This window comes from Slackia equolifaciens (assembly GCF_003725995.1).
Taxonomy (GTDB): Bacteria; Actinomycetota; Coriobacteriia; order Coriobacteriales; family Eggerthellaceae; genus Slackia; species Slackia equolifaciens.
Window position 1 is genome coordinate 1 of sequence record NZ_QIBX01000019.1, and the last position, 57,671, is coordinate 57,671.

The window sequence follows — 57,671 nt, forward strand, 5'->3', positions numbered from 1 at the left end:
GGCGAAGAGGGCAGCGTGATGGTGTAGAATGCAGGCGATCCTGGGCGATGTCCCGTTCGCTCGGGCGGGCCTGCGGCCCGCGCCTCCCGAACGGGATCTTGACACCAACAATCGGCACACTACCGAGTTGCCTATCCAGAATTTCACAGGATTCAGCTATATAGATGAATTCATGGCTGTTTGTCTTTTGGGGGTTGCGGTAAAAGATTCAATCAAAAGGGAAAAAGAGACATCCAAACTAAATGCAGCCGTATATGCTGCTATGTTTTTGCTAGTAATAGTTGTCTGCCTTGGCTTGCTGGGAAACATCACATGGGAGGTGCAAACGCAGGCAGCCCCAATCCTTATTGACATTTTCACTTGTATAAAGTTTCCGCTTACTGTGATTTCGGGGTCTATGGTTTTCTCCAAGTCCAGTGATATTTTTTTCGGGGTCATTGAAATGGAGGCAAAAGTTGTTGTAGCCGTCCTTTTTGTACTCGGTGTAGCAAACTTATTTGTAGATTACGGCATGGGGGCTGACTTAAGATACGGCCTGAGGTCATTTATGGCGGTGTTTGGGCATCCTACTTATCTTGTATTCGCCTGCGTGGGGTTGTCTGTTATCTTATTGGCGAATTGGAAGCATAATCTCTCCTGGATTATTGTGGCGCTTGTCGTCATCTCGCTATCGCTAAGGTCAAAGGGTCTAGTGTATGCAGCGATTGTGGTTGCTCTTCTCGTTTTGTTTTCGAGAAGGAACAAAATATCAATTCTACAGGTTGTCGTCTGCGCTTTCCTGGCGTTTTTTATTGCATATGATCAGTTTGTGGCGTATTTCCAAACTAATGGCTTTGCTCGAACGGAACTATTGCAGACGGCGTTTGAGGTGGCCAATGACCATGCTCCGTATGGTTCGGGGTTTGCGACGTATGGATCAGCTGTCACGGCGGACTTGCAGTACTACTCTTCGTTGTATTACGAATACGGTCTCTCGACTGTATGGGGGCTGTCCCCTGATTGGCCTGCGTTTTTGAGCGATACGTTCTGGCCGACTGTTTTGGGCCAGTTCGGATGGATGGGCGTATTATGCTACGCTGGTGTAGTTGGTTTGCTCTTTCGGTTCGCATATCAGTTTGCTTCTGGAACGCGCTTGGCGGCTTGTTGTTGTTTTCTTTATCTGCTTATTAGCAGTACCTCCGAAAGTGCATTTTTCAATCCGCAGTCGGTATATCTGGCGGTTTGTCTCTCCATTGTTCTCGGGAGTGGTCTACGAGCTAATCAAAAGGAAAGATTTAGAAAATGCAACCGTTAGTAAGCATATTTTGTACGGCATATAATCAAGCACCGTATATCGAGAAGACTCTTCAAGGATTCGTTTCGCAAAATACTACATTTCCGTTTGAGGTTATCGTCCATGACGACGCATCAAGTGATGGAACCCAGGATATTATCGGGAGATATTCGCTTAAATATCCGGAGATAATAAAGCCTGTTTTGCAAGAAGAGAATCAATATTCAAAAGGCATCAGCTTGCTGAACTCAATCCTTCTTCCGAGGGCGACGGGGAAGTATATCGCAATGTGCGAGGGTGATGACTTTTGGGTGGATGATAATAAGCTGCAGAGACAGTTCGATTTCCTGGAACAACATCGCGATTATTCGCTCGTCCTTCATAATGCATACATTTACGACTACAGATACGACATCGTTTATCTGTCGGAGCCAATGGAGTCCGACTGCGATAAGACTCTCGGCGACATTGCAATTGAGGGCGGAGGCCTCTTGAACCCCACCGCTTCAATGTTTTTCCGAAGGCAGCTATTTGATCATGCATTGGCTGGGCCAGTGGGTGATCATTTCATAATGCTTGAGCTGGCATCCAAGGGGAAGGTGAGGTGGTTCTCCGACCCTATGAGCGTTTACCGATTTCATGCCAGTAATTCGTGGTCAGTATCGAAGAAGGCCGAAAGTGGTGAGTCGATACGGAAATACACGCAGAGATATATAGACGCGCTGAGAGCTGCGGACGATTACTCTGGCCGTGATTATCACGATGCTTTTGTGAGGCGCATAAAAATGCAAAGGGAATTCGAAAGAAAGGATTTACTAAAATGCGGAGCGCCCAATCTCGATATCGAAGGTTGGGGGTTTTCGGTGGAAAGCGTTGCAATGTCCATTCGCAGACACATGCCGCAGGGGGTTGAAAAAGCGCTTGGACGAGCTGCTTGCATCAAGAAAAAGAAGCGGGAATCTCTATTCGTGGGGACGATGCGTGAGTTTTGCGGCTAAATCTCCGCAATGTTTATAACCGGTTGAACGAATGATGGTTGAACAGAAGCCGACAGCAATTAAAGCCGCAACGATATCGTCTCTGTTTTGGAAGTTTTTCGAGCGAGGTGGCAGGGCCGTAGTAGAGCTCGTTGTCCAAATTGTCATGGCGCGACTATTGCTTCCTGAACAGTTTGGGGCGCTTGCCATAATGCTCATCTTTGTGAATGTCGGCAACGTTATAGTGCAGTCGGGGTTGAACACGGCGATTGTGCAGGTCCCAGATGTGAGTGCGAGGGATTGTTCAACTGTATTTTGGTTGAGCTTTGCGATTTCTGTTGTCCTTTATCTGGCCATTTTTGCCTTAGCCCCTTTTATTGCCTCGTACTATGGAATGATTCAGCTTGTCTGGCCATTAAGGGCTCTCGCTCTCATCTTGATAGTAAATTCCTACAATGCTGTCCAGGTGGCTATTGTGCAGAGGTCATTGCAGTTCAGAAAGGTTTTTAACGCCACGATTGCTTCGGTAGTTATCTCTGGAGTTGCTGGAGTGACGTGCGCCTTCGCTGGATTCGGACTTTGGGCTCTAGTGGTGCAGCAACTGCTCTATCAATTTACAAATTGCGCTATAATGGCGGCCCAATTGAGGTGGTTGCCGTCCCTCGTGATTGATTTCAAGCGTGCGAGGGTGCTGTTTTCTTTCGGTTGGAAACTTCTCATCTCTGGGCTACTCGACCAAGGGTATCAGAGTTTCTCTGATTTGATTATTGGTAAGCAATTTTCCGTTTCGAGCCTAGGACTTGTTTCGCAGGGGAAGAGATATCCTCAGGCGATAGGGAATCTTTTAGATGGGGCAATTCAGCCAGTTATGCTCTCCGCGGTCTCCCGCGTGCAGGGCGACGTTGCCTACGTGAAGCGTCTGGTGCGCCGCGCGCTCAAGACGTCGACTTACCTCATTGCCCCTTCCATGACGCTGTTCGCCGTGGTCGCGGAGCCTCTGGTACGACTTCTGCTGGGGGAGCAGTGGTTGCCCTGTGTCCCGTTTTTGCAAATGTACTGTCTAATCTATGCGTTGTTGCCGATTCATACTTCAAATCTACAGGCACTAAATGGGATGGGCAGAAGCGATTTATTTTTAAAGCTAGAACTCATCAAGAAAGCTTATGGGGTTATTTTTATTCTGCTGGGGGCATTCGTATTTAATGATGTCTATTGCCTTGTTGGCGGCTATGTTGTAGCAAGCATCATCAGTACTTTTGTGAACGCATGGCCGAATCGTAAAATAATTGGGTATTCGTATCAGGAGCAAATACGTGACATATTCCCATCGCTGCTCCTGACTGCCATATCTTCCGCGCCCGCGGCGGCGGTCTCCCTGCTGGGACTGCCGGACGTCGCGACCGTCCTTCTGCAGGCCGCGGTCATGGCCGTCTCCTACCTCGGGCTCTCCAGGCTCTTCCGCGTGGAGGCGCTGTCCTACCTGCTGTCCACGGCCAAAGAGCTTTTAGCATCAAAGAAAGTCGCCAGATAGAACCAATAAACCTTTGAGAACGGGAACCGTCCCATTTTGAACATTGAAAACCGTATAGAGAAGGAGGCGGGGCGCGTGGCGCGCATAAACGTGACGCGGTCCTCCATGCCGCCCATGGAGGAGTATTTCGACGAGGTGGCGCCGCTGTGGGAGAGCCGTTGGCTCACCAACGCGGGCGAGAAGCACCGCGAGCTTGAGCGGGCGTTGGCGGAGAGGCTGAAGGTAGGGAACGTTTCGCTTTTCAGCAACGGCCACTCGGCGCTCGAGTGCGCGATCGAGGCGCTGGGGCTCGGCTCGGACGGGCGCGATGAGGTGGTCACTACGCCCTACACCTTCGTCTCCACCACCAACGCGATATTCCGCAAGGGCCTCACGCCCGTGTTCGCCGATGTCAGGCCGGAGGACTGCACAATCGATCCAGAGAGGGTCGAGGCGGCCATCACGCCGCGCACGTGCGCGATCGTACCCGTGCACGTGTACGGCAGCCTTTGCGACGTCGACGCCATCCAGGAGATAGCCGACCGGCACGGCCTCAAGGTGGTCTACGACGCCGCCCATGCCTTCGGGGTGGAGCGGCTTGACCCCGCCTCGGGCGAATGGCGCGGCGCCGCATCCTACGGTGATGCCTCGATGCTGAGCTTCCACGCCACCAAGGTATTCAACACGGTCGAGGGCGGGGCGGTGTGCTGCGCCGGCCCCGCGCTCAAGACGGCGATAGAGGAGTGGAGGAACTTCGGGCTGGAAGGCCCCGAGTCGGACGCGCATCCCGGCGGCAACGCGAAGATGAACGAGTTCTGCGCGGCGATGGGCCTGTGCAACCTCCGCCACTTGGACGAAGAACTTGCCAAAAGGGCGGCGGTCGAGGAACACTACCGCGAGGGCCTCGCCGGAATTCCCGGACTTCGCCTGCTCGAGCCCCAAAGGGGGGTCAAGCCCAACCACGCGTACATGCCCGCGTTCTTCGGGGAGGCCTTCGGCGCTGACCGCGACGAGGTGATGGCCGCCTTGGCCGAGAGGGGCGTCGGCACGAGGCGGTACTTCTTCCCCTGCACTAACGAGGCCCCCTGGGTCGGGCGCGTGGGGATCGACCCAGGCGACACTCCCGTGGCGCGCAGGCTCTCCCGCGAGGTGCTGACGCTGCCGCTGTACGCGGACCTGACGCTCGAGGATGTTGACATGATCTGCGAGATAGTGAGAGGATGCGCGAGATGACGAGCCTTTTAATACTTGGTGCGACGACCGAGACCGTTAAGCTAATTGAGCGAGCGAACGATTTGGGATTCGAGACATTTGTCGCCGACCCTTTCCCCGATTCTCCCGGGAAGCAATGCGCCACGCACCCCGTCGACATCGACTGTTTCGACATCGACGGCATATGCGGTCTAATGGCACGTTATGGGATAGATGGGGTGCTTCCAGGCTGCGCCGATGTGTTGATACCTGTTTACGAAGAGGTCTGCGACAGGGCGGGAAAGCATTGCTATGTCAATAAAGAAGTTGTCCGGGTTTTGAATAACAAAAGGGGTCTCAAGGACGCATTGATATCTGTTGGGTTACCGGTGGTGGAGGAGTACACCAGAGAGCAGGTGTCCTCTATGGATTTTGACAAGTTTCCAGTGTTTGTAAAGCCTGCAGACAATAACAGCTCAAAAGGCATGTCGGTAGTTTACGATCATGCGGATTTCGATGCTGCGCATGATAAGGCGCTGTCCTTTTCCAGGTCAAAAACCGTCTTGATTGAAGCCTACAAAGAATGCGATGATTTTAATATCGGTTTTTTTCTCCAAGACGGCGAAGTTGCTGTTACATTTACCGCTGACAGGTTTGTCAACAATGAGCAAAAAGGGGTAGGCTCGATTACGGCAGGGATGGTATATCCGTCGCAATATACGACCCTGTATTTCGAGACGGTCCATGATAAAATGCTCGAGCTGTTCTCTCATTTGGGCTTCAGGAACGGGATTGCATCTATCCAGGCTTTTGTGGAAGACGGCAAAATAATGTTTTATGATCCTGCTCTCAGGATAACCGGAGGTCAGGAGTATATTTTATCGTCGTATTTTTACGGGCTCGACATTCTTGAATCGCTTATCAATTTTGCTGTTTCTGGCTCGATGGGCCCATCAGGATTAGTGCGGAAATGCGACCACTTATTTCATGGTGGGCATGCCTGCAATCTGGCTTTTTCGGTGAAGTGTGGCACCATCGCACATGTCGAGGGCATGGATTACGCCAGGTCTTTACCTAATGTTATTAACGTTACGCAGGAGCATTTCGGCGGCGATGTAATTTCAAAGGCGGGAACTGCCCAACAGAATATAGCCCGAATGCATCTTGTTGCCGACAGTAGATCTGAACTCAGTCAACTTATAGATGAATTGCAAAAAAGAATAGTGGCGTTTGACGAGGACGGGAGCAATATGATGCTCGCCGGGATGGACCCTCGGGTTGCTCTGGGGGTGACGGCTTCGTGAAGATAGGATTTGTGGGTTTTGGAGAAGTCGGCTCCACTTTTGCTGCAGACTTGGCTTCTCGACAGATAACGGGAATCGATTTGGTTGCGTACTCCCCCGACTATGAGTCGACGGTTGGGGCATGCAAAAGAATTGGAGGAGGCAAGGTTTCGGCGGCTAAATCGCTTTCGTCTGCCATCTCCAGTGCAGTCGTTGTTTTCGTGGCCGTGCCGTGCAATGCTTCTAAAGCGGTATTCTCCGATCTATCCACATTCTGCGGTCATGGGCAGATGTTCGTTGATTGCAGCAGCTCATTGCCAGAGGTGAAAGCTTCGAACGCTTCCGTCATTGAGTCGCACGGCGGAGTGTATATGGATGCCGCGATTATGGAGACGGTTTCCCGTCACGGTATCGAGACTCCTGTGCTTGCGAGCGGAAGAGGGGTCTCGGGTGTCGCAAAGGTGCTTTCTGAACTTGGGATGCAAGTGCGGATTGTTGGGGGCGAGCCTGGAGAGGCGGCGGCGATTAAGCTTTGTCGTAGCGTCTTCATGAAAGGGCTTGCGGCACTTGCCATCGAGGCTCGTGAAACTTCAGAAAAATACGGAGTGCAGGAGGCCGTGTTCCGTTCGATTGAACAATCGCTCGGAGGCGCTGACATTCAAGAGTATCTTGAGCAACTTGCTGTTGCTGCGGTTAGGCATGCGAGAAGGCAACTTGCTGAAGTTGGCGAGTGTCTTGAGATGGAGCGCTCTGTTGGCGTTGCGGGGCATATGGCCCAGGCAACTATGAAGTTATATAGCGATCTTGTTTGAGGGCAGTATTGCGGAAAGGATTTGATATGGATATCGGAATCGCGGACAAAATTATAACTTTCATTAGAGATAACAAAGTGAGCTCCACTGAGGTGGCCGATTGCCTAGGGAAAACGGGTGCGATAAAGGGGGCCAAGCCTTTAAATAAGGGGATGCACAGGGTCGGTCTCGTTCAGTATGTATATGCACACAGCGACACCAATTGGCCGATTCATGAGCAAATCAGGTTCATTCCTGAGGGCAGGGTTATTTTCGTGGATGACATAAACGGGGGGAGGCGAGCTTTGTTTGGAGAGCTCGTCTCGTCTTTTCTTGTGATTGAGCGGAAGGCTCAGGCGATTGTGACGGAGGGGTTGATGAGGGATATCGCCGAATTGCTAGAGGGGCGATTTCCGATTTGGTGTGGAGGGATTACTCCTGAGGGGTGTTACAACACTCGGCGAGAGGAGAATCCCGAAGTCAAAATGATTGCAAGGACCAACAAAGAACGCTATCAGGACGCGATTGCAGTTTGTGATGATTGTGGCGTGGTTGTCATTCCGAAAGATGAGATAACTGACGAAATGTATCGTAAGCTCGTGCGCATCGAAGAGCAGGAGAAGGTCTGGTTCCACTGCGTTAGGGATCTTGGGTGGGACACTTTCGATACTGTTTGCCTGAAAAAGTACGAGGACAAATAAGCTGGTGGCATTGTCGATTGTTGATTTATGGAGGTGTCACTTATGAGCGAAGTTATTGATTCGGAAATCTCCGCTACTGCAATTCTTTACCAAGACCTCAGGCTCGTTGGGTGCAACGTCGGGGACAGATGCGTAATAGGGGATGATTCCGATGCTGTTGGGCTTGAGATGGGTCAAAGATCGGAAATTGGAAGGCGCAATCAGATTAGAAATGTGTCTTTGGGTCTGGGGTCGTATACCGGGACAAACTCAATCATCAAAAATGCCAGGATAGGAAACTACTGCTGCATCGGATGGGATGTGAGCATAGGTGGAGGACAGCATAACTATCGCCATGTCGGAATGTACACAGACTACTGGTTTAAGAGGGTGCTAGACCGAGAGTTTGATAGCACTGACGAGAGAGTTCTGGAAACGGTCATCGGGAATGATGTGTGGATTGGCGCGGGCGCAATTATTAATGGGGGAATAAAAATCGGAGATGGAGCGGTTGTCGGTGCGGGCGCAGTTGTTACGAAAGACGTGGAGCCGTTTTCCATCGTTGTCGGATCTCCAGCTCGCGAACTGAAGAAAAGATTCCCCCAAAAGGTTGTTGATGAGTTGCTTCGACTTAAATGGTGGGAGCTGCCTATTGACGTTCTGTCAGCTAACGCTGATTTGATTAGGTCGGAGATGGGCGAGACTGTTTTGGAGCAACTTCGTGATCTGGTCTCGCGTCACAGAGGAGGGCGAGATGTTTGATGCCTCAAAGATGAAGTGCCTTTTATTAGAAAAAGGTATGGATGCAAAGATAGTCGACTACTTTGTGCATGCTCTCGAAACAGATGAGGCTTCTTTTGAGGTTGATGAAAAGACGAGAAAATGGGCTCTGGAGAGGGGTTTCTTTCCAGGAAGGGTTGAGCTACTCGGCTTGAACGACGACAACTGTTCGTGCTATCTGCCCGATTTCGCCTACTTCATGATGCATCCTCTTAACAATCATTTCAAAATATGGGTCAACGACAAGCTGACTTTAAAATACATGCTTGACGGTGGCGACTGTCGAAAGGCGATGCCGGAATACTATCTATACATAGAGAATAATGGGGACTTCACATACCTAATGGATGCGCCTGCGGACATTGTAGGTCGAGAAGACTTCCTGCTTCTTCTATTGGAGAAAAAGGGGATTCTCGCAATGAAGCCGAACAATGGGGCGGGTGGAAAGGGCTTTCTGAAGCTTGAAAAAACTCCCAACGGATTTCTGCTGAACAATATCCCCTCAAGTCGTGCCGAAGTGACGAGTGAGCTGTGTCAGCTTCGGAATTACACCGTAACGGAATATGTTCAACAATGTGCCTCTTTGGCGAAGTTTTGGCCCGAAAGCGAATGCACTCTTAGGGTCATTATGGCGAAAATGCCAAGAACGAAGTGCTATCAGGTCCCCGATTGGACTTGCCTCGTTTCGTATGCGCGTTTTGGGACCGCTGCCTCCAAGGGTGCGAGCAACCTCTCGTCAGGAGGAATTGGGGTTGGTATCGATTTTGCTTCTGGAGAACTTCACGACGAGGGCTTTCAATATAAAAGGTTCAGTCAGTGCGGGGAATATCGTCTACACCGCCATCCCGATACGGGTCTTAAATGGGATGGAGCCTCCATTCCGAATTGGGGAGAGGTACAGGCAATTATTCGGGCGACCTGTGAAAGGTTATCGTCATTGGATTTTCTCGGATTTGACATAATTGTTTCCGAGGATGGCCCTAAGTTCTGTGAAATCAACACCATGCCATCGCTTGATTATGAACAGGTGATTTGCGGTCCCATTTTGGGGAGCGAAGTAGGCAGATTGTTTTTTGAACACCACGGGTTTTCGAAAATTGACCCCTCTGATTTCTTGAATATTTATCGGCAATCTTCCGTAGCGGATGGAGGGGTGTCATGAAGGGCATAATTCTTGCGGGAGGGTCGGGTACCCGCCTGCATCCCATAACGAAGGCGGTTAGCAAGCAGCTGTTGCCCATCTACGACAAGCCGCTGGTGTACTATCCGCTTAGCGTGCTCATGCTCGCGGGTATCCGCGAGGTGCTGGTCATCTCCACGCCGCGCGATTTGCCGGCGTACCGCGAGCTTCTGGGCGACGGCGCCGAGATCGGCATGCGGCTCGAATACGCAATACAAGAGGAACCCAAAGGCCTCGCCGAGGCCTTTTCTATTGGGCGCGACTTCCTGGCGGGCGGCCCCTGCGCGCTGGTGCTGGGCGACAACATGTTCCACGGCCAGGATCTTACGCGCACCCTCGCGCGCGCCAGGGCCAAGGTGGAGTCCGAAGGCGGGGCGGTTGTGTTCGGCTACCCCGTGAAGGACCCCCGCGCCTTCGGCGTGGTGGAGTTCGACGAGAACCGCCGGGTCGTCGGAATAGAGGAGAAGCCCGAGCGTCCCAAGAGCAACTTCGCGGTGCCCGGCCTCTACTTTTACGACAGCGAGGTGTGCGATATTGCGGCGGGCGTGGAGCCCTCGGCCCGCGGCGAGTTGGAGATCACCAGCGTCAACGACGAGTACCTGCGCCGTGGCCGGCTGTCGGTCGAGCTCATGGGCCGCGGCATGGCATGGCTGGACACCGGCACGCCCGAGGGCATGCTCAAGGCCGCCGAGTACGTGGAGGCGGTGCAGTCTCGCCAGGGTTACTACATAGCCTGCCTGGAGGAAATCGCCTACCGCCGCGGGTTCATTGACGCGGGGCAGCTCGCGCGCTTGGGCGAGGCGCTGAAGAAGACCGACTACGGGAAGTACCTGCTGTCGGTCGCCGAAGAGGGAATAGGTAGATAGAAGACGAGGACGGGCCCGAGGGCCCTTTATTTATGCCTGGAGGAGCGTTGGAGAACCTGGTAGTCACCGGCGGAGCCGGATTCATCGGAAGCAACTTCGTGCACTGGGTGGCCGAGAGGCACCCCGAGGTGGGGCGCATCACGGTGCTCGACAAACTCACCTATGCGGGCAATCCCGCCAACCTCGACGGCCTGCCCGAGGGCGGGGTCGAGCTCGTGGTGGGGGACATCTGCGATGCGGCGCTGGTGGACCGTCTGCTCGCGGAGGCGGACGCGTGTGTGCACTTCGCGGCGGAGTCGCACAACGACAACTCCATTGCTGACCCCGCGCCGTTTTTGGAGACCAACGTGCGCGGCACTTTCACGCTTCTGGAGGCGTGTCGCAAGTATGATGTGCGCTTCCATCATGTGTCTACCGACGAGGTGTATGGCGACCTGGCGCTTGACGACCCCGCGCGTTTCACCGAAGAGACCCCATACCGCCCCAGCTCTCCCTACAGTTCAACCAAGGCGGCGTCCGACATGCTTGTGCGCGCATGGGTGCGCACCTACGGGGTGAGGGCGACCATCTCTAACTGCTCCAACAACTACGGGCCCTACCAGCACGTGGAGAAGTTCATTCCGCGACAGATTACCAATATTCTTTGCGGGGAGCGTCCGAAGCTCTACGGCGACGGCCTTAACGTGCGCGACTGGATCCACACGGAGGATCACTCCTCTGCCGTGTGGGAGATTCTCACGCGCGGGCGTGTCGGCGAGACGTACTTGATTGGCGCCGACGGTGAGCGTTCAAACATCGATGTGTTGCGCGCCATCCTCGAGTGCATGGGGCGCGATACTGAGGATTTCGACTGGGTGCGCGACCGTCCCGGTCACGACCGCCGCTACGCCATCGACCCCACTAAGCTGCGCCGCGAGCTCGGTTGGGAGCCGAAGCATACCGATTTTTCCGAAGGTCTGCGCGACACCATTCGCTGGTACGAGGAGCATCGCGCCTGGTGGGAGCCCGCAAAGCAGGCGACCGAGGAGAAATACGCGAAGATGGGGATGTAGAGAACGCTTGCTCCGCGTCGATTCTTTGGGTAGCTTAGGGCTGGGGTTGAAATGGATTCTATTGTTCCTTCGTTTAAGAAGGTCATCTTCAATTCTTCAGTAAAAGATTTATCGGCAGAAGTAGCTGAAGTTGGGTTAGACGGGATTATCAATAATGAATTGCTTGAGCAAATCCCAATAGTGAGGGCCATAGTCGGAATTGGCAAGACAGCGCAAAATGTTCGTGACAGGCATTTCCTCAAGCAAACTTTGCAATTCACCCTTTCCCTAAACGAGGGGGAAATTTCAAAAGAGAAGCTTGAAAAACATAAGGCCAAGCTTGATTCTGATCCAGAATTTGCCGAAGAGGAACTGGGTAGAGTTTTGGTGCTGCTTGATTCCGCCATCGATTCCGAGAAAGCAACAATTCTCGCGGCGCTATACAGGTCGTACGTTGAAGAAGAGATAAATTGGGACGAATTTAAAGAAGTATCCGAAATTACCTCACGTCTATTTCTTTCGGATTTGACATTGCTTCGCGACGTTAGACTTGGGCGCGTGCGCGATACAACCCAATGTGACGCATATCGAGCTGAACGGCTGAATGCTGTAGGACTTGTCCATTTAACGATGAAGACCGTGCGGGTATCCCCTGGGCCGTCCTCTACAGATCGATTTATCCGGACGACTTCGTTGGGCGAGAAATATTGCGATATGGTAATGAGCGTCATTTAGACGGGTCGGTGCTCGGCATTTTCGAACGCCATCGTGGACTCCAACCGCACGCGCAAGGACTTCGTGGTCGACGAGGTGCTTAAGAAGGTGAACGAGCTCGTGTACTCCGGCGTGAAGGCGCCTGTGGTCGGGGTGTACCGCCTCACCATGAAGACCGGCTCGGACAACTTCCGCGCGAGCTCGGTGCAGGGCATCATGAAGCGCGTGAAGGCCAAGGGCGTGCCCGTGGTGATCTACGAGCCCACGCTGGACGCGCCCGACTTCTTCGGCAGCGAGGTGACGCACGACCTCGAGTCGTTCAAGGGCGAGTGCGACGTGATCATCGCCAACCGCTGGAGCGAGGAACTCGCGGATGTGGCAGGAAAGGTGTATACCAGGGACCTGTTTAAGAGGGATTAATAGACTTTCTATATCGCCATATGTATCAATCGAGTCCGCACGGAAGTCGGACTCGATTTTTTTATAAATGATTTGCGGTGTGGATGTGGGGTGCGGACATTGGCGCAATGGCTTTTCCTCATACGTTCAATCTCCTTAAACAATGCGTCTGGGTGTGCTTGGTGCTCCGCTCGCTTTTGACGATTGGTCTCAGCCTGGTTGCGGTGGGCACGACCGTCGCTACGCCGTGGATTCCTCCAAGCTGTGGGAGGAACTGGGCTGGAGTCCTGCGCATACGGACTTCGAGGAGGGCTTGCGCGAGACGATTGCCTAGTATCGCGACAACGAGGCGTGGTGGGTAGACGCCAAGCGCGAGGCGGAGGAGATGTATTGCGGAGCGGGGATGGCATGAGGCCATTCCTCTGATTTTTTGATTAATTCTTTATTCTCATTAAATATTTATATATTTCCAGATGAACGGCTGTTTTTTTGAATTCCTTTTCGAAGGAATGAAAAGCTTTGTGGATAAAATCGAGATGCTTTGTTAAATCATGCGAAAGAACCTTCACGGATTTTCGTTGGGCATGTAGCATGCGCGGTTCGAGGGCGCATCGCCGCATAGCGGTCTGCATTTCGCTCTCTCCAGGCTAGTTATTGTTTGGCGAACGGGAAGGACTGCCGATGTTCGCAAGGTTCTCTTCTGACTCGCATTCGAGGCTCATCGCCCTCGCTGCCCTCGTCGTCTCGGGGTTCGTTTTTGCTTGTTTAACGGCCGTGCCCGCCTATGCGTCGACGGTCGGGGATTTCGACCTCGTGCTTGCCGACGGCGGCGATCCTCAAGAAGGGGTCGACTACACGTGGACGGATGACAACACCCAGGGAGGGGTTCTCGCCATTATTTCGGAGGCGCCCATGGTTATTGCCAACGCCGATGGGGTTGAGGTCGCTAAGGACCAAATCGTCGTTGATCCCGGTTTCGGGGGAAGCGCTTCGATCGTCCTGGACGGAATCGCCATCGAGTATCCCAATAATAATAGGAGCTGCGGAATCGAGATTGCGTCGGGCGATTGCGTCATTCGCCTTGCGGACGATTCGGAGAACGAGGTGAGCCGCGCAAACGGCCCTGCGATGCTGGTCGATTCCGGCGCATCGCTGACCATCGAGGGCGACGGCGCGCTCAAGGTGACGGGCGCGGATTCGAACGCGGCGGGAATCGGCGTGCAGGCCGGGGCCGAGCTCGTAGTGAACTCCGGAACCATCGAAGCGAGCAGCAACGGGGGTCATGCGGGTATCGGCGACTACGACGGCGGGTCGGTCGTGATAAACGGAGGCACGGTGAGGGCGTACGGCGGGCATCACGTGTCGTGGAACGCCTACGACGGCGCCGGCATCGGCGGAGCTTGGGACAACAGCGGTTGCGACGTGACGATCTCGGGCGGCACGGTGGTGGCCGTCGGCGGCGGGTCGGCTGCCGGAATCGGCGGCGGATACTATCGTGGGTCCAACGGCAGGGTTGACGGCAATTCCGGCGGCTCCATCACCATCGCGGGCGGATACGTGAGCGCGTCCAACGGGGATAGGAGTGCGTCCATCGGCGCGTCGTCCGGCGCAAGCCAGGATGCCGATGCCCCCATTGTCATTTCCGGCGGCGCGTTCGCGAGCGGATCGACCGTCGGGTCGGGCAACGTGTACGGCATAGCCCCCGCCGACGGCCGCGTCGTCAAGCCGAACAACGATGAGGAGGAGGGGCTTGCGTCGTCGTATCCGTATCGCGTCTATCTGGCGCAGGAGGCGACGCTCGTCTTCGCTGATTCGTTCGAAGGCGGGACGTACGACGCGTCTCCGATCGAATCCGAGGGGCTGCTCGCTTCCGCGTCGCGGGGATCCCATGATGCTTCCGGCGATGTTTCTTTCGCGTATCGCATCGCGGGAAGCGAAGGGGCGTGGACGGACGGCCTTCCTACGGATGCCGGCACGTATCAAATCAAGGCGTCCTTACCCGAGGCCGCCGTCGGGGAGACGTACTATCCTTCCACGGAGGTCGTGGCTCAGGCGGAGCTCGTCATTTCGGCGGCCCCGCTTTCCGTCTCGCTGGCCGAGCCTGCGGGCATCGTGTTCGGCGATGACGCCCCTTCGACCGCATCCTACATGTTGTCGGTGAGCGGATGGCAGGGGGATGACGAGGACCTGCTTCTTCCGACGTTGGAGGCCGCCGTATCGGTGTCATGCGGCTACGAGAAGGGCGACGACGCGGGCTCGTACCCGGTCGCCGTCGGGTGGGCGGATGGTGCTCCCGAGACGCTTCGCAACTACGAGGCGAGCTTCGCCGGAACGAGCCTGTCCGTCGCGAAGGCAGCCATCGCGTCCGTGTCCATCACCGATCCTTCCAAGAAGTTCGACGGGGCGGCTGCGGCCGAGCCTGGCGTTGTCGCCATCGACGGCAACGGCCGCGAGAGCGACGGGGCGTGCAGCCTCGCGTGGTACGCGTCGGACGGCCAAGGGGGATGGACGCTTCTGGAGTCCGCGCCGAGCGAGGTGGGGACCTACAAAGTGGTGGCGTCGATAGCGGAGGGGACCAACCATCTCGCCGGAACGGGCGAGTTGGGGTTCTCGATTGCGCGCGCCGATGCGAAGACGGTAACGGTCTCCCAGATGGCTTCCTCGAAAGTCTATGACGGCAACGTGGTCGAGGCTCCGGCGGTCGATCTTGGCGAATACGACGGCGAGGTCGTGTTTGCGTGGTACGAGTCCGACGGAGAGGGCGGCTGGAACGAGATCGCGTCCGCGCCCGCCGACGCAGGCTCCTATAGGCTTGTCGTGAGCGCCGGGCAGACCGACACTCAGGAGGCTCCCGTCATCGTGAACGGCACGCAGGATTTTGCGATTCTGCGCGCCGAGCAGTCCGCGGACGAGCTTGAAGGGGTGACGGCTTCCCCCGAGGCGACCTCAGGCGGAGGCGACGGGTCGATAACGGGGCTGCCGTCGGGGTCTGAGTGGCGTGCGGCTTCCGCCGACGTCGGCCGATCCGGGGGCGATGCGTGGACTGCCGCATCCGAGGACGGGACGCTCGGCGGGCTTGCCCCGGGCGTCTACGAAGTGCGCATGGCGGGCGACTCCAACCACAGCCCCTCCACTTCCGTGGAGGTCAAGGTGAAGTCGTTCTCCGAGGCGCACGGCGGAATCACGTTCCCCGACGGCACCGTCGATTCCGGAGACGGCTCCGCGGTGCTGCCCTCCGAGGGCGGGGAAGTGGTGTTCCCGGGAGGCGAGGCGGTCGTGCTTCCGGGCGGGACGACGGTCGACCCCGATTCTCCATCGGCTACGACGCCCTCCGGTTCGGTGGTACAGCCCGACGGTGAGGGGTCTCTTTCGGTGGGGCTTCCCGGAGGCGTCGGGACGGTTACGGTTCCCTCCGGCTCCGAGGTGCGCGAGGACGGCTCCGTGGCGGTTTCCGGCGGAGGCGTCGTTCTGCCGAACGGGTCGACTGCCGAATCGGAAGGGGAGATTGCTGTCGGCGCTGATGGGTCCGTGCAGATTCCCGATGGGGGCAAGGTGGTCCTTCCTGGTGGAACCGAGGTGTCGAGCGATGATCCCATCGAGATCGGCGTCGACGGCACGGTGCTGCTGCCCGATGGCGGCAGCGTGACGAGGCCGGACGGCATGGCTTTGGACGTGGGGGCCGGGACCACCGTCTCGGTCGACGGGACGGTGAACGATCCCACGGCTTCCGGCCCGTCCGACGGGTCGGGCGATTCCGAGGGCGGCTCCGACGGTTCTGGGGATGGGGCCGGTGATTCCGGGGATTCCGGTGATGGCTCTGGTAGCTCCGGCGGCGATTCCGATGGCTCCGGGGACGGTTCTGGTGATTCTGCCGATGGCTCTGGCGGTTCGGAGGGCGGTTCCGAGGGCGGCTCTGGTGATTCCGCCGGCGAGGACGGATCTGATTCGGCCGACGACCAGGACGGCTCCAAAGACGCCTCGGACGACCGCGGGGTATTCTCCAAGACCAATGATGCCATGGGCGTTGTGTTCGGCGCGCTGGCGATTTGCGCGGTCGCTGCGGTGATCGTGGGGTTCGTGGCTTTGCGCAAGATGCGCAGGTAGCGTTCGCTCTGGCGTTTCGGGCTTGCTTGATTTGCTGGTTCGCTCGACACGCTGCGCCCGTTATGTTTTGATTTTTGTTGCGCCGCCGCTTTTGCGACGGCGCTTTTTCTTTGGGCGTACCGGGTCCGATTGGCGTTTTGGCGTGGGGGTCGCTGGGGCGTTCTAGGTTCGGTGCGTTTCATTGGGATTTTCTGCGAGCGATGGTGCGCCATTTGCTGGCGTGGTGGACCTGCTCAAGCCCGGGATGCGCCCTCTCCTTCGGCTTCTACTGCTGTTTGGTTACCGCGTTGATTACTATGGCGCACCCTTTGCTTATGTTCTCCAGTCGAATGCGCTGCATGAAGCCTATCAGTCCATATTTGCCGATAAGCTTCCTGATCAATTCATCGGCAAACGAAAAGCTTATGGTGTCGATTCCCTTGAAATCAATAATGACTTTTCCCTCGGTTTCGACTAGGTGGTCATTGTCTTGGCTTCGATTTTGTTGTAGCGTTCATTCGAGACCGTCTGTAATTTCGATTATTACAGTGGTGCGGAATGGGCAACGAGTGATTGAGCATTGGTCTCTTGGGCATATTCTGGTTGTAAGATTAATCGACTATTGGCTCTGGACGAGGAAGTTGCCCAGTTAATATTGGGTTGAATTGGTTAATGGCAATGACGGGGGCGTAATTGACAGAAATCGGTATTGTGCAAATTGATATTGGGTTATTTCTTATTTACTTCGCTATTGCTGCGGTATGCATTCCTCTAGTTCGAATTATGGGTCCAGTTTCCATTACCAGCTATGGGCTCGAAGAGACGTACGATTCCGATTCCGGATTCCCAAATGTGCTTTATAGAGTTATTTCGCCCATACTGTGCTGCGGAATTCTTACATTGATAGTTTCGACAGCGCTGAAGGCAGCCATTGATTTTTCTGCGACGTACGGATGGGCTCCGGTTCTTTTGTACTGGATGATTCTGATTGCGATAAAAATAAAAAATCATACGATGTCTGGCAAGCTGAAACCCGTTATTCTGGAACTAGTACTTTCCGTTTTAATTTCTTATTTATTTAATGAGTTTGTGATTGCCGAATTGTTGAAAGGCAATGTTGGGATATTGGATAGTTCCAATTACGCTATTCAGATGGAACTCGCATTGTTTTATGCGGTCATTCAGCTGATTGTTTCGCTTTTTACTCGAATCAACTATCAAACGACTTATTCGTCTGCTCGATTGAGTCGGGGTGTTTCAAATGAAAAACTCGGGTTGCAGTACTATTCTATTGTTAATACAAGTGAAAAGAAATTATTCTCCTATGTACGGAAGTACGGGGAATTGCTTCCTGCGCGATATACCTATGATCCACTCTTGCGAGATATTTTCTTTTCGATTATGGCAATCGAGGACAGCAATCGACCTCCTGCGGTCCGATTGCTGGAGAGGGTTGCGCATCATCTTGGCCTGTCAAAAACAACCGGCATAATGCAACAAGATGGTGGGAAGCCATTGACGGACGAAGAAAGCGTTCGGCTCGCGGCGAGCTATATTGAACGGATGTGGGATTCGTACTTGCGCACCTTTGCGAAGTCAATGCAAAGCAGGGCTGATGGTATTGCAATTTCTTTCGGACGAACGTGGTATAGGTACGATTATCGCATTCTGGGTGAGGCACTCGAGAGCTCGTTTGCTCTTCTGTATGGAGATTATTGCGGAACCCGACTCCTAGACGCAAACTTTGTGTTTAGGGAGGTTAAAGGGTTTGAGGAGCGTAATCATTACGGATTATTGCCAGATTATATTGTTGCTTGCGGTCTGTTGTTTGGGCCAGAGTCGAATTGGCTTTCGGAAGGAGAGGCATTTTGGGAGAATTCGTATTCGATTTGCTTGAAAAGTGATAGTGAAGAAAGTCTCGATCGGAGAATTGCTCTGTATAAAGAGGGCGCCGGATTGGAGGATGTGAATTCCCTGTGTGAGGAAATACGCAACGGCGGTGGTCGTGTCTTCAAGGTCCAATTTGCGAACATGGGCTTTGCAAAGGTATTTTGCGCAGATGTTGAAAAGGAAATTCTGGATGAGCTCGGGTCGGGGTGGAAGAGGGTGTAAGCTACCTGTTAGCTATGTCAGGCGGGCGTGTCTTTGATGAAGTATGGAGAAATGCTCCTGGTCTGTAGGGGTTCATTGTGGAGGATGAATTCATGATGGTTGGCGCTTCGCTTTCATCTCTCTTGCCCAGGGGCTATCTTACAAGGAGGAAAGCGTCGAAAATCGGGCGCAATTATTCGTAGGCTGCATTCGCGTAAGCGCATGGCAGGTTGACGCATCCTTCTGCTGCGATGGCTTGCTCTGTCCAGACTGTATTGATCCGTTATCCTGTGAGGTCGCTCATGGATGCGTGTCCGGTGTGGTTCTCGCCACTTATCGACTTGCGAGTTTGCAAGACCCGAATGCCCTTTGTGAACACAGCGCTTTGGCATTTGCATTCTTCCGATGGCTTCCGGAGCCATGCCACTTATTCAATCTTTGGCGCACGGTATGTTCCGGAGAGACTTTCGAGATTTTGGCGAAGCGCCCGTTCCCTCTTTTCGGCCGATTGTCGGAGGTCGTCCAGTTCGCGCGCGATTATCATGAAGTCGGAAGAGAAGATTGCCGCCGCTCCGCTCTCCTTGAGCTCGAGGATGGTCTCTCCATGGCATTTTCTAGCGATAAGCCCCGATCCGCACGGGCAGGGGAGGTGCCCGCGGTACTCGTCGAAGCAGACAGCCCCTAGTAGCTTCACGATCGTTGTAAAGTCCGTCTCCTCGAAAAGCTCTCCGTAGTAATGCAGTATTCCCAGGGCTCCATGGGCCCTATCCCCGAAGGGGTAGCATCCGTATCTTTTTCGGAAGAGGTAAGAGTACAGATAGCTTCGGACCGGTCCATCGAGAAGCGCTACGAGGGACGGGTTTTCAAGTTGGGCCAGGAGCAACTCGCCGCGAACTCCTAGACAGAGGGTTCCGTCGAGGTAGAGATGCTCGTATCCGGGGTCGATAATGCCGGATGTTTCCTTGACCTTTGGGAGGCTTGCGGGATAGTCGCCCGGGACAACCAGTTCAAGGTCGAAATCCTCCGCCAAGCGAACACCGTTGTATGTCGCGTCAAGGACGTAGGGTCCATCGAGGACAACTTCTCCCTGCTGTCCAGCTTCGCGCTTGAATCCGGTGCGCGCTTTCAGCAGCTCCGCGATTGCCCTTTCGGAGCTGCTCATCGCTACATCGACCATGGCTTCGAGGGAGTGACGACGCTGGGGGCGATGGCTGCCGCCGTGACGGGCATTGCCCTTTTCCCGATCTTGCTCCCGAAGATGGCTTCGACAGCGGCGCCGCCCTTCGCCTGCGTTCCGCAGCGCAGGTTGCTGAGGCTTCGCTCGATTTCCTCTGCCCATGACGCAAGGAGCGCGAAACTCTCATCGTCCCATTCTTGGAGGAGATCCTCATCGTAAACCGGATTGGGTAGGCTCCGTGTTGCTGCGAGCGATTTTGCATATTGGATGAAGCTTTCCAGGAATTCGATCGCCTTTGCGTTATCGGGCAGGTGATCGGATGATCTTCCGACGATGACGGTGACTACGCAGGATGCCGGTGCCTTCTCGGACTTGCCGCAGCGATGGTAGAACTCGTCCCGAGAACGCTTCAGAACCTGGATCGCTCTCTGCATCTCCGAACGGTCGAGGGAGTCCGGCACCTCTTCGATAGATGCGTAGAGGCTTCGGCTTTCCTCCAGGATTCGAGCCTTCCTTTGGGCTCTGCCCAGGGCAGCGAAGCGTTCGTTCTTATCGATGAACCACTGGCACAGCCCGCGAGGGTTGCTTCCATGCCATCGTTCGGGATTCTTCCAGGCCATCGAGACTGAGCTGTCCGCGTACTCCTGGTGCGTCTTGCGGGTCTTGTCGTCAATGCAGGTGTTCAGGTCGAGTCGGAACCCTCCTTCGATTCCGCTGGCTACGTATTCGATGGTGATGCACTCGTCGCACTCTTTCGCCATGTTGCCGTACCTGTCGCTTTCGAGGAGGGTCTCATCGACGGGGCCTCTGACTTCCCCGGGCGTGCTGTTCGCGCTGTCGAAGCCCGGACGATTCACGAGGACGTCGATGTCGAAGTACGCGTCCTCATTTTCGGAATAGGGCCTCACCACGGTTCCTGTCAAGATGGAGCCGCATGGCGATATATCCGCATCGATACCGTGGTTTCCTAGGAATTCTCCTACAGCCTTGTAATGGGACGTCGCCTCCTCGAACATCGAGGGTGTGATGTCCAGGAGCTTTGCGCCTTTCGAAAGGATGTTGTTGATTTCAGTCTCGTTCATTTCCGCTCCGTTCCGCATATGGCTTCTATGCTTCAAACGTGTTTCTTCTCGCATTCAATCTACCATAATTTGAAATTGAAGCAATAATTTGGTAGGATTTCTACCGTGTATAACGTACAAATACATTATTAAGGGATCTAAAATGCTCATCGAGTTCACATTCGAGAATTTCAAGTGCTATCGGGGCGAGACCACCCTGCAGATGGCTGCCGCTCCCATTGGCGAGCATGCCGAGACGCTCATCCCGGGTCCGGGCAAAAAGGGAATCCTTCCGATTGCGGCGATTTATGGTCCGAACGGCGGAGGAAAGTCCAGCGTGTTGCAGGCTCTCACATGTTTGGAGCGCCTAATCACTATGCCGTATCTCGTTTTGAGGGCGCGCCTTTCGAAGACGCCTCATATCGAGTGCCGCCCCTACGCTTTCGAGGCGGAGAGCCGTTCCGAGGCGACGACGTTCTGCGTGATTTTCCAGGTTGGCGATTATACGTATCGCTATATTCTCTCGGTGCTCGGTGGAGAGGTGGTTGAAGAGTACCTCCATAGGCGAAGGGTGGGCAGAGGAGCGGAGGCCACGCTGTTCGAGCGCGCGGACGGTGCCGTCGAGCTCGGCTCCTCCCTGAGGCGCAAGGGGGTGAACACCGACGTCGACTCGATGATGCCCTACCTGTCGTTCTTGGCGATCAACTACGACATAGAGGCGGTGGAGGAGGCGTTCGGCTGGTTCCTTGGCTGCCAGGTTCTCGACTACTCCGAGTCGTCCTTTGAGGACTATTTTTTGGAGCCGAGGGGCGATGATGAGAGACGGTTGATCGTACGAATGCTCAACGCCATGGATATCGACATCACGGGAATCCGTTACCAGAGGGACGATGAGGGTCTGGAAATCTACCTTACCCACGAGTCGAGCGACGGCACTGAGCTGGAGCTCGGCGAGGAGTCGAACGGCACGAGGAAACTGCTCAACCTCGTTCCTCCGTTTCTCAGGGCGCTCGAGAACGGCTGCCTTGTTGTTTCCGACGAGCTTGACGCGAAGCTTCATCCGAAGCTCCTCAGGTATCTCATTATGCTGTTCACGAACAGGGATATCAACAAGAACGGCGCGCAGTTGGTGCTCACGTCGCACGATATGACGATCCTCAACAGTTCCGTCTTCCGACGCGACGAGATCTGGTTCGCGGCTAAGACCCCCGAAGGCCCGTCGACGCTGTACTCGCTTTCCGATATCGCCGACATCGACGGAAAGCGCATCCGCACCCAGAATGCGTACGACAGACAGTACCTCGCGGGTCGTTATGGCGCCGACCCCTACCTCAGGAGCATGTTGGAGTGGGGCGGTGGCGATGAGCAATAAGCCCCCGAAACACAGCGAGGTCAAGAAGAAGGAGAGCGCGGCGAAGAGGATGAGGGCGAGCTGGGGGAAGCCGCGCGCCGCAGCTCCTTCAATCAGGATCCGCCCCGAGCGCTTCCTCATCGTTACCGAGGGAACAAAGACTGAGCCCTATTACTTCGACGGTTTCAGGAAGCGAATCAACGCAGGGTATCATGGCGAGTATGTGACGCTGCGGGTGTGCGGCGTGGGCGACAACACCGTATCGCTGTTTGAGAGGGCAAGGGCGATCGCCATTGCTGATCCCGATGGGTTCACGCAGGTCTGGGTCGTCTACGACAAGGACAGCTTCCCTTCCCGCGACTTCAACGCCGTCGAGGAACGCTGCGCCTCCGCAAGTGGCAAAGGCACGGTATACCGCGCAGCGTGGACCAACGAGGCCTTCGAGCTGTGGTACATACTCCACTTCGCCTACGTCGACTCCGCGCTGGACAGAGGTTCTTACGAACCCATCCTCACGCGTCACCTTTGCGCCGAGGGTTTCGGCAGGTACGAAAAGAACCGAACGGACATGTTCGATATCCTCGAAGGCCGCATGCGTGCGGCGATTTCGAATGCGAAGAGGCTCGAGAAGTCCAATAGGGGCCTTGCCCCTGCAGATTCGAATCCGGGCACGGCGATCCATTTGCTTGTCATGGAGTTGCTGCCCTATCTGAGCTCTGGGGCGTTAGGTGATTGTGTTGAATAGTGGTGCGAGGATTAACGAGATTCAGAACAGCGAAGAGAGCAAACGACTGTTGGCGGCTCAGCGCCAGACGTATACGGATGCGAAACTGGTGGACCTGGTGAATGCCTGTGTTTGCCTTCTGCTGCCGCTAGGGGTTACCGTTGCACAGATTTTTCTGAACGTGCCTTCGGAGGCTATTATCCTGGTTTGGATTGCGACCGTGGTTGCAGGCATCTGCCTGCCGAAGCGGTCCAAGCACCTTGTCGACGAAGCTGCTGCTATGCAGCAGCGCTTCGATTCGGATGTCTTCGGAATCAAATTCGAGAACGTGAGCCGAGACGACAGGAGGATCGCTTCGCAGGCTGGGCGCTATCGCGAACGCCATGATGGCGATGGCAAGTTTAGACTTGATAACTGGTATTCAGTCGATATCGAGGACGCAAGACCGGGCGATGCAATCGCCAGATGCCAACGTCAAAATACCGAATGGACGAAGCGACTGCTCAAACGCAGTATATGCATCGAGATCTGCATCGCGGTTATTGTCGCCGCTGCGCTGGCTGTTTTGGTTTTGCGTTTGGGCATCAATCCCTTCAACCTCTTTTTCCTCTTCTCGATAATAGGATGGATGATTCAGCGAGTCGTTGAATGCCGTGATGCTTTCGCCAGAGTCGGAGCGCTTGCGTATTCCTTGTCGTCGTTCAGGCTATCTTCAAAAGAGGATATCCTGCGGGTTCAGGAAAAGATTTTCGAGTACAGAAAGGCACCTTACCTCGTTCCTGATTGGCTGTACGCTCTTTTCAAAGGGAGAGATGAAACAGCTACGATGAACTGATGAACTAATGAACTAAGTGATGCGCCTTCATTCGAGCTTTCTGTCGGCTCACTTTGTCGGCTCACTTGGGCGCGGCCCTTTGCGGACGTGGTGCAGGCTCTATCGGCGCGTTGTGTCCGAATCTGACCCATTCCCATTGATGTATCGACCTTTATTTCGGTCGTTTCGATTGTGCTCAAATGGATTACCAAGGGGTTGCCGTCTCTCATTGGCATCCTGGGCATATTATGGGCGCGGATGACATTATGACCGGACAATGTCCAGAACAGGATGGAGCGCGTGATAGACAATATGTTCGACAGATATCTTTGGGTGGGTAAAGGCATGAGCGCCAAATATCGGCAATCAAATGAGCAATGCTATCTTGAAAAACCAATAAAACTCCTGTTGAATACCATTTTTGTGAGGTCACGAAATAAGTGATGGCAGCAGGCTTTCGATATTGATGGGATGGCCAATAGTGGAGCATGGGGAATTCGCGCATATCCTCGTCACCGGCGGGTGCGGGTTCATGGGGTCCAACTTCGTGCGCTGGGTGGTGCGCGAGCGCCCGGGCGTGCGCGTGACCGTGCTGGACAAGCTCACCTACGCGGGCAATCCCGCCAACATCGCCGGGCTCCCGGAGGATCAGGTGGAGCTCGTGGTGGGCGACATCTGCGACGAAGCGCTGCTGGGCGCGGTGGTGCCCGGATGCGACGCCGTGGTCAATTTCGCCGCGGAGACCGACGTGGACCGCTCCATCGCCGAGCCCGGGCCGTTCCTGCGCGCCAACGTGGAGGGCGTGATGCGCCTGCTCGAGGCGTGCCGCGCCCACGACGTGCGCCTCCACCACGTGTCCACTGACGAGGTGTACGGCGACCTGGCCCTCGACGACCCCGCGCGCTTCACGGAGGAGTCGCCCTGCCGCCCCAGCTCGCCCTACAGCTCCACGAAGGCCGCGGGCGACATGCTCGTGCGCGCGTGGGTGCGCACCTACGGCGTGCGGGCGACCGTCTCCAACTGCTCCAACAACTACGGGCCCTACCAGCACGTGGAGAAGTTCATCCCGCGCCAGATCACCAACATCCTCTGCGGCGAGAGGCCCAAGCTCTACGGCGACGGCCTGAACGTGCGCGACTGGATCCACGTGGACGACCACTCCTCCGCCGTGTGGGAGGTCCTCACGCGCGGGCGCATCGGCGAGACGTACCTGATAGGCGCCGACGGCGAGCGCTCCAACATCGACGTGCTGCGTGCAATTCTCGAGGCTATGGGGCGCGATGCGGACGACTTCGACTGGGTGCGCGACCGCCCCGGCCACGACCGCCGCTACGCCATAGACGCATCCAGGCTGCGCCGCGAGCTGGGCTGGGAGCCCAAGCATGCCGATTTCGCCCAGGGCCTGCGCGAGACCATCCGCTGGTACGAGGAGCACCGCGCCTGGTGGGAGCCCGCCAAGCGTGCGACGGAGGAAAAGTACCGCGAGATGGGCATGTAGACGGCTCGCGTTTGCCCCGCGCATCGAATCGCTCCACGGCAACAAAGCGACGAGTCTTGTATGCGCACCAATAGTCGGCAGCCTGCCATCCACAGGGCGTCTGCGCCATTGACGGCTTCGTAAAATTTAGGTTAAACGCGCTTTGGTACAATACTCCGATTGATTCGTGTCAAATCGGAAAAGATAAGAAGTAACGCCATGGACATCATCAACCTGCTTAATCAGATCGATGCCTTCGTTTGGGGGCCAATCATGATATGCCTGCTGCTCGGCTCGCATATCTTCCTCACCATTCGCACGGGGTTCATCCAGCGTAAACTGCCGCTTGCCATCAAGATGTCCGTCGTCAACGACGACGATTCCGAGGGAGACGTGAGCCAGTTCGGCGCGCTTGCCACCGCGCTTGCAAGCACCATTGGCACGGGATCGATCGTGGGCGTGGCGACCGCTATCATTTCGGGCGGTCCGGGCGCCGTGTTCTGGATGTGGCTTACCGGCGTGTTCGGCATCGCCACCAAGTACGCCGAGGTGTATGCCTCGGTGCGCTATCGCGTGAAAGATAGCGGCGGCGAGATGCTCGGCGGCGCGATGTACGCCTGGGAGCGCGCGTTCAAGCGCAAGGACGGCTCCACGCCCTGGTGGGCGAAGCTCGGCGCCGTGGCGTTTGCGCTGTTCGCCGTGATCGCCACCATCGGCACGGGGTCGGCCGTGCAGTCGGCCGCCATGACGGGCATTATCGAGTCGAGCATCCCGGGCATTCCCACGTGGGTCATCGCCCTGATCATCGCCATCGCGGTGGCGCTCGTCATCTTCGGCGGCATCAAGGGCATCGCCAACGTGTGCGAGAAGCTCGTGCCGTTCATGGCCGTCGCATACACGCTGGGCTGCCTGTTCATCCTGGTGTACAACTGGCAGTACATCGTTCCTGCCATCGGTCTGATCTTCGAATGCGCGTTCACTGCCAAGGCGGCGTTCGGCGGCGCAGTGGGCAGCGGCATCATGGTCGCCCTGCAGTTCGGCTGCGCGCGCGGCCTGTTCTCCAACGAGTCCGGCCTGGGCTCCGCTCCTATCGTGGCGGCCGCCGCGGCGACCAAGAACCCCGCCCGCCAGGCGCTCGTCGCCATGACCGGCACGTTCTGGTCCACGGTCATCATCTGCGCGCTTACCGGCATCGTGCTGGTGGCGACCATGCTGGCAAATCCCGGCATCGTTCAGGGCGAAAGCCTTTCCGAGGGCGCGGCGCTCTCCAGCGCGGCATTCGCAACCATCCCCGTTATCGGAACGCCGGTGCTGGTGCTGGGCATGATCTGCTTTGCGTATTCCACCGCCATCGGCTGGAGCTATTACGGCAACCGCTGCGTCACCTATCTGTTCGGTCGCAAGGCGCAGCGCCCCTATCAGGCGGTTTATGTGATTGTGGGCTTCCTGGGCGCCATGGGCGTAGGCGATGTGGTGTGGACGATTTCCGATATCGGCAACGCGCTCATGGCTGTGCCCAACATCATCATGGTGCTGCTGCTTTCGGGCCTGATCGCGCGCGAGACCAAGCACTATATCTACGACGACAATCTGGACGAGGTGTTCGACGAGGAAATCCCCGTTGTGACAACGAAGTAGGCCTAATCGCCGTCCCTTAGGGCGGCGATTTTTTGTACGCGGAAGCGGTATGGACGCGTGAGGCGTGGATGGCGTGCGGCAAGCGACGTATTCGGAGCGACGCGCAGCGGGGCGGGGCGACGGATTAACGCGGAAGAGGAGGAGCGTATGCGCATAGCGGGACTGCAAAAGCTCACACTGCTGGATTTTCCGGAGCACATGGCGGCTACGCTGTTTTGTCCCGGGTGCGATTTCCGCTGTCCGTTTTGCCACAACGCGTCGCTCGTGGTGCCGGGGCGCGAGGGGTTTCCCGCCATGGATCTGGATGAGATTCGCGCTTTTCTGCGTAAACGTCGCGGCGTGCTGGACGGCGTATGCATCACGGGCGGCGAGCCGCTGCTCCAGCCCGATATCGCCGACTTTTGCGCCGAGCTCAAGAGCATGGGCTTTGCGGTCAAGCTCGATACAAACGGGAGCTTTCCCGCCACGCTTGAGCATCTGGTGGAGCGCGGCCTGGTGGATTACGTCGCCATGGATATGAAGGCGGCGGTTGGGATTGGCTCAAGGGGCAACGAGGAAAACTCGGCGGCGAATCTGGCGTCCCGCAACGAGGGTTCGGACGATGCGTCCGGCATCGCGCATCCGGCGCCTTGTAACGAGGCGCGTTTTGGAACGGACGCTCCGGATGCGCGCGAGGAAGATTCTGCGGGTGAAGCGCCGCTTGCCGCCGAGGAGCTTCGTTTTGCTCGGGTGGCGGGCATCGCCCCCGTTCACGCGCGTTCGCTCATGGCTTCGGTGGGGGAGTCGGCCACGTTTCTGATGCGCGGCCTGGTTCCGTACGAGTTCCGCACTACCGTGGTGCGTGAGCTGCACGACGCGGCGCATCTGGCCGCAATCGCCTCCGACATCCGCGGCGCCCGTGCGTGGTATTTGCAGGCCTTCGTGGATTCCGACGGCGTGATTGGTGGGCGGGGTACGCTCCATACGTATTCGTCCGAAGAGATGCACGCGTTGGCCCATGCGGTGCGTTCGTTCGTGCCGTCAGCTCAGGTGCGTGGCGTCGACTAACCGCGTCGACTAATTGAATTCAGAATCATGGGCTGCTTTCACGGTGCACATATAGCATGCCGTTCACCGAAAACCATGGAGCCGGGACCGCGCGAGGCGGCTTGGCGATAGTGCATATCGCATGCGGCGTTATCGCAGGTGGGCGGCGAACGTGCAGGACGGGCATGCATCGCCATGGGTTATCCAGTACGGGACAGGCGGCGGGTGTTTGCCCAGTTGCGCACGAATAGCGTGCTTAGTTTTCCCCAGGTTTTCCACCTGAATACACAATATCTTGTGGCAACGAAGGCTTTACAAAACTAAATATTGCATTTAAGGCGGCAGGGCGATAGGATTGACAACGCACTCGTTACTTTTTGAAACCGCCTGTGGTTACGCAGAGAACGGGTTTCCAAAGCGCTTGTAGCGTACGTTGTCATTCGGCCGTTTAGAGGTCGCAGTTCGATGAAAAGGGGCAGCCATGTATCAGGTAACTAAACGCGACGGCGCCATTGCCGCATTCGACATCAAAAAGATCGCCGCTGCCATTACCAAGGCCTTTGACGCCTGCGAGAAGCAGTACCACCCTACGGTTATCGACATGCTTGCGCTCAACGTGACGGCGCATTTCGAGCCTATGGTCAAAGACGACCTGATCGGCGTGGAGGACATCCAGGACAGCGTGGAGGCCGTGCTCTCCGAGGCGGGCTACGCCGACGTTGCCAAGGCGTACATCCTCTATCGCAAGCAGCGCGAGAACGTGCGCAACGCCAAGGCCACGCTGCTCGATTACAAGAAGCTCGTTGATAGCTACGTGCGCGTGGAAGACTGGCGCGTGAAGGAAAACTCCACGGTCACGTACTCCGTGGGCGGGCTGATCCTGTCCAACTCCGGCGCCATCACGGCGAACTACTGGCTGTCCGAGGTCTACGACCAGGAGGTGGCGGCCGCGCATCGCAACGCCGACATCCACTTGCACGACCTGTCCATGCTCACCGGCTACTGCGCCGGCTGGTCGCTGCGCCAGCTTATCGAGGAGGGCCTGGGAGGCGTTCCTGGTAAGATTTCGTCCAAACCTGCTCGCCATCTCGCCACCCTGTGCAACCAGATGGTCAACTTCTTGGGCATCATGCAAAACGAATGGGCGGGTGCGCAGGCGTTCTCCAGCTTTGACACGTACCTGGCGCCGTTCGTGCGCATGGACAACCTGTCGTACGAAGAAACCAAGCACTGCATCGAGAGCTTCGTGTTCGGCGTGAACACGCCCAGCCGCTGGGGCACCCAGGCGCCGTTCTCCAACATCACGCTCGACTGGGTGTGCCCGCCCGACCTGGCCAATCAGCCCGCCATCGTGGGCGGCGAGCCGCAGGATTTCACCTATGGCGACTGCAAGCGCGAGATGGACATGGTGAACAAGGCGTTCATCGAGATCATGATTGAGGGCGACGCCGAGGGCCGCGGATTCCAGTACCCCATTCCCACGTATTCCATCACGCGTGATTTCGACTGGAGCGACACGGAGAACAATCGCCTGCTGTTTGAGATGACCTCCAAGTACGGCACGCCGTATTTCAGCAACTACATCAATTCCGACATGGAGCCCTCCGACGTGCGCAGCATGTGCTGCCGTCTGCGCCTTGATCTGCGCGAGCTGCGCAAGAAGTCCGGCGGGTTCTTTGGCAGCGGCGAGAGCACCGGCAGCGTGGGCGTGGTGACCATCAACCTGCCGCGCTTGGCGTACCTCGCCACCGACGAGAGCGATTTCTATCGCCGTTTGGACCACATGATGGATATTGCCGCGCGTTCGCTCAAAACCAAGCGCACCGTGATCACCAAGCTGCTGGACGCGGGTCTCTACCCCTACACCAAGCGGTACCTGGGCACCTTCGACAACCACTTCTCAACCATTGGCCTGGTTGGCATGAACGAGGCGTCGCTGAACGCTCAATGGCTGCAGTGCGACCTGACTGACGAGCGCGCGCAGGCTTTTGCGAAAGACGTGCTGAACCATATGCGTGAGCGTCTGGTCATCTATCAGGAGAAATACGGCGATCTGTACAATCTTGAAGCTACGCCGGCGGAGAGCACGTCGTACCGTTTGGCCAAGCATGACAAGGAGCAGTACCCCGACATCATCACCGCCAACGAGAACGGCACGCCGTATTACACCAACAGCTCGCATCTGCCGGTGGGCTACACCGAGGACGTGTTCAGCGCGCTCGACGTGCAGGACGAGCTGCAGACGCTCTACACCTCGGGCACCGTGTTCCACGCGTTCTTGGGCGAGAAGCTGCCCGATTGGAAGGCGGCGGCGCGCCTGGTGCGCACCATCGCCGAGAACTACCGTTTGCCGTACTACACGCTGAGCCCTACGTATTCGGTGTGCAAGAACCACGGCTACCTGGCGGGCGAGCAGTGGACGTGCCCCAAATGCGGCGAAGGGGCCGAGGTGTACAGCCGCATCACGGGCTATTACCGTCCGGTGAAGAACTGGAACGACGGCAAGGCCCAGGAGTACAAGGACCGCAAGGTGTATGACGTGGCGCATTCGCACATGGATGTGTCGGCGCGCGAGGCGGCGGGGTGCCGTTGCGGGTATGCGGGCGATGCGGAAGACGCCGAGGGGCAGGCCGGAGCCGTCAAGAACGTGGGCTTTATCCCTGAGGATGTTGCTGCGCTCGTCAACGAGCATGCTGCGCATGCGGTGCAAAAAGACGGCGCGTTGCCGGCGGGGGCGTACCTCATCACCACCGAAACGTGCCCCAATTGCAAGCGCGTCAAGCCTCTGCTCGAGCGTGCCGGCGTGGCATACGAGGAGCTTCTGGCCTCGCGCAACGAAGAGCTGGTGGCAAAGCTGGGCGTGATGACTGCGCCTACGCTGCTCATGGTGGACGATGCCGGCGCGCAGCAGCTCTACGTGGGCGCTCCCGCCATCATGCAGATGCTTGCGACCCAGGAGGCGCGTGCGTAGCGTCATGAGAGCTGTATGCGCAGAAGTTTCTCATTCGGAAGCGTAATTGCGGGCGGTCTTCGGGCCGCCCGCCTGCATTCCCCGATGCTTTCTCCGGTCAATCCGGCATGCTTGCGTAGCTCGTCCTCGTGAAGGCGTGCGAACAACGTGAACGCGTCGGGTTGGTTCGCGTGAAGGGGCGGCGGGGCGGTGGCTGAGGATGATCGGCCGCCCGGAAGAAAAGCGCCTCCCGGAAGGCAAGCGCCCACCTAAAAGACAAATTGCCGTCAGAAAACCCGGGCTTGAAAAAAGAGAAGAGCGGCCGTCCAAGGGAGGGAAGACGGCCGCTCTGGAAAGGGCGGGCGGATGCCGTGGAAAGGATGTCCACCCGTTTGGGGAGGGGAAAGAAGAGGCTAACGCTTCGAGGGAAAGGCGGCCCTCAGGCGAGAGCCGCCTTGCGAGCTACTGAATCTCGCCTTCCAGGTAGCGTACGGCGTAGCGACCGAAGGTCATCTGGCGGCCCAGGCAGTTGCCCACGATGTACACGGGGTAGTTGCCCGCGTAGTAGCTGCCGGAGCAGGTGCCCACGGCGTGCAGGCCCTCAATCACATTGCCCTGCTCGTCAACCACCTGCGTATTGGCGTTGATCTTCACGCCGTCAAGCGTGGTGAGCAGCGCGCCGCCAAACCATGCGCCGTAGAACGGGGCCTCGCGGATGGCGGAAAGACGGTAGGCCTCCTTGCCAAACTCGGTGTCTTCGCCTGCGTCGTACATTTCGTTGTAATGCTCGATGGTTGCCAGGAATGCCTCTTTGTCCTCGCCGGTAAAGCCCAGCTGATCGGCCAGCTCATCAAGCGTATCGGCCTTCATCATAAGGCCCTCGGAGAGTTGCTTCTCGTATGCTTCGTCGATGTTCGTGCCCGGCTTGAGGGTGTTCTTCCAGGTGTTGGCGGAGCATCCCTGCGTCTGGAAACGTTGCACATCGTCTACCGCGTTGGAATCCATGACCAAGCACCATACGCCGCCGGGATGATTGGATGCGGCAAGGCAGATAGCGTCGTAGTTGGCAGATTCGTTGGTGATTCTCTTGCCCTTGCGGTCCACTTTCAAAAACGGCTGGCTGCCCAGATTGAACTGGCCGCCCGTCGCCCACATCCCGGACTCTTCGTCGACGTAGCCGGCATCGGTTCCCGGAGGCACGATGCCGCGGTCGAAGATCATATATGCGGGCTCGGTGTCAAGCGCGGCACCCACCCAAGCGGCCGCCTTCATGCCCATGCCGGTGTTGTTCTGGTTGTAATTCAAGCTGGTCACGCACTTGGTGAGAATCGGCGCGCGGCCCTTCACCATGGCGGGATTGCCGGCGTAGCCGCCGCAGGCAAGGATGACGCCCTTCGCGGCATTGATCTGCACGTAGCCGTTTTCGGTGTTGAAGATGGCGCCTGTCACGCGGCCGCCCTCTTCGCGGTTAAGACGCGCGAGGTCGAAGCCGTACTGCACGGGGCTGCCGGCCTCTTCGACGAACTTGGTCAGTACCTCGATGTGCTCAACGCGGCCACCGCGGGGGTCTTCGGAGTCGGCATCCATGAAGTGGTGGCACTCAGCGGGGATGTAATATGTGGTTCCGCCGGCGCGCCCGTCGGAGCCGTTCTCAACATCAAGCTGCACTTCTACGTTGATGCCCTGACGCTTGTACAAATCCTCTAGCCAGTCGATCAACTCTGCGGAGTTGTGGATCCACGTGTTGGCTACGGTCGAGTCGTTTTTGAACGAGGCATAGCGGTTGAGCTCGTTGAGCAGGCGGCCTTCGTCTACGTGCTGGTCGGCGGCTTCGGTGTATTTGGAATTGATGGCGCCTACGTCGTAATGAGCGGCTGCGGGCTCGGTTCCCTTGTCCACCACGATGAAGTTCGCTCCCATGTCGGCGGCGGTGGCGGCTGCTGCCATGCCCGACATGCCGGCGCCCACGATTAGGATGTCGGTCTCGCGAGTCTCTACGATATCGCTCTCGGCAATTTCGGGCGCGGTGCCCAGCCAATCTTCGGAGGCCGCGGCGGTTGCGGAACTTTCGCTTGAAGCCGTTTCGGAGCCGTTGCTGGAAGCGGTCTGGGGTGCGCATCCTGCAAGCCCTGCGGCTGCAAGGGCGCTAATCCCGGCAGCACCAGCCAGGAAATTGCGACGCGAAATACCGTTCGTGTTCATTTTGGTCATTGTTCCTCCTTGGGTTGTGCGCATCGTTTGCAACGCGATGCGGCTTGCGTTTGGCGATACGCTTTGCGTGATTGCCGCCCTGTGCTGCATGCACGAAGCCGACGCCGCCTTCGCGTTGGAGGGGTGGTGTGCGAAGGCGGCGGTTGGGCGCATGGAGCGCGGCTTGCGACAACTTGGTAGGCGCATCGCCGAATCTGTCGTGCATCATAGGCGCGCCTGGACATGCCGCTCACCACACCGTCGGGGTCATTTCTGGGGTGATTCGATGCGTGCTAGGAATCCGTTCTCTAACACCCCAATGGGGTGAAATTTCAATCATTGGTACGCTGTTTCGCCAGGTCAAAATGGGGTGTCATAATCCTCGCAAGCGTGGTGCTGCTCTACTCGATACAATATGCGCAGTCGAGGTGGGGGGAGGAATCGACGATGGTAGATGAAGGGAGCAGCGCGCTGGCGGAGGAGACGCCGCGTGTGCCAGGTCAAATGAAAACGCTAAAAGATGCGGTATTGCGCCATACGGACGTAACAGTGCTTCTTTGCGTGGTAGCATTTGCGTTCATTTATATTGCGGGCATCGTTCTTAACGGTCTGGTGTATTCGCGTGTAGCGGACTACTATGGCGCGGCGCGTGAAATTGCCACACTGTTTGGCGGCTGTACCTATTTGGCCGCACTGTTTATTGCACGATTTAGGCCTGAATGGCTTTTTGTTCGGCGCATATCCATGGGGTTTGCCGTCCTGTGTGTTGCAATGGCGCCTTTGCTCGTATTCGCTCTAACCACCTGCCATCCGTTTGCCACCGTGGTCGTCCTTTGCATGCGCTCCATGGTGCGCGCATGGGCCATGACCCTTGCGGTGGCAAGTCTTGTGCGCGTGAGGTCACTCAAGCTGGTACCGCTTGTTGTTGCCTTGGGGCTGCTGGCGGCTAACTGCTGTAGGCCCCTCATGCCATTCGTCGATTCTCCCGCAGCGGCATCTGTTGCTCTCGCGATCGCAAGTCTCGTTCCTATTGTTCTTCTCACGCGTGTCGCGCATCCTGTGCTCGATCGCGTTCGCACGGGCGATCCCGCCGATGTCATGGAGCTGCTGCATCCGGGTGCCTTCCTTAAGCCCTCGCACGGGTTGTTCATGTGCGTGCTGCTTTTTTCTGCATCATCGGGATACGCGATGACGTTTGGTGAGGTGGAAAACGCTCCCGTTGAGACGGGCGTGCTTGCGTTTGTGCTGCTGGTGATTGTGATATATGCGATTGCGGTGCGCGGGAGCCGGCAGGAAGACCTGCTGTTCTCGTTTTCCGCGGTGCTCATCATGGCGGGGTTTTTGATGGTTCCGCTTACTTTTGACATTCAATCGGTGGCGGCAAACACGCTCATGGACATAGGCGAGAACTGCTTTGACATCCTTCTATGGCTCATGTTCGCAAGCATTGGGCGGCGCAATTTGTTTGCCATGCTGCCCACGTTTGCTTTGGCGGAGTTCTGCTCTACGGCGGGTACCGATATTGGAGCCATGATGGGGCATGCCTCAAATGGCCTGGTGCATGGAGACGAGCGCATGGTGATATCGCTTGCGCTTATCCTCGCATTCGTGTTCTTCGCGTTCCTGTGGGTGTTCTTCAGACGATTCAGTTTTTCTGAGGTGCTTGCCGATCTAGATGAGATGGCACCTCTAGACTACACCGGCGAAGCGGCCGACCATCTTGGGGGCGCCTCTTTGGCGGGAGATCGCGCTCGGTCGGATTCTCGCCCTGGCCATATTATCGATGCGACGGTATCTAGCGAAGGCGGTCGGCGCAATGGCGATATTGAGCGTCTCACGCCTGGCGCTTCTAGCAGGGATGAGATGGCGGATGTGTCGATATGCGCCGATGCTTCTGGCTGCGCAGGCGGTGCGTGCGATGGCGGAGCGGCTGTTAGGGTTCCAGATGCTGGTGTGTTGCGGACACGTCCATCGTCCTGGGACGCTCCGGCATCTGATGCGACGAATGCCGTGCGCCTTGCATGGGCCGCAACGGGACTGCAGAATGCGGCATTTGTCGATAAGGAAGGCATCCCGCAACATTTCGCCGTCCTCAACGCGAGGGCAAAGACGATGATGCACCTCAAAGAGCTCAGCGATGCGGGCGGCCTCACCGAACGCGAGCGCGAAATCTTCGCCATGCTCGCCCGCGGGCGCAATGCGCGCTTCATCATGGAGGAGTTCGTTCTTTCGCGCAACACGGTCAAAAGCCACATCAAGCACATCTACGCGAAGCTGGGGGTGCATTCTCAGCAGGAGCTGATAGACCTCGTAGAAAGCGCATCGTAGCCGTGGCATGCGCGCTTTCTACAACTTGCCTTCTCCGCAGAAAGGAATCGGCCGATTGCGGAGTCGTTTCTATTCCCCTCCGTTGCATACGTTTGGCAGCGTAGCCGCCTTAGTTTGGGCTAAGCGGGTTTTCCGGCGGGCTCTACCGGATCGCCGTACTCGTCTATCGTGCCGTTGGCGCGGCCTTCCAGATACTTCTCGCGTGCTATGCCGCGGCGGAAGGTTACGTCGGCCTTGCCCATGTGCAGCTGGTAGCAGTACCAGAACACGAACGGCAGACCAAGAATGCCGTTGATGGCGCCCCACCAGAACATCACGTCGGGATTGAACCACGCCTCAGAGTTCATGATGGTGGGGAACAGCGCCGGGAAGCAGCTGCGCAGCAGCAGGTGAGCGCCCAGCGTATAGATTCGTCCGGTGATATAGAGCTCGGGCCTCCGCTTGATGATGGGGTAGAGCTCGGCGGCCGCAAGGATGCAGCACGTGCTGGCGAAGTATGCATGCCCCTCGGCGTACACGAAGCAGGCGTTCCACGTGGTGTAGAGGAAGTTCCACATGGGCACGGTGTAGGACAGAATCTCGCCGTGGCTCGACGTGTCGTATTTCCAGTATTTGTCACCGAACGGCATGGTGATGCACAGGATGAGGCCTGCCATGGCGTTCATGACGTTGCCCATCTCGAAGTCTCGCAGCGTAGCTTCGGCGATGTTGCAAAAGACTATGCCGTAGAGCACCCAGCGCACCCATCGCTTGCGCATTGTGCGCCAAAACGGCGTGTCCTTGTTCTCAACGGCTGCGATGCGGCCTATGCCGGCAAAAATGAGAGGCAGGATGACCGAGAGGTTTTTGGCCCAGCGGAACCAGTCGTCGCCCGGAATGTTGATGATCCACAGCGGCACGGTGATAAGCGACACCACCCACACCCACATCGACGTGCGGTAGTGCGTGCGCATGAATTCGGTGAGAAGCAGGAGCAGAACAATGTAGACGGCCATGGAAATAGGCGTGACCCAAACGGGAACGGTCATGATGACCCCCTCTCGCTGCTGCCCCGCGGCATGCGGCGAACGCCGAGCGCGCTCATCGCACGGCTGCACGGAGCGATTCCCCTTGCGGCGCATTCATGCGGGCCTAGATCGCGTTCGAACGGTTCGGCTGCGGCAATTGCCCTGCCCGTGGATCGCGTCCGGTGAATACGGGCGAACCGTGGGCGTTCCAAGCTGTGCCGTACCGCCACGCAGCAAGCCACAAAACGCACTGTGACGTGCGGTTTTGTTTTCTGTGCGCCAATGTCTCAAGTGTATCACCGCGCTGTTTTTCGGTCTTTACAAAACGGCCTTAAGTGTAAAGACTTGCCCGCGATGCGCCCCTATACTTCGCCTTAGGAAGGCCCGCTTCGGCCGCGGTCGCCGCAATGCGGGCGCGTTTGGTTTCGGGCGTTTTGTGCGCTCGCCGAGGGGAAGGGGATGTCATGGGCATTCTGTATCAGGCGGGGGAGCCGATCTATTGGGCGATCTGGCTGTTCGTGCTGTTCGCCTTGATGGCGTTCAATGAATTGGGCCGCGTGAAGCCTTGGGCCGGCATCGCCCTTTTCGCAGTGGTGCCTGTGCTTATGACCATATTCGTGTGGCCTACAACCGCCGCTCCGGGCAACGAGTACGGCACGGGAACATGGTTCAACTGGGTGAAAACCTATTCGGCGCTCGCCGGTTGCCTCGGTTTCATGGCGCTGCGTTTTGTGAAGTGGCGCGGCAAGGACGAACGCATCCATCATTTGTATGAGAAGCGCTGGGCGCTGTGCTTTCCGCCTCTGATTCTTGCTGTCAACATAGCCGAGGCGGTCATTCGCGATTTCCAGGTATACAGCTTTGGCCTATGGCAAGGCGGTGTGGTCGAGAACCTCTGGACCATATCGGGTCCGTGGAACATCATGAACGGCATTGCCGGCATCTTGAACATCCTCACCATTTGCGGATGGTTCGGCATCATCATTTCGAAGGACCGCACACGCGACATGATTTGGCCCGACATGATTTGGGCGTGGATCATTGCCTATGATCTGTGGAACTTCGCCTACACCTACAACTGCATTTCCGACCATTCGGCATACTGCGGCCTCGCGCTGCTCCTGGCTTGCACCATCCCCACCTTTTTCATCAAGCGAGGGGCGTGGCTGCAGCATCGCGCTCAAACGCTTGCCCTATGGATCATGTTCGTCATGACGGTGCCGCAGTTCGCCGACGTGTTGGCGCCGATTCCCACCACGCACAACCCCACGGCGTTCTTCGTCGTAAGTTTGTTGGCGCTTTTGAGCAACGTGGCGCTGGCTGTGTGGCAGCTGTATCGCATCCGCACGCGCAAGCTCAACCCTCTGAAAGATGAAATCTATTCCGACACCAAGGCGTATGCCTGCGTGAAGGAGGAGAACGAATAGACGGAGGGCTTGGCTCTGACGCTGAATGCTCACGCCGCGTCGCGCGTTTCCTCTATATAATGAAGCCGCTCGCAGGCAGATGCGGGCGGCTTTGTTGTGCGTGGAGGGAATGCGTTATGGCGATTGCACCCAATAAGGGGCGGGTTGTTCATCCGGCCGATGCGGATATGCGTCTCGGTGGAGAGCGCGCGCATGCCGAAGGGTCGCACTCGTCGGCGCCGCTTTGCGCCGGGCTTACGGAGCAGTGGCGCCGTGAAGCGCTGGGAGGCTCAGCGCGCGAGGGCGGCGACACGAACGCCGCGCGCCGACGTGCGCGTTCGCTTTCCGAAAGCAAGCGTCTGAGTGGGCAGGCGGGCGAAATCATGCAGGCCGCGCGTAAGCTCTATGAAACGCGCGGCGTGGCGGTCACCACCGTGAAAGACATCGCCGCCGAGGCGGGCATTACGCGCGAGCTGGTGTACTACTATTTCGCCAATAAGCGCGCCATCACCGAGGCGGTGCTTGACGATTACATTGAAGACCTGGTGGAAAGCGCGATCGTGTGGAACGAGTCGCGCAAGTTCGGAGACACCCTGGGGTCGCTGCGCAAGTGCGTCGCTGCGATGCGGCGCGCGCTGTACGGGGCGGACGGGTCGCCGCGCCCTATGGCGCGCGTGCTGGAGGAGCTGGGGGTGCGCGATGCGTTTGGCGTGCGCGCCGTGCGAGAGACGGTCGACTGCATAGATGCGCATATCGTCACGGAATACGCCGCCTATCACAAGGTGGAAATAGAGCTCGTCTACGAGACGTTTTGCATGCTCATCTTTGGCTTGGTGGGGCTCATGAAACTCAAGCCCGACATTTCCGACGAAACGCTGATGAAGCTCGTCGAGCAAACGCTGCGCTTGGATATGGTGCCGCTCGACGAATCAAACCGCCGCGACAACGAATCGTGGTAGGGGGCTTCTCTGCGTTCTAGAGGGCGCTTGAGTCATGGGCCGACTCGTTCGCGTGCCAATCCGCTCGAGCGTTCGGCCTTTCATGGGCCCGCCGTTCGCCGGCCTATAACGCTTTAGCACTCTACTGTAACAGATTAGAAATCCATACGCAGGGCAATCGATGCATCGAAGGGCGCTTCGCGTGCGCGAAGAGAGAGGAGCCGTCTTGTGGATGCGATTGTCGAGGCGATAAACGCCGTTGATGCCTGGGTGTGGGGTCCGCCCATGATCATTCTGCTGTTGGGCTCTCACTTGTATCTGACCATACGCACGAAATTCATTCAGCGAAAGCTGCCTTTGGCCATCAAGCTTTCCGTTACGCCCGACCCCGATGCAGAAGGCGATATCAGCCAGTTCGGAGCTTCCTACATGGGGCATCGGGCTTGCCATTGTGATCATGGTGTCGGTGGTTATCTTCGGGGGAGTGAAGGTGATCTCGCGCGTATGCGAAAAGCTTGTCCCGTTCATGGCGGTGCCCAACATCATCGTGGTGCTGCTGCTTTCGGGCCTGATCGCGCGTGAGACCAGGCATTACGTGTGGGAAAAGAACCTGGACGAGAAGGACGATACGCCCATTCCCACGGTGAGCACGAAGTAGGGCAAGCCGGGGCGGGCGGACGATTCGGCGGCGTTCTGTCGCAGGTCTCACTTTCGTGCCGCCCCGGCGCGCTTCGCCTCGGTGGCGCGCCGTTCTTGCATCGTCTCGGCGTGCTTCATCCCCGCTTCGCTCCGGTGCGGGGACGACCTTGCTCCGCTTTGCGTCCGATTCGCCCCGGACCGGCCTTTCGTTTTAGGCTATGCCACCTCGGGCACCAGCTTGAATGCGATGGTGTACTGGTTGATAAGCGGAGCGGTGTGGCTGAAGAACACATATCCGGTCACGGGCGCGCGCAGGGTTTCACGCACATGGCCGTCGAAGCCATCTGCCACCACCGCGAGCGTCTGCCCTTCAACCACGCGCTCACCCGATTCCACGTTGCGCAGGAAAAACCCGCCGGCGTTCTCCGACCGCACGTCCACCAGATCCGATTCATCAATGTGCACGGCCAACGAGCCGCCCATGGAACGGCTTTGCACAAACCCCATCGCGTTCATGAAGCGCAGGATGCCGTTTTGCACGTAGGTGGCGGTGCGCTGGTTGATGGTGTCGGTCTCTTTGGCGAGCACCGTGAACGCGTGGGTGTTCCAAACCTGCCAGTTGTAGTTGAGCGTGGTGGTGTCGAACGAGCTGGGCATGCGCGACACCACGTAGGGAAACCCGAACGCATCCGCCAACTGGAGCGATTCGTCGCTGATGGCGTTTGCGTGCGTCACGCGCACGTGCGTGAGAAAGTCGCCGGGCAAATAGTAGCTTCCCAGCGAAATGCCGAAGTCGCAGTCTTTCACGGCCTCGAACAAGCCCGCCGCAATGCGCTGCGTGGTTTCTCCGGCGTCATAGCCGGGAAACATGCGGTTGATATCGGTGTGGTCAACGGGCCAAAAGCGCTCTCCGATGTTCATCGAGAAGGGGTTAGCCGAGGGGATCACCAGAATGCGCGCGTCCTGCGCCAAAAGCCCGCGCTCTTCGGCGGCGCTCAGGCGCTCGATGAGCTGCGCGCAGATGAACGTCTGCTGAATTTCGTTTCCGCGGGTCGATCCCACCACGGCGATGCTGCGAGGCGCATCCGGCGCGCCAAACTCGGCGGCGCATATCGAAAGCGGCTCGCGATAGGGGGTGTCAAGGGTGAACAGGGTGGTCTTTCTCATTGGATGTCTCCCAGGATGCGGGCCAGAAGAGAGCCGGGGTACACTATGGGGTAGGCGCGCAGCGTGAACAGCAGGCCGGCACGCGGCGAACGCACTTCCTCCACCACGTCGCCCGAAAGCGGGTCGGCGATGATGCCCACCACTTCGCCTTCGTGCAGCACCGTCGCATGCTTCGCGCGCGGCAGGAAGATGCCCGCATGCTCGGCGTTGAGGTAGCTCACTTCTCCGTCGTGCGAGACGATGGGTTCGGGCGCGCTGTAGAAATCGCCTTTCCATGCGCCAAGATGCGCTGCCAGCCGCAAGATGCCATCGGTCAGGCGACGACCGTATTCTTCGGTGATACGCATGCCAACGCCGGCCTCGACCACGAGCGTGGGCGTGCCTGCGGAGTTGAGCGAATATGCCAGCGTGCTCTCAAGTACCGTGGCCGACGCATGCACCCAAACGAAATCGACGTTGAGCAGGGGAGCCAGCGGCACAAGCTGATCGGCGGAAAGCTCGTTGATGCGCACCTGGGGCATTTCGCGCAGGAAAATGTTGCTGGCGTGGATGTCGACGCATACGTCCGCTCCGCGGATGTCGTCCATAACGGCGGCGGTCATGGTTTCGGCCATGGGGCCGTTGCCGTTGCCCGGGAAGGTTCGGTTTAGATCGAGATCGAACAGCGGCATGCCGCGCTGGATGGAGTTGATGCCCAGGGGGTTTACCGCGGGGTAGATGTCTACGGTGCCGCTGAGCAGATGGAGTGCGGATTTCAGGCGACGGGCCAGCTCAAAGGCCACGTATTGCCCTTCGAGCTCGTCCCCATGCACGCCGGTGACGATCGCGATGCGCGGCCCCGGACCTCCGGTGCCCACAATGCGGTTCTTTTGAATGAGCAGATGCTCGCCTACAGGGAGCTCTGCCGAAAACACGGTTTCAATCAAAATGGTCCCTTCTATCGTTCGCACGTTGCGAACGCGGGTTCGATTATAGTTCGCGCATGTGGAGACGATGCGCCCGGCGCCATGTATCCATGCGCCCGACGCATTCAACCCGACGTTTTTACGTAGATGCGCGGGCGATGAAGCCCCTATCTGCGTTAAACGCCGGGTTGAGTCTGGGCTGATGTGAGGACGGTGCCGGGGTACCCCGGCGTCTGGCTCAGTGAGAAGCCGGGGCAACACCGGGCTGCGGGCTGCTGTACGGGCGCTTGCCTACTGCTGCGACGCCTGGTCGAACACCTGCACCGCAACGCGCTGATCCTGGCGCGCGCCGCCGCGGAAGACGCCCGATTCAATGGCGCAGTCGGCAAAATCGCGCCCGTGCGAGAGCACGATGTAGGTGTCGTCGATGGGGCGGTCGTGTGTGGGGTCTATGCCGCGCCATTGCACGCCATCGTGCATTTCCACCCAGGCATGCGTTGCGCCTTCGCCCACGATGAGGCCGTTCACATAGCGCGCGGGAATGCCCAGCGATCGTAGCAGGGCAATCAACACGTGGGCGAAATCCTGGCACACGCCGCTTCCCAGGGCGAACGCTTGGGAAGCCGTGGTGGACACGTCGGTTACGTCCTTCACGTAGGCGAGGCGTTCGTGCACGGCATGCGACAGCGCTTGCGCGATGCTCCACGGCCCGCTTGCTTCCGCGGAGGCCTCCTGGGCGAACGCGCGCATGGCCGCATCGGCGGCGGCAAACGTCGAGGGGTTGGCATATATGGGGTGCGCGGACGCGCCATATGGCCCGCTTGCGAGGGGACCCTTCTCTGCGTTCTGCGCATCTTCGCCTTCGATGTGTGCCGCATCAACCACCACGAGCCCCGTCGAAATGAACGAGAACTCATCGTGCGCTGCCTCGATGCGCCCGATTTGCAGGCGATTGCCAAAGCCATCCGTCTGGTTGGCCACGGGCGTGCGCGGCGATATGATGGCTTGGCTGTCCATCACGGTCTGGCTAGGCGTGTTTTTGGGCAGGCAGCGCAGCACGAAGCTGTGCTCGCTCACCGGTTCGCTGAAATGCAGCGCGGTTTCGAACGTGAACGAAAGTATCTTCATGGGCGCTCCCTACCTGAAGATGCCTGCGATGTGCACCAGCAGCGCTCCGAGCTTCTCGTACGTGGCGCCTTCGGGGAAATCGGGCGCGAACACCGCGTCCACCACGGCCTTGAAATGGGCCTTGTCGTAGGGTACGCCGATGCGGTCGATGCGGCTTGCCAGTTTGTGCGTTTCCTGCGGCAGGCGGTCGAGGTGGTATGCCAGGCGCGTGTACAAATCCAGGCGCTCGATGCTGATGCCGCATTTGATGATGTTACGGGCGGCGTCATCGGCCACATAGTCGTCCACGCAGCCCTTGAACGCCATGATGTCGTCGAACACCAGCTGCAAATCCAAAAGCGGCGCATCGGAGGCTTCGGCGGCCTCGATGCTGTTCACGGCCATCTGCACATAGGCGATGCTTTCGGTGCCTATGACGTCGCGCAGGGTGACGGCGTTTCCGTACGCCGCATCCATGGCGTGCGCGATGGACGAGGTGTTGGCTTTGTTGAACAGGCAGTCGTTGAAAAACTCTATGGGGTCGTCGGTCTTTTCGTTAAAGCCCAGCTCTTCGAGCTGGCCTTTCCAGTTGCCCTCCGTGGAATCGAGGGCGGCGTCGTAGGTGGAGATGATGAAGCGCATGGTGGTGTAGGTGCGCTCCACGTAGCGTCCGAGCCACAGCAGGTGGTCAACCTTTTCTATCGAGAGAGAACCCATGTGTCCTTGAACCCCCCTCCTTGGGACGAATTGACAACGTTGGAGCCGGCTTCGCGCGCGTATCGCGTAAGGCCGCTCGGCCATACCTCGGTGCGCTCGCCGGACAGCACGAAGGCCCGCAGATCGGCCTTGCGCGGGACGAATTGGCCGCCTATATAGGTGGGGAGGCATTTGAAGTCGATGACCTCCTGCGCAATGAAGCGTCGCGGCTCGCGCTGGATGGACGCCTTGAGGGCGTCGAGCGCCTCGGGCGACAGCTCGTTTCCGAACACCACGCCGTAGCCGCCGGCTTCTGCGACGTCTTTAATGACCAGCTTTTCGGCGTTGTCCATGACATACGCCATGTCATCGGGGTAGAACGGCAGATAGGTGGGCGCGTTTTTGAGGATGGGCGTCTCTCCCAGGTAATATTCCACCATCTTGGGCACGAAGTAATAGATGCCCTTGTCGTCTGCCGCTCCGTTGCCCGGGGCGTTCAGGATCGCCACGTTTTCTGCGCGGTAGGCGCTCATGAGGTTGGGCACGCCGATCAGGCTCTCGGGGTTGAAGCACAGCGGATCGAGGAATTCGTCCGACAGGCGCCTGTATACCGCGCCGACGCGACGGTTGGCCGCGGCGTCCCGGAAGAACAACTGCTCGTTTTCCACGAACAGCTCGCTGGGCTCGGCAAGCACCGCGCCGGCCTTTTCTGCCAGGTAGGAATGCTCGAAATAAGCGGAGTTGAAGCGGCCCGGCGTGAGGATGACATTGATGCCGCCGCAGTTCACGGCGTCAAGAACGCGCTTCAGGCGCTCCCCGTAGTCGCGGTTGTCGCGGATATTGGTGTTGCGGAAGGTCTCGGCGTCGCAGCGCCGGCACAGGGTGCGCGCCACCAGGGGATACGATGCGCCTGAGGGGATGCGCAAGTTATCCTCCAGCACATACCATTCGCCGTCTTGGCCCTCTACCAGGTCGATGCCCGATATGTGGCTATAAATGCCCTTGGGCGGCACGATGCCCTCGCATTGGGGCAAATACCCGCTTGAGGCGAAGGCGAAATCGCTGGGAACCACCCCGTCTTTGATGATCTGCTTATCGCCATAGAGGTCTTTGAGATAGGCGTTCAAGGCGTCAACGCGTTGGATGAGCCCGCGTTCGAGGGCGTCCCACGCGTCGGACTCTATGATGCGGGGAACGGCGTCAAAGGGAAACAGGCGCTCGTTGAACACGCCGTTCTTGTATATGCCGAACTTCACCCCGTAGCGCGCAAGCTGCTGATTGATTTTGGGAGTGTGCGAAACCAGGCTTGTGTACATAGGCTCACGTCCTTTGCGCATGGGGATGGGCCCGCAACGCCTCGCGGCAACAAGGGCGCATGCCCCTATGCGGGGCGGGCGCAATGTGCTGCGAGATGTTGAAGGTATGTATGTAACAAGTATAAAGATTTGCGCGGGGTTTGAGGGCGACGCGAGGTCATTGAAACTCTGATTTTACGTGGGCGAACCAACTTTTCGGTGTCTTCATGTAAGCGGAGGTTTGCTCTCGTTCTGTTTGCCTATTGTGTCGATAAGTGCCCATGCGTACGGGAGTGCTGTCGCGACCAACGACGATGAATTCAAGCATGCAGAGGGTTCGGCGATAGAGCCTTGGTAAGGAGAGGATTTGTGGGCGAATGGCGAATATGGATGGTCGACGTCCGGCTAATTCTGCAGAATCTTAATACGTAACTCCTGCTTGCTGTGTACGCCGCACTTTGCATAAATATGCTTGCAGTGTGTTTTGACGGTGTTTTGGCTTACGAATAGCTCTTGTGCCACCTCTGCAATGGTCTTATTGCCAAGGAGGAGCAGGCAAATTTCCTCTTCGCGATGGGAAAGCCCGAACGTTCTTGCGGCATTGCGACAGAGGGCCTCGGTGCTTTTCTGGGAGGATTCGGGCCGATCGAGAGCCGAGCGAGAGATTCCCGAGGACGCCCATTGGCCAACTTTCGAATGCTCGGATAGCCAGAGGAGCACCATGCCAAGCGCAAGGATAAGTGACGCCGCAACAACAATTGCAATGCGCACATCTCCCGGAGTTTTGGCGAAGGAAAGGCTTGGAGCAAGGTAGCCTAAAAGTTGAATCCCTTCGGAGATGGCAAATCCCACTCCAAAAAGCCATTCGGAGGGCGTTGGGCCATCGTGTGACGCTTTGCAAAGAATACAGAAGGCAAACAGGCACAATCCCCAGTACGATGCATAGATGAGGTATCCGGGAATGCCCGAATGCGGAAACGCAGCCTGACCAAGAAACCCCATGCTGTATCCAGCGATCGAGCCCTTGAGCACATAGTCGAAGCTAATGCTTTTTGCAAGCAACACATAGGCCAGCGTTGCCGCACCTATGAGAATGAGTGGAATGGTCTGTTGTGTCATGGAGTGAGCCATGGGGGTTGCCGTGCCTGCTCCTGCGGAGAAGCCCGCCAGAGCCATGATGGCGATAGGACGCCATGGGTAGGTCGCCACGTGTCGGAGCTTTGAAGACGCGGTCGTGTTCACTTCGGGAAGTAGCAAGCTCAATCGCCATGCTCCCAGGCAAACGCTGGGCGAGGCAAACGCTACGATGGCCAGCCATTCGGGGCGCAGCCCAAGGGCTAGGAAAGCGCACAAGCCGGCACAAAGGCATGTTGCACATCCGTATAGAACGGACTTTTGTAGTCCCAGACAAGAAAACACATGCGCCCACAGTAAAAATGCCACTGCTTTGCCTATCCCCAAGAATGCTGCGCATGCGCAGGAGAACATAAGGTTTACATGGACGTTGAATCCTGCAAGCGTGAAGGGAATCGTTCCGATAGTAAGCATGACTGCAGTGGTTTGCCCGATGAAGCGCGTGTTGAGAAGCCGAAGCCCATTGAGCGAGGCCATGGCACAAATGATGAGTGCAAGCACTTCGGAAGCGAGCATAAAAGGAATGATGGGGGATATGGCGCCATCTTCAGTTGGGGGTAGAAGGGTACTAGAGAAAACGGGAACGAGCAGTATATAAGCAGAGAACAAAAGGCGTGTATGCCACACCATGTTTGCTGCCGTTGATATGATCCGATCCATCCTCTTCCTCCTTGTGATGCTGATTGTATCGCAACGTAAAGGCATAGCGTGTACTTGAGAAATATATGCAAGGCAATGCGCGAAAAACTAAGGGTGGGTGATGAATCGGGTGATATGTTGATCCTTGAATCACCCGCTTATACCACCAGGTCAGACGATGTATTCACAAAAATCGCGCTACAGTAGTGGCGTCGGAAAGTTGGCCTTCGGAGCATAAATCTCCAGGGCCGAAAACGCCAAGGAGGATATGATGGAAGCAATTGAAAACGGTATTTCTCGCAGGGGATTTCTCGGATTGGGTGCTGTTGCCACAGCGGTAGCAGGAATGGGGCTTGCGGGCTGTGCGCCTCAGACGACCGCCGAATCCAGCAAAGCTGATGCTTCGGGCGAAAACGATGCTGCATCCGGGATTCCTTCGTGGCTTGGCGAAGAGCCTGTGATTGACGAGTCCGAGATAGGGGAAACAGTTGAGACGGGTGTTCTTATCGTGGGCGCAGGCAATGCCGGCATGGCGTGCGCTGCAAGCTGCAGCGATCTCGGTCTCGATTTCATGGTGTGCGAGAAGAATGGTGCCGTGGAGGCAGCGCGCGGTTTTATTGGATTGGTCAACACTCATTGCACGCGAGATGCCGGCGTGGAAGTCGACGAGATGAAGCTTCTGAACGAGATTAGTAGGTATGCTTCGTTCAAGAACAATCAGGCGGTGGCAAAAACGTGGATTCGCGAGTCTGCGGAAGTTCTGGATTGGCTTGACGGAATCATGGAACCGCTCGGTCTTAAGGCAACGCTCTGCACTCACGAGCACTTGGGTGACGGCGGGACAGACTATTATATCCCCTGTATTTCGCATGTGTATGTCGCCAATCCCGATGTTGCCCCCGGATCTGATCTTGAGGCAGCGGGAAGTATAGACTTTCCTGTCGACTGGAGTCGTAATGCCCATTTGGAAGAGTACATCAAAGAGGCGGGGCATGAGGTTTCGTTCGGGTGTCGATTGGTAAAGATTGAGCGCGAAGAGAATGGTCGTGTGACGGGGGCAATTTTCGAAACCGACAGCGGCTATAAGCGCGTCAATGCTTCGTTAGGCGTGGCGCTTTGCACGGGAGGATACGCGGCAAACCCCGCCATGGTGCGCGCCCTGAATCCCATCCTCACTCAGTGCATTACGGGCAATGCATACACTCCGTCCACGACTGGCGACGGCATTAAGGCTGGCATCTGGGCAGGAGGCGTTCTCGAATCGGAGCCTGCTCCTATGATTTTTAATCGCGGCATGGTGATGCCGGGCGTGAATGCTGGCTATACCGACGATTCCGAAACAGCAACGTTCAACGGTACTATTGGGCAAAATGGCATTGGGTCGCAGCCCTTTATGAAAGTGAGTCGTCGCGGAAAACGTTTCGCAAATGAATCTACACCCTACGATGACGTGTGCTTCGCGGCAACCAATCAGGAAGGTGGCGTATGGTGCATGGTGTTTGACGCCAATGCTCCTGCCGATGTGAAGCGCTTTGCGACGATTGGCTGTTCGACTGGTGGAATGTGGATGGTCAACTTCGACAGCGTCGACGAGTGGATTGAGGGTATTTCTTCCATGATGGCTGCCGATGTCGAGCCCATCATGCGTGCTGATACGCTTGACGAACTTGCTGATAAGCTTGGTTTTGCAGGCGAGGACAAGGAGAACTTCCTTGCTGAATGTGAGCATTACAACGAAATGTTTGATGCTCAGAAAGACGATGAATTCGGCAAGGAAGCCTACCGTCTCTCCGAGTTGAGAACGCCCCCGTTCTACGGCGCGTGGTTTGGCGGGTCACTGCTTACCACGCTGCAGGGCTTGCGCATCGACGAGGATATGCGCGTACTCGATGCCAATCGTAAGCCCATCGAAGGCCTATTTGCGGCGGGTGATTGCTCGGGGTCGATGTTCTCGGGCAATTATCCCGAGCTGCTGGTGGCGTCTGCGTGCGGTCGCACGGTGACTTTTGGCCGTCATATTGCTCGCTATCTTGCCGGAGATCTTGACTAGCTAAAATGCACTCCCGTTTTGCCCGCTTTCTTCCCCTCCCACTTATAAGCGGCGCATAATAAAATGCCCTTGCGAATGCAGTCGTAAGGGCATTTTGCATATTGGGGGATTCTATTGGGTGATTTGCAATCGTGCTACATCCTTGAAACCAGGGCGTCGGTTTCGCGTGCGATACGGATTTCCTCGTCGGTGGTGACCACGCATATCTTGATGGGGGAGTCGTCGATGGAGATGATGCGGTTCACGCCGATGGCGCCCTCGACGTTGTTGCGATCCTTGTCCAAGATCATGCCCATGTGCGCAAGCCCCGCGAAGATCTTCTCGCGCAGCTCGGCGGAGTTTTCGCCGATGCCGGCGGTCATCACCACGGCATCGGTGCGGGTCATGGTGGCGTAGAATCCGCCGATGGCCTTCTGGATTTTGTATACGTACATGTCTATGGCGAGCTCGGCGTCCTGATTGCCTGCGTCGGCGGCTTCCAGAACCTCGCGCATGTCGCTGCTCACGCCGGATATTCCCAGCACGCCTGATTGCTTGTTGAGCAGCGCGTCAATTTCGTCGAAGGATTTGTGCTCGCGACGCATGATGTAGGTGATGATGGCGGGGTCGATGCTGCCGCTGCGCGTGCCCATCATCAGGCCTTCAAGCGGCGTGAATCCCATGGTGGTGTCGATGGACTTGCCGTGGTTAACCGCCGTGATGCTTCCGCCGCTTCCCAGATGGCAGGTGATAAGGCCCAGGTCGCGCAAGGGGCGGCCGAGGAGATTTGCCGCCTGCTGGGCGGCGTAGCGATGTGAGGTGCCGTGCGCGCCGTAGCGGCGGATGCGGTACTCGTCGTAATAGCGCATGGGGAGCGGGTACATATACGCTTTGGGCGGCATGGTCTGATGGAACGCCGTGTCGAACACGGCCACCTGCGGGGTTTGCGGCATGCGCTCGCGAAGGAGCGCGATGCAGGCATCCGCCGGCGGGTTATGCAGGGGCGCGAGCTCCTCGCATTTGAGGAGGTTCTCCCATGCCTCGTCGTCGATGAGGGTGGCGCGGGTGAAGTATTCGCCGCCCGCCACAATGCGGTTGCCGATGGCGTCTATCTGCTCCAGGCCGCTCACGGGCGATTCGGGGTCGTCTTCTAGCACGTCGAGCAGCTTCGCCAGGACCTGCTCGACGCGCATGCCGCCCACGTTGTAACGCGTCTTGTCGAAATCGGGATAAAACGACACGTTCATATAGGCGTCGTCGGATCCTACCTTTTCGGCCAGGCACTTCATCATGGACGCTTTGCCATCGGTTTCGATGAGTTGGCATTTGAGCGAGGAGCTTCCTGCATTGACGACAAGTACGCGCATAAGGCCTCCTTGGATGATGCGAATTGTCTCCGCCTTGCCGCTCTCTCCAAGGCGGGCGGCGGGGTGGCTGGTCTGCATAAATGATTCGGGAAAGTGTATGCGAAGAATTCGAAGTATTATCCAAGATGTCGGGGGAGGGCGTGCTTGTGCAGGCGGCTGGCATGGGATCGGGGTGAAAGGCCGGAGTGCTGTGCGGCGCCGTTTGCTACCGCTGGCGTATCGCTCGCAGCGGGGCATTGCGCACGATTCCGCCCAAAGCGAGCATGGGGACGAGATGATAGGCGACATGTGGTGTGGATGGGCTTTCATACAGGCTTTTTCGCTTCTTGGAGCGAAGGTCTGGCTGCATGAGATGGGCATCGCGCCATTCTGCCGGCATGAGCCACCGCTGTTTGATGGCGTATCCAGCAAGCAATTCATACGAGCGTGAGATTGTTTGGTCTACGAGTCGAGCAAGGTTCTTGTTCTTGTCTCCGTATTTGGCTATAATAAGAACAAATGTTCTATATATGGTTGAGCTATTCTCTAACTCTCTTTTAAGGAGGACAGCCTTTTCAGGGAGGCTGTCGTGGGTTTTTCCGTATCCTCATTTTCTTGTTCCAGAATGCATAAAAAATGCTACGCGTTTGCATTGGCGTGGGGAAGCCTAAGAAGGCCCCCGAATTGTTTTTCTAAATAATGTCGAATAAGTTATTAAAAATATGATTGCCAAAGTTATAATAAGGATGATAGCTATGCCGACGATTGCCATATTCGCAGGAATCATTATCAGAATGTACTTTTTGTCGGGCGAGCATAATCCGCCTCATGTCCATGCGCTGTATGGTGAGTATGCAGCGGCCATTGCCATCAAAACGCGTTCTTTACTTGATGGGCATCTTCCGCCGGGTGAGCTTGGAAAGGTAAGACGCTGGATGGAAGCGTACGAAGCGGAGCTTTTGGAAATGTGGGAAACGCAGCAATTCCGGAGGCTTCCCGCTTTAGGAAGGTAGGAGCGATGTTTCGCAAGATTGCTGCGGTGTACCCGCTTAGTCGCCTTCGGCTTCTTGTGTGGTTTACGGGGGGAGAGGCGAAAGAATACGACATGTCTCGTTTGGTTAACGAGGTGCCTGCGTTTGCTCCTCTCGCCGATGAAGAACTTTTTTCGCAGGTGAAGGTAGACGCAGGCGGGTATGGAATATCCTGGAACGACCGGATTGACCTTGCGTGCAATGAGCTGTTCGATAACGGTTGCGAGGTGGATATTCTCGAGCGAGAGAAGGCTCGGCTTCTTGCGGATGTCGCCCGTTCGCGCAAAGGAATCGGACTTTCTCAAGGGGCGGCAGGTGAGGCTTCGGGCGCTTCTCAGCCCGTTATTGCCCGGATGGAAACGGGGAGTGTGGCTCCGCAGCTCGACACCATCCTTAAAGTGCTCGGACCACTGGGAAAAACGCTCCATGTGGTGGATTTAGACGAAATAACTCGATAGTACTTTTCGCGGCGGCGCATGCCTTTCTGTGCGGCATATAATGAGGGAGTTCGTCTATTGCGAGAAAGCGAGAACGCTATGTTCAAGAAGATCATGGTTCCCTTCGACGGGTCCGACCATGCGCGTCGTGCGCTCGAGGTTGCCAAAGGGATGGTTTTGGAAAATTCCGAGACAACGCTTTATCTTGTGAGCGTGACCGCCTCCGCAGTGACGCAGTCGGTGAGCGGTACCGATGGCGGGCAGCAGATCGCGGGTGTGCCGATGTTCCTCGCCGAGAAGGAGGAGTACAAGCATCTGGTTGACTCCGTGCTCGACCAGCAGCGTCAAGCGTTGAGCGCACAGGCGGGCGATACCCTTGCTGATCTGGGCGATCGCGTGGTCGTGGATGTTGCCGTGGCTCCTTCGCCTGCGGAGGGCATCGTGAACTATGCCGAGAAGAACGGCTGCGACCTGATTGTTATGGGTCGCCGCGGCCTGGGCGCTCTGCGCGGCATGCTCGGCAGCGTAAGCTACGGCGTGCTTCATTCCGCCGATGTTCCTGTGATGACGGTGAAGTAGGGTCGTAAGGCACGCAAGGGTTCTTGATGGCGAGCAAGATTGAGCTAGCGGAAATACGTAGCATGCGGCCAAGGATGTTTGGCATCGCATTCTTTTTCGCATGGTGCCTTACGATGTTTTTCGACGCCGGTCATGCGCCTCACGACGCTTTTCTGTCTTTCGCGTCATGTGTGGGAAACGTTTTGGGTCTAGCCTGCATATGGGCGATGTCGGCTCGGTACGAGGCGCTTTATCGAAGCCGTTGGTTTTGCTGGGGTTCTGCCGTGGTTGTGGGGGCGGCCACTGTTTTCGTGGGGCTGGCAGGCTGCGTTGGTTCACCTCTGCCGAATGCGTTCTATGGAATCTGTGGCTTTCTGACCGGAATTGGTTCGTCGGGAGTCTCCGTTGTTTGGGGCTGCTATTACTCTGGCCTTGACCACCCCAAGGCGCTTCTGAGCGTATTGGGTTCGTGCGCGATGGGCGTCGCCCTCTATGCGGCGACCGCACTCCTTCTCCATTCTTTGGCCCTTATGGTTATGGGTGTCCTTCTCGTGTGCGGCGGCGTCATGTCGCATCGCTGCATCGTTCAGCAAGGCCCGGGGACCGTGCGCGGGCACACTGCGTCTTCCATGCGCGGCTTTGTAAAGCGGACATGGCGCGGTGTGATTGCCATGTTTGTGCTGGGGGTTGTGTTCTGGACGTTTTGGTTTGGCAGGATGCATTGGGGAGGCGGGATGGACTCCGTGCACCCCATTGCGTTTCTGATCGTTTCGGTATGCATGGTGGTCATGGCGTGCATCGGGCGTTTTAATACCGAGGTGATGTTGCAGGTATGTCTTGTAACCTCCATCTTGGGTGTGGCGATAACGTTCGGGCTTTCGTCGGATTTCGAGCCTGCTGGCCTCATGCTCTCGCTGCTTGCCTATATCTGCATGGATGCGTATCTCATAATCCTGCTTTGCGAAGGGGTGCGGGAAAGTGGATGCAACCCCGTAAGGGGATTTTCTCTTGGTCGTTCGGTCGATGCTACGGCGGTGCTGCTGGGCGCGGTGCTTTCTGCGGCGGCGGAACGATTTGGAGTTAATGAAAGTACCATGGCGTTTCCTCTTTTCATCATGGTTGCAGTTGTCGTTGCCATGAATTTGATGATGGATTCTCACTCGCGTTCTCGCTTGCGCGAATCTCAGGAAGAGGACGGGGCTGCCGCGAGCGCGGTCCTTTTCGCGCGTCGATGCAAATCGGCTATCGTCCAATACGGCCTTTCTCCCCGTGAGGCGGAAATAATGCTTCTGATTACGCAAGGCCGCAGCATACCTTACGTAGCGGATACGCTGCACATCGCACGCAGCACCGCAAAAACCCATGTGACATCGATGTATAAAAAGATGGGCGTGGCTAGCCGTCAAGAGATGCTCGACCTGATCGAATCGCTTCCGGTGGAGCAGTGAGCTTCTGCACGACAAAAGCCCACATGGATATGTGGGCTTTTGCGGAGGGGTGTAGTGGAGGGTATTTCGGGTGTTTACTCAACTCCGGCAAGGCGGCGTCCGAGGATGTAGCCAAAGGTCAGGCATCGGCCGGTGCTCACGCCAGAAATCTGATGCGGATACGTATCGTAGAACATCGATCCGGAAACGTTGCCGGAGGCGTACAGGCCGGGAATCGGATTGCCGTTGCGGTCCAATACCTCGGAATGCTCGTTGACGGTTAGGCCGCCAACGGTTGCGAGGAATGCCCCGCTTTCCTCCATGGCGTAATAGGGAGGGGTATCGAGCTTGATCAGGTAATCCTTGGGGGTCTGGAATTTGACGTCCTCGCCCGCTTCGCATGCGGCGTTCCATTCGTCAATGGTGTCCTGCAGCGTTGCCTCGTCGCAGCCGATTGCCTCTGCGAGTTCGGCAATGGTTTGGCATTCTACGGAGCTGTTAACGAACTTCTCGCACACTTCATCAATGTCGAACGCGGCAACTGCAGGCCCAAGGAGGGCTGCTGCGGTTTCATGCATCTTTCCGTCCATCAGGCAGAAGTCGTGGCCACCGCGCTGATACTGAATGGAGTTGGCGAGGAAGTTGAACGGAATGCCAATGTTGGTGAATCGCTTACCTGCATCATTGACGCGCATGGTGGGGAAGAGGGCGACCGAATAGAACGAACCGTCCTTGGCGCCAGAGTTGTCCACCATAACGGGATGCGGATAGTCATCCATGCCCGCGCCCACGGCGAGGCCCATGAGGTGTCCGTCTCCGGTGTCGGTGGTTGCGGGGTTGCACCACGCCCAGGCCATGCGATCGCGGGGACGTACGCATTTTTCCATCATTTCGGGATTGTATTCATAGCTTCCCGTTGCCAGCAAAACACCCTTCGAGGCGGTAATCTTGATATAGCCGTCTGCGCTCTTTCCGTATCCGCCTACGATTGCCCCGTTTTCATCTTGAATGAGCTGAACGCCAGGCGTCTCAAAACGCAGGTCAACGCCGTTGCTCAAGCAGAAATCTTGCACCATGTTGTAGGCCTCGGTATATCCGGCGGCGCCACCGCCCCACATGATGTAGCTTCCCGACCAGCGAAGTCCGTCAACGATGCGCTCGGGTTCGCCGGGGATAACCTCGCCGAGTTCGCCTTTGATGATGGTGTCTTCGAGCCACTCCGTCGCTTCGCCCGAGCGCTCGATGTAGGTACGCCAAATTTCTTCATTACAGCGATACTGCGATGCAATGCGGGCGGCGTAAATGACTTCTGTCGGGTCGATGGCGTGATCGGCTTCAGTGAGGAAGCGAGAATTGTAGTTGCCAAGTTGCGTGGCGTGGGCCGAAATCGCTGCGCCCTTCTCCAGAAGGACAACGTTCAGGCCGTTCTCGGATGCGGATGCTGCCGCCGACAGGCCAGCGGGGCCGGCGCCGAAGATGAGAAGGTCGCATTCGATTTCTTCAACGACCTCGTCGTCGGAGATGGCGCCATCCTCATAGGCAACTTCTCCTTCGGGGGCCATGGAGAGCGCGTTGAGGTCTTCGCGCACATAATAGCCATCCGACACAAGGCTGCTGGTTTCTTCGGCTGCCTGCTCTGTTGATGAGGACCCACTGGTCGAAGGGCTGCAGCCCGACAGTGCCGCTGCCGCCAAGGCGCCTGATGCCATGGCGCCCGCAAGGAACCCTCTTCTAGAAACATCTTTCATGATTTCCCCTTCCTTTTGACGTTTCAATAGGAGCTTGCGCTGTGTTTCGCAACGCTCTGTGGGCACGATATGCCGGTGGGGCGTTTTTCGGTATCCGCCAGAAACGCCAAAAGTGGTTAGATGCCATCCCCCAAATGGTATTGAAAGTGGTCAAGCCCCTGGAAAACGGCGAGAGAAGAGGGCGTTTTCAGCTATCTTGCGTATTGCGGATGTTTGACTTCTTCTTGATTTGCCATCTGCTACCTTTGCGGCTACAATACGCTTATTGAACAACGTGTTCATTATTGTTCAACTTGTTCAAGAAGCCAGGAAACGCTGGGATTTAAGCGCGCCGATGGCGCGGTTAGCGCGTTCGCGTCGACGCGTTCAGCGTTTGGAAGAAGGGATATGCATGGCATATTCATCCGTATCGGCGGTTGAGGTTTTGACCCGGGAAGATTCATTTGTGTATGCCGCCACCGATCCGCGTATCGCGCGCTCAAAAGCGGCGCTTCGCGAGGCTCTTATCGCTCTTATGGAGGAGCGCGGGCTTGAGGGCTTTACGGTGGGCGACTTGTGCACGCGCGCCGGCCTTAATCGAGGCACGTTCTACAACCATTTCAAAGACAAAGAAGACCTGCTCGCCTCTTTCGAGGACGAAGTGATGGAGGGGCTGGAGGCATTTCGCATCAAGATGCAGGAGCTCGAGATTCGCGATCTGCTGAAATACCGCGCACGCAAGCGCCCCCTTCCCGTGCTGGTTGAGCTGTTCGACTACCTGCGCAAAGAGGGCGATTTCCTTCATGCGGTGCTCGGCCCCGGCGGCGATGTGCGGTTCGGGCCGCGCCTGCGCGAAGTGGTGTGCGGCGGGCTCATCCGCTCGCTTCTGCATGAGCGCTACCGCGAGAGCGATGACGCATTCGTGGGGTACTACATCGCGTATTTCGCCGGCGCGTATCTGGGCGTGATCGACCAGTGGATTAAAACCGGCATGCGTGAAAGCTCCGAGGAGATGGCACTTGTGGCTATGCGCCTGTTTTTCATTAAGCCAGGTGAGGCCATTAAAATGTGAGTTCGCGATGCGAGCGGCGGGCTTTGCGTCTTGTTTGCGTCAGGCTTTGCTCTTTGGCACGGCCCTGCCGTTCGCGAAAAGCGGCTTGATTCGTGAGCATTGGATTGTGACCATTCCGGCCGATTGAGGCCATTGCATATTGAGCAACGAAGGATTCGCCCGATGGGCGAGCAGTGTAAGGAGAACGAAACGATGAGCGAAGAGAAGACCCTCGAAGGCGCCGCGCAGGAGAGTGGGACGGCCGTCCAGGTCGCCACGGGCGCTGCCGCCGATGAGCCTGCGGGTACCGAGCCGGTCGTGACCACGGTGGACGCCGACGTCGCGGCCAAGGCATCCGCCGCCGCGAGCGCCGCCTCTGAAGCGCCGCTCCACATCGGCGTGGACGTGGGCTCCACGACCGTCAAAGTGGCCGTGCTCGATGACGCCAACCAAATCATGTATTCATGCTACAAGCGCCATCACGCCGATATCCGCGCTACCATCGTGGAGGTGATCGAGGAGGCTGCCGAGAAATTCCCCGACACCCCCATGACCATCGCCATCACGGGTTCGGGCGGCCTGCTTCTGGCCCAGTGGCTGGGTATCGATTTCGTCCAGGAGGTCATCGCCTCCAAGACCGCCGTGGAAACGTTCATCCCGCAGACCGATGTGGTTATTGAGCTGGGCGGCGAGGACGCAAAGATCATCTACTTCGACAACGGCATCGAACAGCGCATGAACGGCACCTGCGCCGGCGGAACGGGCGCCTTCATCGATCAGATGGCGGCCCTGCTCGACACCGACGCGGGCGGTTTGAACGAGCTCGCCAAAAGCTATGAGACCATCTATCCTATCGCCAGCCGCTGCGGCGTGTTCGCCAAGACCGACGTGCAGCCGCTGCTCAACGAGGGCGCGCGCAAAGAGGATATCGCGGTGTCTATCTTCCAGGCCGTGGTCACGCAGACCATCTCGGGTCTGGCGTGCGGCCGCCCCATCCGCGGCAATGTGGCTCTTTTGGGAGGTCCTCTGGAGTATCTCTCCGAACTGGATAAACGCTTCTGCGAAACGCTGAATCTCGACGACGAGCACGCCATTCGCCCCGCCAACGCCCACCTGTTCGTGGCAAGCGGCGCTGCGCTGTGCGGCAAGACGTCTTCGCCCGAGCTTCTGTCCGATGTGCTCGATCGCTTGCGCAACCTGGGCGACATCCAGGGCTCAGAGGTTGTGCGCCTGCCCCCGCTGTTCGAGAACGAGCAGGAGTTCGATGCATTCAAGGCGCGCCATGACAAGGAAAAGGTCAAGCGCGCTGACTTGATGGAATACACCGGCACCGCCTACCTTGGCATCGATGCCGGATCGACCACGTTCAAGGCGGCGCTCATCGGGGAAGACGGCTCGCTTCTGTGGAGCTACTACGCCAACAACAAGGGCGACGTTTTGGGCACCGCCAAAAAGGCGCTGGCCGAGATGTACGGCGCGCTTCCGGTGGATGCCGAAACGGGGGAGCCGTTCGTGACCATCGGCCACGCCACGGTGACCGGCTACGG

Annotated in this window: 46 protein-coding genes and 1 pseudogene (1 of these 47 running past the window's edge); 34 read left to right on the forward strand and 13 right to left on the reverse strand. The window is 57.3% G+C overall.

The window, feature by feature from the left end:
• Positions 1 to 28 precede the first annotated feature (28 nt).
• The 15 genes from DMP06_RS09250 (at position 29) to DMP06_RS09325 (ending at position 16,779) form a co-directional block, all read left to right on the forward strand.
• Positions 29 to 1,294: a hypothetical protein gene (locus DMP06_RS09250; protein ID WP_123209462.1), complete on the forward strand. Its 1,266-nt coding sequence runs from the start codon at positions 29 to 31 to the stop codon at positions 1,292 to 1,294.
• Positions 1,282 to 2,271: a glycosyltransferase gene (locus DMP06_RS09255; protein WP_123209463.1), complete on the forward strand. Its 990-nt coding sequence runs from the start codon at positions 1,282 to 1,284 to the stop codon at positions 2,269 to 2,271. The genes DMP06_RS09250 and DMP06_RS09255 overlap by 13 nt, the downstream gene beginning before the upstream one ends.
• 34 nt (positions 2,272 to 2,305) lie before the next feature.
• Positions 2,306 to 3,781, forward strand: a complete 1,476-nt coding sequence (locus DMP06_RS09260) for a lipopolysaccharide biosynthesis protein (RefSeq protein WP_161957880.1) — start codon at positions 2,306 to 2,308, stop codon at positions 3,779 to 3,781.
• A 75-nt stretch (positions 3,782 to 3,856) separates the two neighbouring features.
• Positions 3,857 to 4,993: a DegT/DnrJ/EryC1/StrS family aminotransferase gene (locus tag DMP06_RS09265; RefSeq protein WP_220092556.1), complete on the forward strand. Its 1,137-nt coding sequence runs from the start codon at positions 3,857 to 3,859 to the stop codon at positions 4,991 to 4,993.
• Positions 4,990 to 6,255 carry a hypothetical protein gene (locus tag DMP06_RS09270; protein ID WP_161957881.1) on the forward strand — a complete coding sequence of 422 codons (1,266 nt, stop codon included), beginning with the start codon at positions 4,990 to 4,992 and terminating at the stop codon, positions 6,253 to 6,255. The genes DMP06_RS09265 and DMP06_RS09270 overlap by 4 nt, the downstream gene beginning before the upstream one ends.
• Entirely contained in the window at positions 6,252 to 7,046 is a 795-nt protein-coding gene (locus tag DMP06_RS09275; protein WP_123209466.1) for an NAD(P)-binding domain-containing protein, read from the forward strand. The genes DMP06_RS09270 and DMP06_RS09275 overlap by 4 nt, the downstream gene beginning before the upstream one ends.
• 26 nt (positions 7,047 to 7,072) lie before the next feature.
• Positions 7,073 to 7,726: an RraA family protein gene (locus tag DMP06_RS09280; protein ID WP_123209467.1), complete on the forward strand. Its 654-nt coding sequence runs from the start codon at positions 7,073 to 7,075 to the stop codon at positions 7,724 to 7,726.
• 42 nt (positions 7,727 to 7,768) lie between these two features.
• Positions 7,769 to 8,467 carry a DapH/DapD/GlmU-related protein gene (locus DMP06_RS11815; RefSeq protein WP_274542723.1) on the forward strand — a complete coding sequence of 233 codons (699 nt, stop codon included), beginning with the start codon at positions 7,769 to 7,771 and terminating at the stop codon, positions 8,465 to 8,467.
• Positions 8,460 to 9,647, forward strand: coding sequence for a sugar-transfer associated ATP-grasp domain-containing protein (locus DMP06_RS09290; RefSeq protein ID WP_123209468.1), 1,188 nt, complete (start codon positions 8,460 to 8,462; stop codon positions 9,645 to 9,647). Before DMP06_RS11815 ends, DMP06_RS09290 begins: the two co-directional genes overlap by 8 nt.
• Positions 9,644 to 10,531, forward strand: a complete 888-nt coding sequence (gene rfbA, locus DMP06_RS09295) for a glucose-1-phosphate thymidylyltransferase RfbA (protein WP_123209469.1) — start codon at positions 9,644 to 9,646, stop codon at positions 10,529 to 10,531. The genes DMP06_RS09290 and rfbA overlap by 4 nt, the downstream gene beginning before the upstream one ends.
• Positions 10,532 to 10,578: 47 nt before the next feature.
• Positions 10,579 to 11,583, forward strand: coding sequence for a dTDP-glucose 4,6-dehydratase (gene rfbB / locus DMP06_RS09300; protein ID WP_245962462.1), 1,005 nt, complete (start codon positions 10,579 to 10,581; stop codon positions 11,581 to 11,583).
• Between the two features lie 51 nt (positions 11,584 to 11,634).
• Positions 11,635 to 12,297: a hypothetical protein gene (locus tag DMP06_RS09305; RefSeq protein ID WP_123209471.1), complete on the forward strand. Its 663-nt coding sequence runs from the start codon at positions 11,635 to 11,637 to the stop codon at positions 12,295 to 12,297.
• A gap of 33 nt (positions 12,298 to 12,330) precedes the next feature.
• Complete coding sequence (locus DMP06_RS09310) at positions 12,331 to 12,696, forward strand: UDP binding domain-containing protein (RefSeq protein WP_245962463.1); 366 nt, start codon at positions 12,331 to 12,333, stop codon at positions 12,694 to 12,696.
• A 154-nt stretch (positions 12,697 to 12,850) separates the two neighbouring features.
• Positions 12,851 to 13,009, forward strand: coding sequence for a hypothetical protein (locus DMP06_RS09315; protein WP_245962464.1), 159 nt, complete (start codon positions 12,851 to 12,853; stop codon positions 13,007 to 13,009).
• Between the two features lie 347 nt (positions 13,010 to 13,356).
• Positions 13,357 to 16,779, forward strand: coding sequence for a hypothetical protein (locus tag DMP06_RS09325; protein WP_123209474.1), 3,423 nt, complete (start codon positions 13,357 to 13,359; stop codon positions 16,777 to 16,779).
• Between the two features lie 265 nt (positions 16,780 to 17,044).
• Here the strand turns inward: DMP06_RS09325 and DMP06_RS11890 are convergent, their stop codons facing one another.
• Positions 17,045 to 17,212 (reverse strand): STAS-like domain-containing protein, encoded by a 168-nt coding sequence (locus DMP06_RS11890; protein ID WP_123209475.1) that lies wholly within the window; start codon positions 17,210 to 17,212, stop codon positions 17,045 to 17,047.
• Positions 17,213 to 17,451: 239 nt separating this feature from the next.
• Here DMP06_RS11890 and DMP06_RS09335 point away from each other — a divergent pair, with 239 nt between their 5' ends.
• On the forward strand, positions 17,452 to 18,870 hold the full coding sequence (locus DMP06_RS09335) for a hypothetical protein (protein WP_123209476.1): 1,419 nt from the start codon (positions 17,452 to 17,454) through the stop codon (positions 18,868 to 18,870).
• A gap of 406 nt (positions 18,871 to 19,276) precedes the next feature.
• On the opposite strand, the gene DMP06_RS09340 is transcribed toward DMP06_RS09335, so the two are convergent.
• Positions 19,277 to 20,011, reverse strand: a complete 735-nt coding sequence (locus DMP06_RS09340) for an SEC-C domain-containing protein (protein ID WP_161957882.1) — start codon at positions 20,009 to 20,011, stop codon at positions 19,277 to 19,279.
• Between the two features lie 2 nt (positions 20,012 to 20,013).
• On the reverse strand, positions 20,014 to 21,108 hold the full coding sequence (locus tag DMP06_RS11455) for a nucleotidyltransferase family protein (RefSeq protein ID WP_161957883.1): 1,095 nt from the start codon (positions 21,106 to 21,108) through the stop codon (positions 20,014 to 20,016).
• Between the two features lie 142 nt (positions 21,109 to 21,250).
• Here DMP06_RS11455 and DMP06_RS09345 point away from each other — a divergent pair, with 142 nt between their 5' ends.
• The 7 genes from DMP06_RS09345 to DMP06_RS09375 all read left to right on the forward strand — a co-directional run bounded on the left by DMP06_RS09345 (position 21,251) and on the right by DMP06_RS09375 (position 31,088).
• Entirely contained in the window at positions 21,251 to 22,459 is a 1,209-nt protein-coding gene (locus tag DMP06_RS09345; protein ID WP_123209478.1) for an AAA family ATPase, read from the forward strand.
• Positions 22,449 to 23,183, forward strand: a complete 735-nt coding sequence (locus DMP06_RS09350; RefSeq protein ID WP_161957884.1) for an RloB family protein — start codon at positions 22,449 to 22,451, stop codon at positions 23,181 to 23,183. Before DMP06_RS09345 ends, DMP06_RS09350 begins: the two co-directional genes overlap by 11 nt.
• On the forward strand, positions 23,167 to 23,997 hold the full coding sequence (locus DMP06_RS09355; protein WP_148042525.1) for an S-4TM family putative pore-forming effector: 831 nt from the start codon (positions 23,167 to 23,169) through the stop codon (positions 23,995 to 23,997). Before DMP06_RS09350 ends, DMP06_RS09355 begins: the two co-directional genes overlap by 17 nt.
• A gap of 460 nt (positions 23,998 to 24,457) precedes the next feature.
• Positions 24,458 to 25,474, forward strand: a complete 1,017-nt coding sequence (gene rfbB, locus DMP06_RS09360; RefSeq protein WP_245962466.1) for a dTDP-glucose 4,6-dehydratase — start codon at positions 24,458 to 24,460, stop codon at positions 25,472 to 25,474.
• Between the two features lie 198 nt (positions 25,475 to 25,672).
• Entirely contained in the window at positions 25,673 to 27,091 is a 1,419-nt protein-coding gene (locus DMP06_RS09365; RefSeq protein WP_123209482.1) for an alanine/glycine:cation symporter family protein, read from the forward strand.
• Between the two features lie 147 nt (positions 27,092 to 27,238).
• Positions 27,239 to 28,138 carry an anaerobic ribonucleoside-triphosphate reductase activating protein gene (locus DMP06_RS09370; RefSeq protein WP_123209483.1) on the forward strand — a complete coding sequence of 300 codons (900 nt, stop codon included), beginning with the start codon at positions 27,239 to 27,241 and terminating at the stop codon, positions 28,136 to 28,138.
• 460 nt (positions 28,139 to 28,598) lie between these two features.
• Positions 28,599 to 31,088: a ribonucleoside triphosphate reductase gene (locus tag DMP06_RS09375; RefSeq protein ID WP_123209484.1), complete on the forward strand. Its 2,490-nt coding sequence runs from the start codon at positions 28,599 to 28,601 to the stop codon at positions 31,086 to 31,088.
• A gap of 441 nt (positions 31,089 to 31,529) precedes the next feature.
• On the opposite strand, the gene DMP06_RS09385 is transcribed toward DMP06_RS09375, so the two are convergent.
• Positions 31,530 to 33,278, reverse strand: coding sequence for an FAD-dependent oxidoreductase (locus DMP06_RS09385; protein WP_123209486.1), 1,749 nt, complete (start codon positions 33,276 to 33,278; stop codon positions 31,530 to 31,532).
• Between the two features lie 426 nt (positions 33,279 to 33,704).
• On the opposite strand from DMP06_RS09385, the gene DMP06_RS11755 reads away from it, so the two are divergent.
• Positions 33,705 to 35,585: a response regulator transcription factor gene (locus DMP06_RS11755; protein ID WP_245962467.1), complete on the forward strand. Its 1,881-nt coding sequence runs from the start codon at positions 33,705 to 33,707 to the stop codon at positions 35,583 to 35,585.
• Positions 35,586 to 35,704: 119 nt separating this feature from the next.
• Here the strand turns inward: DMP06_RS11755 and DMP06_RS09395 are convergent, their stop codons facing one another.
• The gene (locus DMP06_RS09395) at positions 35,705 to 36,613 is read right to left on the reverse strand and encodes a hypothetical protein (RefSeq protein WP_123209487.1); all 909 of its coding nucleotides are present in this window, start codon (positions 36,611 to 36,613) and stop codon (positions 35,705 to 35,707) included.
• A gap of 443 nt (positions 36,614 to 37,056) precedes the next feature.
• Between DMP06_RS09395 and DMP06_RS09400 the strand changes: the two genes are divergently transcribed.
• The 3 genes and pseudogenes from DMP06_RS09400 to DMP06_RS09410 all read left to right on the forward strand — a co-directional run.
• Positions 37,057 to 38,019 (forward strand): DUF5692 family protein, encoded by a 963-nt coding sequence (locus DMP06_RS09400; RefSeq protein WP_123209488.1) that lies wholly within the window; start codon positions 37,057 to 37,059, stop codon positions 38,017 to 38,019.
• Positions 38,020 to 38,135: 116 nt separating this feature from the next.
• Positions 38,136 to 38,957 (forward strand): TetR/AcrR family transcriptional regulator, encoded by an 822-nt coding sequence (locus DMP06_RS09405; protein ID WP_245962468.1) that lies wholly within the window; start codon positions 38,136 to 38,138, stop codon positions 38,955 to 38,957.
• Between the two features lie 264 nt (positions 38,958 to 39,221).
• A pseudogene (locus DMP06_RS09410) lies at positions 39,222 to 39,471 on the forward strand (alanine:cation symporter family protein); the annotation flags it as partial.
• Between the two features lie 320 nt (positions 39,472 to 39,791).
• Here the strand turns inward: DMP06_RS09410 and DMP06_RS09415 are convergent.
• The 6 genes from DMP06_RS09415 to DMP06_RS09440 all read right to left on the reverse strand — a co-directional run bounded on the left by DMP06_RS09415 (position 39,792) and on the right by DMP06_RS09440 (position 46,539).
• Positions 39,792 to 40,742, reverse strand: a complete 951-nt coding sequence (locus DMP06_RS09415) for a succinylglutamate desuccinylase/aspartoacylase domain-containing protein (protein WP_123209489.1) — start codon at positions 40,740 to 40,742, stop codon at positions 39,792 to 39,794.
• On the reverse strand, positions 40,739 to 41,668 hold the full coding sequence (locus DMP06_RS09420) for a M14 family metallopeptidase (protein ID WP_123209490.1): 930 nt from the start codon (positions 41,666 to 41,668) through the stop codon (positions 40,739 to 40,741). Before DMP06_RS09420 ends, DMP06_RS09415 begins: the two co-directional genes overlap by 4 nt.
• A 270-nt stretch (positions 41,669 to 41,938) precedes the next feature.
• Complete coding sequence (locus tag DMP06_RS09425; protein ID WP_123209491.1) at positions 41,939 to 42,775, reverse strand: transglutaminase family protein; 837 nt, start codon at positions 42,773 to 42,775, stop codon at positions 41,939 to 41,941.
• Between the two features lie 9 nt (positions 42,776 to 42,784).
• Positions 42,785 to 43,471 (reverse strand): alpha-E domain-containing protein, encoded by a 687-nt coding sequence (locus DMP06_RS09430; protein WP_161957885.1) that lies wholly within the window; start codon positions 43,469 to 43,471, stop codon positions 42,785 to 42,787.
• Positions 43,453 to 44,766 (reverse strand): circularly permuted type 2 ATP-grasp protein, encoded by a 1,314-nt coding sequence (locus DMP06_RS09435; RefSeq protein WP_123209493.1) that lies wholly within the window; start codon positions 44,764 to 44,766, stop codon positions 43,453 to 43,455. Before DMP06_RS09435 ends, DMP06_RS09430 begins: the two co-directional genes overlap by 19 nt.
• A gap of 384 nt (positions 44,767 to 45,150) precedes the next feature.
• Positions 45,151 to 46,539: a helix-turn-helix transcriptional regulator gene (locus tag DMP06_RS09440; protein WP_161957886.1), complete on the reverse strand. Its 1,389-nt coding sequence runs from the start codon at positions 46,537 to 46,539 to the stop codon at positions 45,151 to 45,153.
• A 247-nt stretch (positions 46,540 to 46,786) separates the two neighbouring features.
• On the opposite strand from DMP06_RS09440, the gene DMP06_RS09445 reads away from it, so the two are divergent.
• Positions 46,787 to 48,568, forward strand: a complete 1,782-nt coding sequence (locus tag DMP06_RS09445; protein ID WP_123209495.1) for an FAD-binding protein — start codon at positions 46,787 to 46,789, stop codon at positions 48,566 to 48,568.
• 134 nt (positions 48,569 to 48,702) lie between these two features.
• On the opposite strand, the gene DMP06_RS09450 is transcribed toward DMP06_RS09445, so the two are convergent.
• On the reverse strand, positions 48,703 to 49,914 hold the full coding sequence (locus tag DMP06_RS09450) for an acetate/propionate family kinase (RefSeq protein WP_123209506.1): 1,212 nt from the start codon (positions 49,912 to 49,914) through the stop codon (positions 48,703 to 48,705).
• 734 nt (positions 49,915 to 50,648) lie between these two features.
• Here DMP06_RS09450 and DMP06_RS09460 point away from each other — a divergent pair.
• From DMP06_RS09460 to DMP06_RS09475, 4 genes are all read left to right on the forward strand, one after another.
• Positions 50,649 to 50,906 carry a DUF4160 domain-containing protein gene (locus DMP06_RS09460; RefSeq protein ID WP_123209507.1) on the forward strand — a complete coding sequence of 86 codons (258 nt, stop codon included), beginning with the start codon at positions 50,649 to 50,651 and terminating at the stop codon, positions 50,904 to 50,906.
• A gap of 5 nt (positions 50,907 to 50,911) precedes the next feature.
• Complete coding sequence (locus DMP06_RS09465; RefSeq protein ID WP_123209497.1) at positions 50,912 to 51,382, forward strand: DUF2442 domain-containing protein; 471 nt, start codon at positions 50,912 to 50,914, stop codon at positions 51,380 to 51,382.
• A gap of 78 nt (positions 51,383 to 51,460) precedes the next feature.
• Positions 51,461 to 51,940, forward strand: a complete 480-nt coding sequence (locus DMP06_RS09470; RefSeq protein ID WP_161957887.1) for a universal stress protein — start codon at positions 51,461 to 51,463, stop codon at positions 51,938 to 51,940.
• A gap of 206 nt (positions 51,941 to 52,146) precedes the next feature.
• A complete protein-coding gene (locus DMP06_RS09475; protein WP_161957888.1) occupies positions 52,147 to 53,367 on the forward strand; it encodes a helix-turn-helix transcriptional regulator in 1,221 nt (406 codons plus the stop codon).
• Positions 53,368 to 53,441: 74 nt separating this feature from the next.
• Here the strand turns inward: DMP06_RS09475 and DMP06_RS09480 are convergent, their stop codons facing one another.
• A complete protein-coding gene (locus DMP06_RS09480; protein WP_123209500.1) occupies positions 53,442 to 55,094 on the reverse strand; it encodes an FAD-dependent oxidoreductase in 1,653 nt (550 codons plus the stop codon).
• A gap of 391 nt (positions 55,095 to 55,485) precedes the next feature.
• On the opposite strand from DMP06_RS09480, the gene DMP06_RS09485 reads away from it, so the two are divergent.
• Both DMP06_RS09485 and DMP06_RS09490 read left to right on the forward strand, forming a co-directional pair.
• Entirely contained in the window at positions 55,486 to 56,145 is a 660-nt protein-coding gene (locus DMP06_RS09485; RefSeq protein WP_123209501.1) for a TetR/AcrR family transcriptional regulator, read from the forward strand.
• 162 nt (positions 56,146 to 56,307) lie between these two features.
• Positions 56,308 to 57,671, forward strand: partial view of a 2-hydroxyacyl-CoA dehydratase gene (locus tag DMP06_RS09490; protein ID WP_245962469.1) — the 5' portion only. 3,700 nt of this gene lie beyond the right edge of the window; only the first 1,364 of its 5,064 coding nucleotides appear in the window; the start codon lies at positions 56,308 to 56,310; its stop codon lies off the right edge, out of view.

Excerpts from the sequence above, each read along its gene's own strand:
- DMP06_RS09250 (WP_123209462.1), top strand. The coding sequence starts at position 29 with ATGCAGGCGATCCTGGGCGATGTCCCGTTCGCTCGGGCGGGCCTGCGG.
- DMP06_RS09255 (WP_123209463.1), top strand. The coding sequence starts at position 1,282 with ATGCAACCGTTAGTAAGCATATTTTGTACGGCATATAATCAAGCACCG.
- DMP06_RS09260 (WP_161957880.1), top strand. The coding sequence starts at position 2,306 with ATGGTTGAACAGAAGCCGACAGCAATTAAAGCCGCAACGATATCGTCT.
- DMP06_RS09270 (WP_161957881.1), top strand. The coding sequence starts at position 4,990 with ATGACGAGCCTTTTAATACTTGGTGCGACGACCGAGACCGTTAAGCTA.
- DMP06_RS09280 (WP_123209467.1), top strand. The coding sequence starts at position 7,073 with ATGGATATCGGAATCGCGGACAAAATTATAACTTTCATTAGAGATAAC.
- DMP06_RS11815 (WP_274542723.1), top strand. The coding sequence starts at position 7,769 with ATGAGCGAAGTTATTGATTCGGAAATCTCCGCTACTGCAATTCTTTAC.
- DMP06_RS09290 (WP_123209468.1), top strand. The coding sequence starts at position 8,460 with ATGTTTGATGCCTCAAAGATGAAGTGCCTTTTATTAGAAAAAGGTATG.
- rfbA (WP_123209469.1), top strand. The coding sequence starts at position 9,644 with ATGAAGGGCATAATTCTTGCGGGAGGGTCGGGTACCCGCCTGCATCCC.
- DMP06_RS09305 (WP_123209471.1), top strand. The coding sequence starts at position 11,635 with ATGGATTCTATTGTTCCTTCGTTTAAGAAGGTCATCTTCAATTCTTCA.
- DMP06_RS09325 (WP_123209474.1), top strand. The coding sequence starts at position 13,357 with ATGTTCGCAAGGTTCTCTTCTGACTCGCATTCGAGGCTCATCGCCCTC.
- DMP06_RS09340 (WP_161957882.1), bottom strand. The coding sequence starts at position 20,011 with ATGAGCAGCTCCGAAAGGGCAATCGCGGAGCTGCTGAAAGCGCGCACC.
- DMP06_RS11455 (WP_161957883.1), bottom strand. The coding sequence starts at position 21,108 with ATGAACGAGACTGAAATCAACAACATCCTTTCGAAAGGCGCAAAGCTC.
- DMP06_RS09345 (WP_123209478.1), top strand. The coding sequence starts at position 21,251 with ATGCTCATCGAGTTCACATTCGAGAATTTCAAGTGCTATCGGGGCGAG.
- DMP06_RS09350 (WP_161957884.1), top strand. The coding sequence starts at position 22,449 with ATGAGCAATAAGCCCCCGAAACACAGCGAGGTCAAGAAGAAGGAGAGC.
- DMP06_RS09365 (WP_123209482.1), top strand. The coding sequence starts at position 25,673 with ATGGACATCATCAACCTGCTTAATCAGATCGATGCCTTCGTTTGGGGG.
- DMP06_RS09370 (WP_123209483.1), top strand. The coding sequence starts at position 27,239 with ATGCGCATAGCGGGACTGCAAAAGCTCACACTGCTGGATTTTCCGGAG.
- DMP06_RS09375 (WP_123209484.1), top strand. The coding sequence starts at position 28,599 with ATGTATCAGGTAACTAAACGCGACGGCGCCATTGCCGCATTCGACATC.
- DMP06_RS09385 (WP_123209486.1), bottom strand. The coding sequence starts at position 33,278 with ATGACCAAAATGAACACGAACGGTATTTCGCGTCGCAATTTCCTGGCT.
- DMP06_RS11755 (WP_245962467.1), top strand. The coding sequence starts at position 33,705 with ATGGTAGATGAAGGGAGCAGCGCGCTGGCGGAGGAGACGCCGCGTGTG.
- DMP06_RS09395 (WP_123209487.1), bottom strand. The coding sequence starts at position 36,613 with ATGACCGTTCCCGTTTGGGTCACGCCTATTTCCATGGCCGTCTACATT.
- DMP06_RS09400 (WP_123209488.1), top strand. The coding sequence starts at position 37,057 with ATGGGCATTCTGTATCAGGCGGGGGAGCCGATCTATTGGGCGATCTGG.
- DMP06_RS09405 (WP_245962468.1), top strand. The coding sequence starts at position 38,136 with ATGGCGATTGCACCCAATAAGGGGCGGGTTGTTCATCCGGCCGATGCG.
- DMP06_RS09415 (WP_123209489.1), bottom strand. The coding sequence starts at position 40,742 with ATGAGAAAGACCACCCTGTTCACCCTTGACACCCCCTATCGCGAGCCG.
- DMP06_RS09425 (WP_123209491.1), bottom strand. The coding sequence starts at position 42,775 with ATGAAGATACTTTCGTTCACGTTCGAAACCGCGCTGCATTTCAGCGAA.
- DMP06_RS09430 (WP_161957885.1), bottom strand. The coding sequence starts at position 43,471 with ATGGGTTCTCTCTCGATAGAAAAGGTTGACCACCTGCTGTGGCTCGGA.
- DMP06_RS09435 (WP_123209493.1), bottom strand. The coding sequence starts at position 44,766 with ATGTACACAAGCCTGGTTTCGCACACTCCCAAAATCAATCAGCAGCTT.
- DMP06_RS09440 (WP_161957886.1), bottom strand. The coding sequence starts at position 46,539 with ATGGATCGGATCATATCAACGGCAGCAAACATGGTGTGGCATACACGC.
- DMP06_RS09445 (WP_123209495.1), top strand. The coding sequence starts at position 46,787 with ATGATGGAAGCAATTGAAAACGGTATTTCTCGCAGGGGATTTCTCGGA.
- DMP06_RS09450 (WP_123209506.1), bottom strand. The coding sequence starts at position 49,914 with ATGCGCGTACTTGTCGTCAATGCAGGAAGCTCCTCGCTCAAATGCCAA.
- DMP06_RS09460 (WP_123209507.1), top strand. The coding sequence starts at position 50,649 with ATGCCGACGATTGCCATATTCGCAGGAATCATTATCAGAATGTACTTT.
- DMP06_RS09465 (WP_123209497.1), top strand. The coding sequence starts at position 50,912 with ATGTTTCGCAAGATTGCTGCGGTGTACCCGCTTAGTCGCCTTCGGCTT.
- DMP06_RS09470 (WP_161957887.1), top strand. The coding sequence starts at position 51,461 with ATGTTCAAGAAGATCATGGTTCCCTTCGACGGGTCCGACCATGCGCGT.
- DMP06_RS09475 (WP_161957888.1), top strand. The coding sequence starts at position 52,147 with ATGTCGGCTCGGTACGAGGCGCTTTATCGAAGCCGTTGGTTTTGCTGG.
- DMP06_RS09480 (WP_123209500.1), bottom strand. The coding sequence starts at position 55,094 with ATGAAAGATGTTTCTAGAAGAGGGTTCCTTGCGGGCGCCATGGCATCA.
- DMP06_RS09485 (WP_123209501.1), top strand. The coding sequence starts at position 55,486 with ATGGCATATTCATCCGTATCGGCGGTTGAGGTTTTGACCCGGGAAGAT.